Source organism: Pseudomonas sp. GW821-FHT04D07 (assembly GCF_059420225.1).
The window spans coordinates 114,660-172,178 of the sequence record NZ_JBWKTH010000003.1 but is presented as its reverse complement, the minus strand read 5'-3'; the positions used below and the strand labels follow the sequence as shown (position 1 = coordinate 172,178).

General features: G+C 60.5%; 54 protein-coding genes and 3 pseudogenes (2 of these 57 running past the window's edge). 17 read left to right on the top strand and 40 right to left on the bottom strand.

The window, feature by feature from the left end; genetic code table 11:
• Positions 1-398, bottom strand: the 5' portion of a protein-coding gene (locus AC07T0_RS06790) for a GFA family protein (protein WP_495000551.1). Its footprint begins 19 nt before the window's first position; only the first 398 of its 417 coding nucleotides appear in the window; its start codon is at positions 396-398; its stop codon lies beyond the left edge, outside the window.
• Positions 399-658: 260 nt separating this feature from the next.
• Between AC07T0_RS06790 and AC07T0_RS06785 the strand changes: the two genes are divergently transcribed.
• The 4 genes and pseudogenes from AC07T0_RS06785 to AC07T0_RS06770 all read left to right on the top strand — a co-directional run bounded on the left by AC07T0_RS06785 (position 659) and on the right by AC07T0_RS06770 (position 3,992).
• Entirely contained in the window at positions 659-1,588 is a 930-nt protein-coding gene (locus AC07T0_RS06785) for a helix-turn-helix domain-containing protein (RefSeq protein ID WP_495000425.1), read from the top strand.
• Between the two features lie 113 nt (positions 1,589-1,701).
• Positions 1,702-1,887: pseudogene (locus AC07T0_RS06780) on the top strand (hypothetical protein); the annotation flags it as partial.
• Between the two features lie 111 nt (positions 1,888-1,998).
• Positions 1,999-3,045 (top strand): Rieske 2Fe-2S domain-containing protein, encoded by a 1,047-nt coding sequence (locus AC07T0_RS06775; protein ID WP_495000424.1) that lies wholly within the window; start codon positions 1,999-2,001, stop codon positions 3,043-3,045.
• Positions 3,042-3,992, top strand: a complete 951-nt coding sequence (locus tag AC07T0_RS06770) for a PDR/VanB family oxidoreductase (RefSeq protein ID WP_495000423.1) — start codon at positions 3,042-3,044, stop codon at positions 3,990-3,992. Before AC07T0_RS06775 ends, AC07T0_RS06770 begins: the two co-directional genes overlap by 4 nt.
• A 3-nt stretch (positions 3,993-3,995) precedes the next feature.
• Here AC07T0_RS06770 and AC07T0_RS06765 read toward each other — a convergent pair whose 3' ends face one another.
• The 12 genes and pseudogenes from AC07T0_RS06765 to AC07T0_RS06710 form a co-directional block, all read right to left on the bottom strand.
• On the bottom strand, positions 3,996-4,826 hold the full coding sequence (locus tag AC07T0_RS06765) for a phosphodiesterase (protein WP_495000422.1): 831 nt from the start codon (positions 4,824-4,826) through the stop codon (positions 3,996-3,998).
• Positions 4,827-4,852: 26 nt separating this feature from the next.
• Positions 4,853-5,884: an ABC transporter ATP-binding protein gene (locus AC07T0_RS06760; protein ID WP_495000421.1), complete on the bottom strand. Its 1,032-nt coding sequence runs from the start codon at positions 5,882-5,884 to the stop codon at positions 4,853-4,855.
• Positions 5,881-6,675, bottom strand: a complete 795-nt coding sequence (locus tag AC07T0_RS06755) for an ABC transporter permease (RefSeq protein WP_495000420.1) — start codon at positions 6,673-6,675, stop codon at positions 5,881-5,883. The genes AC07T0_RS06760 and AC07T0_RS06755 overlap by 4 nt, the downstream gene beginning before the upstream one ends.
• Positions 6,672-7,481, bottom strand: coding sequence for an ABC transporter permease (locus AC07T0_RS06750; protein ID WP_495000550.1), 810 nt, complete (start codon positions 7,479-7,481; stop codon positions 6,672-6,674). The genes AC07T0_RS06755 and AC07T0_RS06750 overlap by 4 nt, the downstream gene beginning before the upstream one ends.
• Positions 7,482-7,532: 51 nt before the next feature.
• Positions 7,533-8,537: an ABC transporter substrate-binding protein gene (locus tag AC07T0_RS06745; RefSeq protein ID WP_495000419.1), complete on the bottom strand. Its 1,005-nt coding sequence runs from the start codon at positions 8,535-8,537 to the stop codon at positions 7,533-7,535.
• Positions 8,521-9,540: a LacI family DNA-binding transcriptional regulator gene (locus AC07T0_RS06740; RefSeq protein ID WP_495000418.1), complete on the bottom strand. Its 1,020-nt coding sequence runs from the start codon at positions 9,538-9,540 to the stop codon at positions 8,521-8,523. The genes AC07T0_RS06745 and AC07T0_RS06740 overlap by 17 nt, the downstream gene beginning before the upstream one ends.
• A gap of 164 nt (positions 9,541-9,704) precedes the next feature.
• Positions 9,705-10,415, bottom strand: coding sequence for a GntR family transcriptional regulator (locus AC07T0_RS06735; protein WP_495000417.1), 711 nt, complete (start codon positions 10,413-10,415; stop codon positions 9,705-9,707).
• Between the two features lie 94 nt (positions 10,416-10,509).
• A complete protein-coding gene (locus AC07T0_RS06730) occupies positions 10,510-11,076 on the bottom strand; it encodes a thiolase family protein (RefSeq protein ID WP_495000416.1) in 567 nt (188 codons plus the stop codon).
• On the bottom strand, positions 11,073-12,956 hold the full coding sequence (locus tag AC07T0_RS06725; protein WP_495000415.1) for a feruloyl-CoA synthase: 1,884 nt from the start codon (positions 12,954-12,956) through the stop codon (positions 11,073-11,075). The genes AC07T0_RS06730 and AC07T0_RS06725 overlap by 4 nt, the downstream gene beginning before the upstream one ends.
• 123 nt (positions 12,957-13,079) lie before the next feature.
• Positions 13,080-13,292 (bottom strand): annotated as a pseudogene (locus AC07T0_RS06720) (aldehyde dehydrogenase family protein); the annotation flags it as partial.
• Positions 13,285-13,429, bottom strand: a pseudogene (locus AC07T0_RS06715) (salicylaldehyde dehydrogenase); the annotation flags it as partial. The pseudogenes AC07T0_RS06720 and AC07T0_RS06715, both read right to left, overlap by 8 nt.
• A gap of 91 nt (positions 13,430-13,520) precedes the next feature.
• A complete protein-coding gene (locus AC07T0_RS06710) occupies positions 13,521-14,351 on the bottom strand; it encodes a p-hydroxycinnamoyl CoA hydratase/lyase (protein WP_248796427.1) in 831 nt (276 codons plus the stop codon).
• A 212-nt stretch (positions 14,352-14,563) separates the two neighbouring features.
• On the opposite strand from AC07T0_RS06710, the gene AC07T0_RS06705 reads away from it, so the two are divergent.
• Positions 14,564-15,052, top strand: a complete 489-nt coding sequence (locus AC07T0_RS06705; protein WP_495000414.1) for a MarR family winged helix-turn-helix transcriptional regulator — start codon at positions 14,564-14,566, stop codon at positions 15,050-15,052.
• A gap of 89 nt (positions 15,053-15,141) precedes the next feature.
• Here AC07T0_RS06705 and pcaC read toward each other — a convergent pair whose 3' ends face one another.
• The 7 genes from pcaC to AC07T0_RS06670 form a co-directional block, all read right to left on the bottom strand.
• Positions 15,142-15,528, bottom strand: a complete 387-nt coding sequence (gene pcaC, locus AC07T0_RS06700) for a 4-carboxymuconolactone decarboxylase (RefSeq protein WP_495000413.1) — start codon at positions 15,526-15,528, stop codon at positions 15,142-15,144.
• Positions 15,529-15,542: 14 nt separating this feature from the next.
• The gene (locus AC07T0_RS06695; protein ID WP_495000412.1) at positions 15,543-16,904 is read right to left on the bottom strand and encodes a 3-carboxy-cis,cis-muconate cycloisomerase; all 1,362 of its coding nucleotides are present in this window, start codon (positions 16,902-16,904) and stop codon (positions 15,543-15,545) included.
• A 39-nt stretch (positions 16,905-16,943) separates the two neighbouring features.
• Positions 16,944-18,293 (bottom strand): 4-hydroxybenzoate transporter PcaK, encoded by a 1,350-nt coding sequence (gene pcaK, locus AC07T0_RS06690; RefSeq protein ID WP_495000411.1) that lies wholly within the window; start codon positions 18,291-18,293, stop codon positions 16,944-16,946.
• A 75-nt stretch (positions 18,294-18,368) separates the two neighbouring features.
• Entirely contained in the window at positions 18,369-18,971 is a 603-nt protein-coding gene (gene pcaG, locus AC07T0_RS06685; protein WP_495000410.1) for a protocatechuate 3,4-dioxygenase subunit alpha, read from the bottom strand.
• 12 nt (positions 18,972-18,983) lie between these two features.
• Complete coding sequence (gene pcaH / locus AC07T0_RS06680; protein WP_495000409.1) at positions 18,984-19,703, bottom strand: protocatechuate 3,4-dioxygenase subunit beta; 720 nt, start codon at positions 19,701-19,703, stop codon at positions 18,984-18,986.
• A gap of 115 nt (positions 19,704-19,818) precedes the next feature.
• Positions 19,819-20,748, bottom strand: a complete 930-nt coding sequence (gene pcaQ / locus AC07T0_RS06675; RefSeq protein WP_495000408.1) for a pca operon transcription factor PcaQ — start codon at positions 20,746-20,748, stop codon at positions 19,819-19,821.
• Between the two features lie 37 nt (positions 20,749-20,785).
• The gene (locus AC07T0_RS06670) at positions 20,786-21,655 is read right to left on the bottom strand and encodes a helix-turn-helix domain-containing protein (RefSeq protein ID WP_495000407.1); all 870 of its coding nucleotides are present in this window, start codon (positions 21,653-21,655) and stop codon (positions 20,786-20,788) included.
• Between the two features lie 153 nt (positions 21,656-21,808).
• Between AC07T0_RS06670 and pobA the strand changes: the two genes are divergently transcribed.
• On the top strand, positions 21,809-23,023 hold the full coding sequence (pobA, locus tag AC07T0_RS06665; protein WP_495000406.1) for a 4-hydroxybenzoate 3-monooxygenase: 1,215 nt from the start codon (positions 21,809-21,811) through the stop codon (positions 23,021-23,023).
• Here the strand turns inward: pobA and AC07T0_RS06660 are convergent.
• Both AC07T0_RS06660 and AC07T0_RS06655 read right to left on the bottom strand, forming a co-directional pair.
• Positions 22,995-23,543, bottom strand: a complete 549-nt coding sequence (locus AC07T0_RS06660; RefSeq protein ID WP_495000405.1) for a cupin domain-containing protein — start codon at positions 23,541-23,543, stop codon at positions 22,995-22,997. The two genes, pobA and AC07T0_RS06660, sit on opposite strands and share 29 nt — an antisense overlap.
• A gap of 154 nt (positions 23,544-23,697) precedes the next feature.
• The gene (locus tag AC07T0_RS06655) at positions 23,698-24,885 is read right to left on the bottom strand and encodes a XylR family transcriptional regulator (protein ID WP_495000404.1); all 1,188 of its coding nucleotides are present in this window, start codon (positions 24,883-24,885) and stop codon (positions 23,698-23,700) included.
• A gap of 169 nt (positions 24,886-25,054) precedes the next feature.
• Between AC07T0_RS06655 and xylA the strand changes: the two genes are divergently transcribed.
• The 4 genes from xylA (at position 25,055) to AC07T0_RS06635 (ending at position 30,238) form a co-directional block, all read left to right on the top strand.
• Positions 25,055-26,371 (top strand): xylose isomerase, encoded by a 1,317-nt coding sequence (xylA, locus tag AC07T0_RS06650; protein WP_495000403.1) that lies wholly within the window; start codon positions 25,055-25,057, stop codon positions 26,369-26,371.
• Positions 26,372-26,512: 141 nt separating this feature from the next.
• A complete protein-coding gene (gene xylF, locus AC07T0_RS06645) occupies positions 26,513-27,514 on the top strand; it encodes a D-xylose ABC transporter substrate-binding protein (protein WP_495000402.1) in 1,002 nt (333 codons plus the stop codon).
• Positions 27,515-27,544: 30 nt separating this feature from the next.
• Positions 27,545-29,101 carry a D-xylose ABC transporter ATP-binding protein gene (gene xylG, locus AC07T0_RS06640; protein WP_495000401.1) on the top strand — a complete coding sequence of 519 codons (1,557 nt, stop codon included), beginning with the start codon at positions 27,545-27,547 and terminating at the stop codon, positions 29,099-29,101.
• The gene (locus AC07T0_RS06635; protein ID WP_495000400.1) at positions 29,102-30,238 is read left to right on the top strand and encodes a sugar ABC transporter permease; all 1,137 of its coding nucleotides are present in this window, start codon (positions 29,102-29,104) and stop codon (positions 30,236-30,238) included. It abuts the gene before it with no gap.
• Positions 30,239-30,282: 44 nt separating this feature from the next.
• On the opposite strand, the gene AC07T0_RS06630 is transcribed toward AC07T0_RS06635, so the two are convergent.
• From AC07T0_RS06630 to AC07T0_RS06580, 11 genes are all read right to left on the bottom strand, one after another.
• Positions 30,283-30,585: a Dabb family protein gene (locus tag AC07T0_RS06630; RefSeq protein WP_495000399.1), complete on the bottom strand. Its 303-nt coding sequence runs from the start codon at positions 30,583-30,585 to the stop codon at positions 30,283-30,285.
• A gap of 36 nt (positions 30,586-30,621) precedes the next feature.
• Positions 30,622-31,815: a multiple monosaccharide ABC transporter permease gene (gene mmsB / locus AC07T0_RS06625; RefSeq protein WP_177103687.1), complete on the bottom strand. Its 1,194-nt coding sequence runs from the start codon at positions 31,813-31,815 to the stop codon at positions 30,622-30,624.
• Positions 31,812-33,347, bottom strand: a complete 1,536-nt coding sequence (mmsA, locus tag AC07T0_RS06620; protein ID WP_495000398.1) for a multiple monosaccharide ABC transporter ATP-binding protein — start codon at positions 33,345-33,347, stop codon at positions 31,812-31,814. Before mmsA ends, mmsB begins: the two co-directional genes overlap by 4 nt.
• A 60-nt stretch (positions 33,348-33,407) precedes the next feature.
• On the bottom strand, positions 33,408-34,478 hold the full coding sequence (gene chvE, locus AC07T0_RS06615) for a multiple monosaccharide ABC transporter substrate-binding protein (RefSeq protein WP_152739876.1): 1,071 nt from the start codon (positions 34,476-34,478) through the stop codon (positions 33,408-33,410).
• Positions 34,479-34,587: 109 nt separating this feature from the next.
• Positions 34,588-35,679, bottom strand: coding sequence for a Gfo/Idh/MocA family protein (locus tag AC07T0_RS06610; RefSeq protein WP_152739875.1), 1,092 nt, complete (start codon positions 35,677-35,679; stop codon positions 34,588-34,590).
• 50 nt (positions 35,680-35,729) lie between these two features.
• Entirely contained in the window at positions 35,730-36,725 is a 996-nt protein-coding gene (gene iolG, locus AC07T0_RS06605) for an inositol 2-dehydrogenase (protein ID WP_152739874.1), read from the bottom strand.
• Positions 36,726-36,792: 67 nt separating this feature from the next.
• The gene (locus tag AC07T0_RS06600; RefSeq protein ID WP_152739873.1) at positions 36,793-37,665 is read right to left on the bottom strand and encodes a sugar phosphate isomerase/epimerase family protein; all 873 of its coding nucleotides are present in this window, start codon (positions 37,663-37,665) and stop codon (positions 36,793-36,795) included.
• 40 nt (positions 37,666-37,705) lie between these two features.
• Positions 37,706-38,602, bottom strand: coding sequence for an intradiol ring-cleavage dioxygenase (locus AC07T0_RS06595; protein WP_152739872.1), 897 nt, complete (start codon positions 38,600-38,602; stop codon positions 37,706-37,708).
• A gap of 71 nt (positions 38,603-38,673) precedes the next feature.
• Entirely contained in the window at positions 38,674-40,107 is a 1,434-nt protein-coding gene (locus AC07T0_RS06590) for a sugar porter family MFS transporter (protein ID WP_152739871.1), read from the bottom strand.
• A 166-nt stretch (positions 40,108-40,273) separates the two neighbouring features.
• Positions 40,274-41,611, bottom strand: a complete 1,338-nt coding sequence (locus tag AC07T0_RS06585; protein WP_495000397.1) for a carbohydrate porin — start codon at positions 41,609-41,611, stop codon at positions 40,274-40,276.
• A 215-nt stretch (positions 41,612-41,826) separates the two neighbouring features.
• Complete coding sequence (locus tag AC07T0_RS06580; protein ID WP_152739869.1) at positions 41,827-42,741, bottom strand: LysR family transcriptional regulator; 915 nt, start codon at positions 42,739-42,741, stop codon at positions 41,827-41,829.
• A 170-nt stretch (positions 42,742-42,911) separates the two neighbouring features.
• Between AC07T0_RS06580 and AC07T0_RS06575 the strand changes: the two genes are divergently transcribed.
• The 3 genes from AC07T0_RS06575 to AC07T0_RS06565 are packed head-to-tail and all read left to right on the top strand — an operon-like array spanning position 42,912 to position 45,265.
• Positions 42,912-43,748: a dioxygenase gene (locus AC07T0_RS06575; RefSeq protein WP_495000396.1), complete on the top strand. Its 837-nt coding sequence runs from the start codon at positions 42,912-42,914 to the stop codon at positions 43,746-43,748.
• A 31-nt stretch (positions 43,749-43,779) separates the two neighbouring features.
• Positions 43,780-44,223 carry a nuclear transport factor 2 family protein gene (locus AC07T0_RS06570; RefSeq protein ID WP_152739867.1) on the top strand — a complete coding sequence of 148 codons (444 nt, stop codon included), beginning with the start codon at positions 43,780-43,782 and terminating at the stop codon, positions 44,221-44,223.
• Entirely contained in the window at positions 44,198-45,265 is a 1,068-nt protein-coding gene (locus tag AC07T0_RS06565) for a maleylacetate reductase (RefSeq protein WP_177103694.1), read from the top strand. The genes AC07T0_RS06570 and AC07T0_RS06565 overlap by 26 nt, the downstream gene beginning before the upstream one ends.
• 26 nt (positions 45,266-45,291) lie before the next feature.
• Here the strand turns inward: AC07T0_RS06565 and AC07T0_RS06560 are convergent, their stop codons facing one another.
• Positions 45,292-46,317: a LacI family DNA-binding transcriptional regulator gene (locus AC07T0_RS06560; RefSeq protein ID WP_495000395.1), complete on the bottom strand. Its 1,026-nt coding sequence runs from the start codon at positions 46,315-46,317 to the stop codon at positions 45,292-45,294.
• A 122-nt stretch (positions 46,318-46,439) separates the two neighbouring features.
• Between AC07T0_RS06560 and AC07T0_RS06555 the strand changes: the two genes are divergently transcribed.
• The 3 genes from AC07T0_RS06555 to AC07T0_RS06545 are packed head-to-tail and all read left to right on the top strand — an operon-like array spanning position 46,440 to position 49,411.
• The gene (locus AC07T0_RS06555; protein WP_495000394.1) at positions 46,440-47,288 is read left to right on the top strand and encodes an SDR family oxidoreductase; all 849 of its coding nucleotides are present in this window, start codon (positions 46,440-46,442) and stop codon (positions 47,286-47,288) included.
• Positions 47,285-48,439, top strand: a complete 1,155-nt coding sequence (locus AC07T0_RS06550; RefSeq protein WP_495000393.1) for a phytanoyl-CoA dioxygenase family protein — start codon at positions 47,285-47,287, stop codon at positions 48,437-48,439. Before AC07T0_RS06555 ends, AC07T0_RS06550 begins: the two co-directional genes overlap by 4 nt.
• Before the next feature lie 48 nt (positions 48,440-48,487).
• Positions 48,488-49,411, top strand: coding sequence for a sugar ABC transporter substrate-binding protein (locus AC07T0_RS06545; RefSeq protein WP_277378060.1), 924 nt, complete (start codon positions 48,488-48,490; stop codon positions 49,409-49,411).
• 177 nt (positions 49,412-49,588) lie between these two features.
• Here the strand turns inward: AC07T0_RS06545 and AC07T0_RS06540 are convergent, their stop codons facing one another.
• The 3 genes from AC07T0_RS06540 to AC07T0_RS06530 all read right to left on the bottom strand — a co-directional run bounded on the left by AC07T0_RS06540 (position 49,589) and on the right by AC07T0_RS06530 (position 53,497).
• Positions 49,589-50,245: a hypothetical protein gene (locus tag AC07T0_RS06540; protein WP_152739861.1), complete on the bottom strand. Its 657-nt coding sequence runs from the start codon at positions 50,243-50,245 to the stop codon at positions 49,589-49,591.
• 341 nt (positions 50,246-50,586) lie between these two features.
• Entirely contained in the window at positions 50,587-51,909 is a 1,323-nt protein-coding gene (locus AC07T0_RS06535) for an MFS transporter (RefSeq protein ID WP_495000392.1), read from the bottom strand.
• A gap of 88 nt (positions 51,910-51,997) precedes the next feature.
• Entirely contained in the window at positions 51,998-53,497 is a 1,500-nt protein-coding gene (locus AC07T0_RS06530; protein ID WP_495000391.1) for a CoA-acylating methylmalonate-semialdehyde dehydrogenase, read from the bottom strand.
• Between the two features lie 133 nt (positions 53,498-53,630).
• On the opposite strand from AC07T0_RS06530, the gene AC07T0_RS06525 reads away from it, so the two are divergent.
• Complete coding sequence (locus AC07T0_RS06525) at positions 53,631-54,575, top strand: LysR family transcriptional regulator (protein WP_177103698.1); 945 nt, start codon at positions 53,631-53,633, stop codon at positions 54,573-54,575.
• 95 nt (positions 54,576-54,670) lie between these two features.
• Here the strand turns inward: AC07T0_RS06525 and AC07T0_RS06520 are convergent, their stop codons facing one another.
• The 3 genes from AC07T0_RS06520 to iolD all read right to left on the bottom strand — a co-directional run.
• Entirely contained in the window at positions 54,671-56,032 is a 1,362-nt protein-coding gene (locus AC07T0_RS06520; RefSeq protein ID WP_152739983.1) for a carbohydrate porin, read from the bottom strand.
• A gap of 170 nt (positions 56,033-56,202) precedes the next feature.
• The gene (gene iolE / locus AC07T0_RS06515; protein ID WP_495000390.1) at positions 56,203-57,096 is read right to left on the bottom strand and encodes a myo-inosose-2 dehydratase; all 894 of its coding nucleotides are present in this window, start codon (positions 57,094-57,096) and stop codon (positions 56,203-56,205) included.
• Position 57,097: 1 nt separating this feature from the next.
• On the bottom strand, positions 57,098-57,519 hold the 3' end of the coding sequence (gene iolD, locus AC07T0_RS06510) for a 3D-(3,5/4)-trihydroxycyclohexane-1,2-dione acylhydrolase (decyclizing) (protein WP_152739856.1). The gene runs 1,450 nt beyond the window's last position; 422 of the gene's 1,872 nt are visible here — the last part of the coding sequence; the start codon falls outside the window, past its right edge; it ends in the stop codon at positions 57,098-57,100.

Sequence of the window (57,519 nt, the reverse complement as noted above, 5' to 3'; positions counted from 1 at the left end):
ATAGCGGTATAACGGCGTGCCTCCTCAAAAGGTGGCAGCCACCCCGCGCGCGATCGGCAAAACAATTCAACACTGGGCCTGAGGTCGTTGATCTCGTCGAAGAGGCCCAGCTTGATTATCCGAATGCCCTGCTGCTCGGTTATCGACGATGCCGTTTCGACGGGTGAGCCGCAATGGCCGCAGAAACGGCGTGAAATCCGCGCGCCGCTATCAGCAATGTCGTCATAGGCCATCACCTCTCCAGATAAGTCGACTGCCTGTGCGGGCAGTATTGCGACCAGTGAGAACGCGGCCCCACTGGTCTTGCGACAATGGTTGCAATGACATGAGGCAATCGCCAATGGCAGGTTCCGCAGAACCACCTGGACCTGCCCGCACAGGCAGCATCCCCGACGCATGACATTCATTATCTGATTCTCCTCGTGGTTATCGGGACACGCGCCCCTTGGCGGTATGATCCGATACTCGTGCTACACACAAATTCGGTCTTCATCCTAGCCGGCCAACGATCTCAATGCGCGCACACAGGCGCAAGGTTGACCAGCACGAACGCGCAACGCGTAGCAATAGCAATGCGATATGCTTGTGGAATGTCGACCACATGAATACGTGTCGTGGGCTTCGCCAAAAAAATAAAAACAAGAACGAGGAGACAGCCATGGGTCATTTGTCGAGTGTTTCATCCGCTTCGTTTTCTTCGCATGACCGCTTGAAGTGCTGGAATCAGGTAGTCATGGATAAATTTCCGGGCTGCACTGTTGAGCACGAAGGCGATCATTTCGATGCCACCCTATGGCACCGTCCTCTAGGATCGCTAAACCTCATACGCGCACAAGCAAACCAATCCACCGTCTCGTGCAGAACGGGAAGCGGACGCGATGACCTGATAAAGCTGCACCTTCAGCACAGGGGATTTTCCGAGACCTGGCAACAGGGCACATGTACGTCCCTGGCAACCGGCGATCTGGCTTTGTGCGACACTCGGAGCCCTTTCTCGGTGAACGTATCGAACCGCAGTGATCTGCTGATGCTGGAGCTGCCGTCAACGATGCTGGACAAAACGGCACGGATGTCTCTTCATCCTGGTATGAGCGTGCCGAGCCAGCTACCTGCGGTGAAACGGTTGCGTCAATTCACCCTCTCGCTATTGCTTGAGTATCAGCATGGAGACGTCGACGCGGAGGAAGATGAGACGCTCGCACGGATACTGGTCGACCTGGCCAACTTGGCCCTTCGTGGAAATCATGATGCGGAGCGCAGGACTGTCGACAGTGAGTACAGACGGATAATCGAGTGGATCAACGCGAGGCTGACCGATCCGGCACTGAGCCCAGCTCTGATAGCGGCCGCAACAGGTTACCCGATGCGCACACTACAAAGTCTGTTTGCGCGCAACGGGACCACGCCAAGGGAGTATATCGTCCAGCGCCGACTAGACAGGGCAAAGGCTCTGCTGACCGATCCCGCCTGCACCCTGTCGGTCGGTGATGTCGCGTTCGAGGTGGGGTTTAATGATTCCAACTACTTCGCGAGAAGGTTCAGGCAATACTTCGGCAAAACGCCCAGCACCTCACGATACCGCTCTTGAGCGACGCCAGCATAATCGATGCCCTGGTTGCGGCGGACATCCTGCTGAGCCTTGCGTGACAATGGTTTCTCTGCCTTTCCCGACTCGCTCCCCACCCGCCTGCTGAACATGATCCCTGCATCGAAGCGGACACCGTCTGAGTGAACCCGCACCTGCTGCTTGACCCGGCCGTGCCGTTCGGTGACCTCAAGTCTTCGGGCATTGGTCGCGAGTTCGGCAGCGCCTTCATCGACAACTACACGAAGCTGCAATCAGTGATGATCCGCTGCTGGCCCGTGCTGCCAGAAAAGGGTCCATGACACCTCAATGGATCCATTAAATATTTTAAACCTGAAAATATTTGACAAGAAGCGATTAAATAACAACTAATGGATCCCATAAATAACAACAAACCGCCTTGGAGAATCTCCATGTACCCCAAGAACACCTGGTACGTCGCCTGTACGCTCGATGAAGTCTCCGACAAGCCACTAGGCCGTCAGATCTGTGGTGAAAAGATGGTTTTTTACCGCGGGCATGAAGGCCAGGTGTCGGCCGTCGAGGACTTCTGCCCTCATCGCGGCGCACCGCTGTCACTGGGATACGTCGAAAACGGCAACCTGGTGTGCGGCTATCACGGCCTGGTCATGGGCTGCGATGGCAAGACCGTGGAAATGCCGGGGCAGCGAGTCCGGGGATTCCCCTGCAACAAGACCTTCGCCGTGGTCGAGCGCTACGGTTTTATCTGGGTCTGGCCGGGCGAACAGGACAAGGCAGACCCGGCACTGATCCACCACCTGGAGTGGGCCGTGAACAATGAATGGGCTTACGGTGGCGGTCTGTTCCACATCAACTGCGACTATCGCCTGATGATCGACAACCTGATGGACCTGACCCACGAGACCTATGTGCATGCGTCCAGCATCGGCCAAAAGGAAATCGATGAGGTCGCCCCGATCACCACGGTCGAAGGCGACGAAGTGATCACCGCCCGTCACATGGAAAACATCATGGCGCCGCCCTTCTGGCGCATGGCCCTGCGCGGCAACAACCTGGCCGACGATGTGCCGGTGGACCGCTGGCAAATCTGCCGCTTCAGCCCACCCAGCCATGTGCTGATCGAAGTCGGTGTGGCCCATGCCGGCAAAGGCGGCTATCACGCCGATCCGCAGTTCAAGGCGTCGAGCATCGTCGTCGACTTCATCACCCCGGAAACCGAGACCTCGATCTGGTACTTCTGGGGCATGGCGCGCAACTTCAACCCGCAGAACGAAGCCCTTACCGCGAGCATCCGAGAGGGTCAGGGGAAGATTTTCAGCGAGGACCTGGAGATGCTCGAACGCCAGCAACAGAACCTGCTCGACCACCCCCTGCGCAACCTGCTCAAACTTAATATCGACGCTGGCGGCGTGCAGTCGCGTCGTGTCCTGGAGCGCCTGATCGCCCAGGAACAAGCCCCGCAGGAGTCACTGGCATGATCAACGTACGGGTGGTTTCGCGCCACAACGAAGCCCAGGACATCTGCAGCTACGAGTTGGCCAGTGTCGATGAGCGACCACTGCCGGCCTTCAGCGCCGGCGCCCATATCGATGTGCATCTGCCTGGCGGCCTGATCCGCCAATACTCCCTGTGCAACCACCCCGAAGAGCGCCATCGCTACCTGATCGGCGTGCTCAAGGACCCAACTTCCCGGGGTGGCTCGCTGGCCATGCACGAGCAGATCCACGCTGGCATGCACCTGCCGATCAGCGAACCGCGCAATCTGTTTCCATTGGTCCATGAGGCCAGGCGCAGTCTGCTCTTCGCCGGCGGCATCGGCATTACCCCGATCCTCTGCATGGCCGAACGCCTGGCGCACAGCGGCGCGGATTTCGAACTGCACTACTGCGCCCGTTCACGGGATCGCGCGGCCTTTGTCAAACGCCTGCAACACTCGCCGTTTGCCCACCGGGTGTTCCTGCATTTCGATCAGGAACCCGAGACGGCGCTGGACGCCGCCAAGGTCCTGGCCACGCCTGAACACGACGTGCATGTCTATGTGTGTGGCCCCGGTGGCTTTATGCAGCACGTGCTGGACACGGCCAAGACCAAGGGCTGGCAGGAGCCCTGCCTGCATCGCGAGTACTTCGCCGCCGCGCCCATCGATACCGGCACCGACGGCAGTTTCTCGATTCAGCTCGCCAGCAGCGGCCAACGCTTCGAGGTGCCAGCCGACAAGAGCGTGGTACAGGTGCTGCAAGACCAGGGCATCGAGATCGCGATCTCCTGCGAACAGGGCATTTGTGGCACCTGCCTGACGCGGGTTCTGGAGGGCGTGCCGGAGCATCGCGACCTGTTCCTCACCGAGGATGAACAAGCCGCCAACGACCAGTTTACCCCTTGCTGCTCGCGCGCGAAGACGCCGCTGCTGGTGCTCGACCTCTAGTGATCAGTCAATCAAGCCATGAGCGTCATAAAATGGATACGGCCCGGGATACTCACCCAACACCGCGTTATGGCTCACCAACGCCTGCACATGCCAGTGATGCAGCAGATACCCGGGCGGTTCCAGATTGAAATGCGCCGGGGCGTTCTCCTGCAGATCCAGCACGATTTGATGTGAGGTACCGGGGCACACGCAAATCAGGCTACCGCCGAAACGCCGCTGCATCGGCCGATGCAGGTGCCCGCACAACAAGCGCTCGACCTGCCGGTGACGGGCGATGAGCAGCTCCAGTGCCGCCGCGTTGATGAACGGTTCGCGGTCCATATGGCCAATGCCACTGATAAACGGCGGATGATGCAGGATCAATAGCGTCGGCGCATCGGGACGACGGGTCAGTTGTTCATCGAGCCAGCGTAACTGACTGTCCAGCAACTGACCGCCATGGGCACCGGGTATGCTCGTGTCCAGACCAATAAGGCGCAGCAGATGCTCCTCGACCACCCAATCCAGTGGTGCGCCGGCCACCGTCGGCAAGTAGCGGTGATCGGCAAATGCGGCCAACAAATGCTCCCGGTTGTCGTGGTTACCGGGCACCAGGTAGCAAGGCATATGCAGGCGTGCAAGCTCAGGGTGCAGCACGGCATATTCGTCAGGGCGACCGAAGTCCACCAGGTCGCCGCTGATCACCACAATATCCGGGCGCGGCCGGCTGGCGTTGAGGTGATCGACAGCGCGACGCAATGCACCAAGGGTATCGACCACACCATAGGTCAGCTTCTGACCGGCTTTAAGATGCAGATCGCTGATCTGCGCAACAACAAACGGATGGTTCAAAATACGGATCTCGGAAAACAGCGGCATCACGAATGCAGGGTGAACAACACCTGTGGTTCGATGGTCAAGGCAATCATCGCGCCGGCCCCGTAAATCACGCCATCGGTGCTGTCCACCAACAACGGCTGGGGCGCACCAACATCCACCAACAGACGGCTTTGGGCCCCTTGGAAAAACTGGCCGACAAGACGTCCGCGTAGTTGCCCCTGGCAGTCCATCACCCGCAAATGTTCGGGGCGGCAATACACCGTCGTGGGCAGATCGCGGCCATCCCAGGGCAATTCGCCGCCGCTGACTTTCAAGCCATGGGGGGAGCCCTCGATCACCGAAAAGGCATTGAGGTTGCCCACGAAACTGGCGACGAAAGCGTTGGCCGGCTGCTGATAGATTTCCCGCGGACTGGCCAATTGCGCGACGCGGCCCTGCTCCATCACCAGAATGCGATTCCCCAGCGCCATGGCTTCTCCCTGGTCGTGGGTGACGAACACGGCGGTGATTCCCAGGCTGCGCAACAGCTGATCCAACTCGCTGCGCAAGCGCTCACGCAACTGCGCATCCAGCGCCGCCAAGGGTTCGTCGAGTAGCAACAGCCGCGGCCGCGGGGCCAGGGCGCGGGCCAGGGCGACCCGCTGGCGCTGACCGCCGGACAACTCGTGAATGCTACGTTTGCCATGGTCATGCAGGCCGACCAGCTCCAGCAGCTCCGCGCAACGCTTGTTGCGTTCGCAGGGCGACATGCCGCGAATCTTCAGGCCGTAGATGATGTTGCCGGCCACATCCAGATTCGGAAACAAGGCGTAGTTCTGGAAGACCATGCCCACATTGCGGCGCTCGATCGGCAGCTGCGTGACATCGTTGTCGCCAAAAAATATCTGCCCCACATCCGGACGTTCCAGACCGGCAATCAGCCGCAGGGTGGTGGTTTTACCGCAGCCGGACGGGCCGAGAACCGCCAGGGTTTCTCCAGCCTCGATGCTCAGGTCCAGGTCATGCACGGCGACTGTGCCGTCAGCGAATGCCTTGCGGCACCCCTGTAGGCGAATGGTGGTTCCGCTCATCGATTTTCTCCACGGGAGAGACGCGCGCCGATGGCCTGCAACGCAATAAGCAGCGGTACGATCATCAGCAAAAATATGAGGGTGTAGGCACTGGCGACTTCCAGCCTGGCCGAGGCATAGCTGTCGGCCAGACCCACCGGCAATGTCTTGGTCATCGGCGTGTGGAGCATCCAGGTCAGGTTGAACTCACCCAACGACAGGGTGATCACCATCAACACGCCGGCGAGAACCCCCGCCCGGCAGTTGGGCAGCACCACACTGAAGAACCGCCGGATCGGCCCGGCGCCCAGGCTGGCCGCCGCCTCCTCGAGGACCGGCAGATGCTGGCGTTGCATCACCGCCATCACCGGACGCACCAGAAACGGCAGGGTAAACAGCACATGGCCGACCAGAATGAACAGCCAACTGCTGCGAAACCCGCCAAATTGACCATAGGTCAGCAACAATGCCAGCGCGCTGGCCAGACCGGGCATGGCGACCGGCAGCACCATCAGTTCCTCGAACGCGCGGCTGAAGCGATTGTTCATCCGGACCAACGCATAAGCCGCCGGCACGCCAACCACACAGACACATAGCGCACAGGCTAGCGCCAGTTGCAGGGAGAGCCAGACGGTCGGCGAGTAGGCCTGCCAGACTTGCACCAGCCAATCGAATGTCAGACCGCTGGATATTCCCTGGAAATAATTACGGGTCAACCCGGCCAGCAGCGACATCAGCACGGGCACCAGCATGAAGGCGCAAACCAGCATTGTGAAAACCAATTGCCCGACAAACAGCGTTGAGCGCTTCACAGGACCGCCCTCGATTCTTTGACCAACCGCCGGGTCAGCAACAGCGCAGTCCAGGTCACCACGCCCAGCACCACCGACAGCGCCGCGGCCACGGCGAAATTGGCGTAATTGGTGAACAGGTTATAGATCGCCACCGGAGTCACGTTCAGCCGAGTACCCAGGGTGAAGGCCGTGCCGAACGCGCCCATGGAGGTGGCAAAGCAGATCGCGCCACACGAGACCAATGCCGGCGCCAGACCGGGCACGATGACGTCGCAGACCACTCGCCAATGACCCGCCCCCAGTGAATGGGCGGCTTCTTCCAGGCTGCGATCCAGGCTTTCACAAGCCGCCATCACTGTGAGAATTACCCGCGGAATCGAGAAGTACAGGTAGCCGACAAACAATCCCGTCAGCGAGTAGGCAAAAATCCAGCGCTCACCCGCCAGCTCAAGGCCAAGGGTGGCGAACAACCCCTGGCGACCGCCCAGCATGATCACCAGGAAGCCGACCACCACGCCGGGAAACGCCAGCGGAAAGGTCAACAAGGCGACCAGTGCCGAACGGCCGAAGAAGCGCTGGCGAGTGAGAAACACGCCACTGATGCCGCCCACCAACAGCGCCGCAAGAGTCACCAAGAGGGCCAGCATGCAGGTTTGCGCCAGGCTGCCCAGGTATTGCGCGCTACCCAGCACCTGCCAATAGCCGCTGTCGCGACTTTGCCCACCCAGCACAATGAGGTGGGCCAGCGGCAATAACCAGAACGCTGCCAGCAGCGCTGCGGCCGGCGCCAACGCCCAGGCAGCGGTCGGCCGCAAGCGCGGCACAATGGCCGGCCTCGACTGAACGTCCGGCGTGATTCCTATCGAGGCCTTCACTTACTTGACCTCTTTCAGATAACGCGCGGAGAAGGCTTCCTGCACCGCTGCCATCTGTTCATAGTTGACCACGCCGGCCCGGGCGTAATCGCTGTCCGGCAGGAACTGCGCGGCGACATCCGCCTCTATCTGGGTCGCCCGCACCGGCCGCAGGTACGCCTTGGCCCACAGTGCCTGGCCTTGATCGGACAGGACGAAATCCAGGACCTTCTCGGCATTGGCCCGATGCGGGGCATTGCCTGCCATGCTCATCACATAAGGCACGCTGATGCTGCCTTCCTTGGGAATCACGAACGCGACGTTGGCGTGGTCCTTGTAGCGCGCCCGATAGGCATTGAAGTCGTAATCGACCAGAATCGGCAACTCGCCGGACAGTACCCGGGCATAAGCCGTCTGCTTGGGCACGATGGGGGCGTTTTTCGCCAGTTTCTGGAAGTAATCGATCGCCGGAGCAAAGTTTTCCAGGCTACCGCCCATGGCCTGGTTGATGGCCACCGCGGAGACATAACCGACAAAAGCACTGGACGGGTCGAGGTAGCCGACCATGCCTTTGTATTCCGGTTTGAGCAGATCGTTCCAGCCTTGCGGCACCGGCAAGCCACCCAATGCATCGACGTTGACCATGATGCCCAACGTGCCGGAGTGAATCGCAAACCAGTGACCTTCCGGGTCTTTCAAACCAGCGGGAATCTGCTCCCAACCCTTGGGTTTATAGGTGTCGACCACACCGGCCCTTTGCGCCTGCAAACCGAAGGTGACGCCGTAATACACCACGTCAGCCACCGGTGCGGCTTGTTCGGCGACCAGCTGCGCCAATGCCTGGCCTGAGTTCTTGTTGTCCAGAGGGACCTGCACGCCAGTGGTATCGGCAATCGCCTTGAGCTGCGTGGCCCAGTCCGCCCACTCCGGTGGGCAGTTGTAGCAAATGGCCGTTTCAGCGGCCTGGGCCAGGCTGACCGCGCCACAGAGCAGCAATGCCGCCAGGGTTTTATTGAAGCGGATCATCAAGTGTCTCCTCGTAGGGTCGAGTGCTTTCGCCCGGCCGGATATGGCAACTCAGGCAATGGGAAACCGCGGCGGCGCCTGCGATCTGCGCCAGCAACTGATCGATCACGGTATACGCCAGTGTCGCGATGGGTTGAACGACGCTGCACAGTGTCGGGTGCATCTGGGTACCCAGGGCGATGCCGTCAAAGCCAATGACCGACAGCTGCCGGGGCACGTGCCAGCCGTTGCGCCGCAGTTCGGCAATCAGGCTGATTGCCAGCAAATCGTTGGAACAGACCAGCGCACTGAGCGCTTGCGGACCGTGTAGAAACGGCTCGATAGCGGCGAAGTCAGCCTGGGTATGGGCGGGCATTTCGATCACCGGCAGGCGGTCGAGGCCGGCCTCACGCATCGCATCGCAATAACCGGAGTAACGCAGGCGAGCGCGGTCGGACTGCATGGCGGGGCCTGCGACCATGCCGATCCGCCCATGCCCCGCGTCCAGCAGATAACGGGTGGCAAGCGCCATGCCTGCGCGGTTGTCCACCGACACGCTGCTGTAGTCAGGATGATCGGGCTGGTGATAGGCCAGGACAAAAGGTGTGTCTTCGCTGACAAGGCTTTTCAGCACCCGGCTCCGATCAGCATCCGTGACCGTCAGGACCAGACCATCGACGCGCTGACGCAACAGTTCCTCGACCACCGCGCTTTCACGTTCGCTGCTGTAGCCAGTCGTTGCCAGCAACAGGTTGTAACCGCGTAAGCGCGCAGCGCGTTCCATCGCCTGGAATTGCTCGGCGAACACCGGGTTGAGCAGATTGGGAACCACGACCCCAATCAGTCTGGTGGTTTGCAGACGTAGTTGGCGGCCGAGACGATTGGGCCGAAAACCCAATTGCCGCGCGGCGGCGAATACTTGTTCGCGAGTGCTCGGGCGTACCACTTCAGGGGAGGAAAAGGCTCGCGCCGCGGTTGCCCGCGAAACACCAGCCAGCCGTGCTACCTCTTTCAAATCAGTCATGTTCGCTCGTTTGAGATCGATCTCATTGGCGATGACATTACTCAAGGAACATGGCGTTCCCGCGATCAAGAGATGACAATTCGATGTCAGACTTCCCTCGCCTACCTCGACTCAGTCCGAGGCCAAAGCTCAGGTTGCTATCAGTGGAGCCGGCAAAACTGGAATTACGAGCGCAGAATGACCTTCATCCGCTCGTCGGCTGCCGCCGAGCCGAAGATCTCGGCGTAGCGCAACGTGGCGTTGGCGTGCTCGCGCATGATGGCTTCGGCACGCGCGCCCTGGCGGTTGACCAACGCATCGAACACCGCATGGTGCTGCATATGGGCGTAGTTGAAGCGCCGATATTCGCGAAGCATGTCATGCCGATCCACCGCCAAGGCGGTTACCGAGGCGAACGGCAAGTGATCGTTGCGCGCCAGGGCGTCGGCGATGGCCGGGTTGTGGCTGCCTTCGACGATCACCTGGTGAAAACGCATATTGAGGTCGTGATAGAGCTCAAGGTCCTCAATGGTCACATAGCCCTTGTCGAACAACTGATCACCTTGCGCCAGGCACTGCTCAAGGGTCGTCCGGGCTTCGTCCGACAGTCCGCGCTCGGCGGTCTGGCGCGCCGCCAGGCCTTCGAGGACACCGCGCACTTCGACCGCACCGGCAATATCATCGGGGTTGACGCAACGCACCTGAAACCCGCGCCCGCCAAAACGCACCAGCAAGCCTTCCTGCTCCAGCGTACGGAACGCCATACGCACCGGCATCCGCGAGACGCCGAAAAGCTCCGCCGTGGGGTTCTCCATCAGCCGTTCGCCAGCCGCCAATTCGCCAGAGGCGATCATCTTGCGCAGCGCGACCAGCACCGTTTGACCGGGCTTACTCATCCAGGCGACTTCCAGAAAGGTGGGTCGCCATAGTAACGCAAGGTTTGCGCTGACTGCAGGGCGCTCTTTGCCGATCGGCCAACGACGCCCTGCTTCAGCCTGGATACACGGGATTTTCGATCAACAAGGCCATGCCCTGCCCGCCGCCGACACACGCAGCCGCGATGCCATAACGCAGATTGCCCTCACGCAACTGCCTGGCCAGGCTCAGCACCAGGCGCAAACCACTGGCAGCCAAGGGATGACCCAAGGCAATCGAACCACCGCGCCGATTGAGCCGGTCGCCGTCCAGTCCCAGCACCTGGGCCGCCTGCGCTTCGTTGATTTCCAGCAAGCCGATGTCGGCCAGGGCCAGCCCGCTGCGCTGCAGCAGCAACTGGATCGCCAGCGCCGGGATCCCTTGCGGCACGCCACTGTAAAGGCCGATATGGCGGGGCAGCAGATAGGCATCGAAACTGGCCTGGGCCATGGAGCCGGCGAGCACGCTGTCGACTGCTGCCGGATCGATGGCGGCGCGAGCCAGCACCTCGCGCCCGACCTTGATCCCCAGGTCGATCGGCGAGACCTCGGCCAAGGCCCCGCCGAGATCGACCCAAGGCGTGCGCAGAGCGTCGAAAACCGCCACATCGCGAAAGCTCGAATACTGTCCCACGCTGTTCACGGTTGAGGCCCGGCACGCAGGATGGAAGGCTCTTCGCCGCGATACAGCGCTTCGACCTTGTCGGCGCGCCACTGCAACACCGCACGCTGATTGATCGAGCCCTTGTCGGTGATTTCACCACGGTCTATGGAGGCAGGCTGATCGAGCAGCGCGATCCACTCCAGGCGGCTGGCATTACCGCTGGCGTCGCGGTTGAGCCGTTGCAACCAGTCGTTGAACCACAGGCGCACAGGCACGCTGGCCAGGACCTCGATGTCGCTGGCGTCCGGACTCAAACCGGCCAGACGTCGACATTCATACAAGCGGGGAAAGACCAGCGCCCCCAGGCACTCGCGATCCGGCGCGGCCACCACCAGGTCCTGGACATAGGGCGAACCTTCGAGCACCGCGCGATTGCGCAAGGGGCCGACGCTGACAAAGACCCCAGAGGACAACTTGAAGTCCTCGGCAATCCGCCCGTCGAACATCAGCCCCAGTTGTGGGTTCCGCGGATCCGCGAGCTTGAGGGCATCGCCGGAACAGTAGAAACCCTGCGCGTCGAAGACTTCGGCGGTCTGCTGCGGCGCGCGCCAGTAACCCGGCATGATGTGCGGCCCGCGAAAACGCCCCTCCAGCTTGCCATCCACCGGCACCAAACGCACTTCACAACCCGGGGCCGGCAAACCGATGTAACCGGCCATGGACAACGGCCCGGTGGTGAAGGTGCAGGACGGCGCCGCCTCGGTCATGCCGAGCCCGGCCATCATGCGAATACGTTCGCCACAGTGCGCTTCGGCAACCCGGTCCAGACGGTCCCAGACCCGCTGGGACAATCCGGCGGCGGCGAAAAAGAACAGCTTCATGCGGGAGAAGAAACGTTCACGCAACTCAGCGTCCTGCTCCAGGGCGCTGACCAGTTCCTCCCAGCCCTTGGGCACGGTCAGGTAGGCGGTGGGCGACACGTCCTTGAGGTTGCGCAATGTTTCGGCAAACCCCTGGACGGTGGGCTTGCCGTCGTCCAGGTAAAAGGTCCCGCCGTTGTACAACACGATGCCTACGTTGTGGCTACCGCCGAAGGTGTGATTCCACGGCAGCCAGTCCACCAGCACCGGCGGTTCTTCGCCGAACACCGGGAAGGTCTGCAACAGCATCTGCTGATTGGCGCAGAGCATGCGCTGGGTGGTCACCACCGCCTTGGGCAGCTTGGTGGACCCTGAGGTAAACAGAAACTTGGCGATGCTGTCGGGCCCGGTGGCGGCAAACGCGGCGTCGGCTTCGGCCGCGCCAGATTGTTGCAACAGGCTGGCAAAGCGTGTCTGCGGACGTCCCTTGATATCGCCTCGCACGCTGATCAACGGCGTATCGAGCGGCAACACCGCCTCGATCGCCCGCTGGAAAGCCGTGACGTCACTGACGAACACAAGCCCCGGCTGCAACAGATGGCAGACATGCCGCAGCTTGGCGAAATCCTGGGACAACAACGAATAGGCCGCAGAGATCGGGCAGTAGGGAATGCCGGCGTACATGGCGCCCAGGGCAATCTGCAAATGTTCGATATCGTTGCCCGAGAGGATCGCCAGCGGGCGCTCGGCCGAAAGACCATAAGGCAACAAGCCCTGGGCAATGGCACGGACACTGGCCAGCATCTCGGCGTAACTCACCCGCCGCCAGTCACCGCCGTCCTGGCGCGCCGCGACAAAGGTCTGTTGCGGGCGAACCTCGGCCCAATGCACCAGGCGATCGAGCAAGCGAGCAGGCAACTCGGCCAGGGGTTCGAGGGAGCGCATGGACAGGATGCCCTGCTCTTCGCGGACCTCGACCGCGGGATGACCGATGGACACTTGGCGATACAGCGGCGCATTGGCCTCGGCCTGGGGGGGTGATCTGAATTCGGAACTCACGTGCTTGTCCTCCATCAAGGCATGCCAGCGGTGCTCGGGGAAGCACTCCACCGTGGTATGGCAGCCGGTGACTGCAGTCTTGTTATTGTTATGTCCGCCCTGCACGCAGGCGGCGACAGGTGCTCAGATCGGGTAGTACCGCGGCCCACTCTGCAAGGTCACCCAGCGCAATTGGGTGAACTGCTCGATGGCCGCCTTGCCGCCAAAACTGCCATAGCCGCTGGACTTGACCCCGCCGAAGGGCATCTGCGCCTCGTCGTGAACGGTCGGGCCGTTGATATGACAGATGCCCGATTCGACCCGCTGGGCCAAGGCCAGGGCACGGCGGGTGTCACGGCCACGGCGGCATCTTCCAGGGTGGCGGCGGCAACTCGCGACACGACTGCGCCGGTCACCGGATGACATCGTTCGAAGGTTCGTCCGTCTCGAGCGGGGCACGACTGGCCGCCGATCAGCAAGGGCACGTCCAGCATGGTGATTCCTCTTTATTGTCTTTATCGGGAATACGTTCAAGCGGTATGAGCACGGTGTACAGCCGGATGCGCCGGCTGTACGTCACGTGTTTCAGCGTTTATACGCCTGCAGGCCGGGCTTGATGCTCTTGTCGTCGAGAAACTGCTTCATGCCCTGCTCGCGACCGCCTTCGGTGTCCAGCAAGCGCGACTGATCGAGCTTGGCGTACAGGTAATCCTCGTTCTGCTCCCAGGTCAGTTCGCGGCAGCGTTTGAAGCCATGCTTGGCGGCGCGCAGGACCACCGGGTTTTTCTCCAGCAGGTTGCGCGCCAGCGCCACGGTGACTTCACGCAGTTGCGCCAGCGGTACACTTTCGTTGACCAGCCCCATCTCGGCGGCTTTCTGTCCGCCAAAGGTCTTGCCGGTCATGATGTAGTACAGCGACTGGCGATGCCCCACCGTATCGGCCATGGCTTTGCTCACCAGGTTGCCCGGTGGGATACCCCAGTTGATTTCCGAAAGACCGAAGGTCGCTTCGTCGGCGCAGATCGCCAGGTCGCAAGCCACCAACGGGCTGAAGCCACCACCGAAGCACCAACCATTGACCATCGCAATGGTCGGTTTGGTGTACATGCGCAGCAGCTTCCATTGCCATTGCGAGGCTTCGCGGCGGATTTTTTCCTGAAGGATCTCCGGGCCGGCGTCCACTTCGCGAAAGTACTCCTTGAGATCCATGCCGGCGGTCCAGGCCTCACCGGCACCGGTCAGCACCAGCACGCCGGCGGCAGGATCCTGCTCCAGGGTTTCCAGCACGTCGATCATTTCCCGGTTCAGGGTCGGACTCATGGCATTGCGTTTTTCCGGGCGATTGAGAATCACCCAGGCAATGCCTTCCTCGATTTCGACCTTGACGGTTGTCCAGCGACCTTCGTAATTGCTCATGGCGGGGCTCTCTTGTTCTGGGCCTGAAGATGAGTAGAAACTAAACCCGAGAATTAGTTATGTCAATTAATCATTAACAAAATTAACTTAGCTCAAGTAGCCCCTGGATTCCTTGTTACGTATGGGATTTCGCAAGAGAACATGGCTATCCCCGATCAATCACGGCAAACTAGATAGTCTTCTTAACCGCCAGCCTGAGGATCCATCCTGCAATGGCCAAGTCTTCCAAGATTGCCGTCGCCCCCGAGCCCCCTGCCGACAACGCCGAAACCCAGGCGCCACTGGATGCCGCCCTGGACGACCTGATCGGTTACGCCATGCGCCGGGCGCAGTTGAAGTTGTTCCAGAATCTGATTGAACGGCTCTCGACCCACGACTTGCGGCCGGCGCAGTTCTCGGCCCTGGCGATCATCGACCAGAGTCCCGGGCTGATGCAGGCCGACCTGGCCAAGGCATTGGCCATCGAGCCGCCCCAGGTGGTACCACTGCTGAACAAACTGGAAAGCCGAGCGCTGGCGGTGCGGGTGCGCTGCAAGCCGGACAAGCGTTCCTATGGGATTTTTCTCAGCAAGACCGGCGAGACCCTGCTCAAGGAGCTGAAACAGATCGCCGCCGAGAGCGATCTGGATTCCACCTCCGCCCTCGACAGTCAGGAACGCGAAGAACTGCTCAGGCTGCTGAAGAAGGTCTATCAGCAGTAGCCGCGGACGCCGCCGCACCCGCGCGGGGCTTCCAGCAGCGGTCCACTGAAGGTCAGGCCGAGTTTACTGACTCAAGGTGAAAACCCGGTTTATGACTGCGCATCCATCTCCTCCCAAACCGCCTCAGCCAGATGGAAGGTGGCATTGGCCGCGGGAATGCCGCAATAGATCGCGCTCTGCATCAACACTTCCTTGATCTCGTCGCGGCTCACACCATTGTTTTTCGCGGCGCGCAAGTGCAGGCGCAATTCCCCCTCGCGGTTCATGCCGATCAGCATGGCGATGGTGATCAGGCTGCGGGTGTGCCGTGGCAGCCCGGGACGGGTCCAGATATCGCCCCAGGCATGCCGGGTAATCATCTCCTGGAACTCGCCATTGAACGGGGTCAGTTTTTCAAGACTGCGATCCACATGGGCATCGCCGAGCACTTCGCGGCGTACTTTCATGCCGGCGTCATAACGTTGTTGTTCGTCCATTGCAGGGTCCTTGTCTAAGGTTTGAAGGCATGATGTTCGGCCACCGCACGCTGGACCCAGCGCTGTGACTGCCCCAGGTAATGGGCCGGATCCAGCAGACGATCCAGCGTCTCGGCGGACAGTTGCGCGGTCACGTGCGGTTCGGCACCGAGCACCTGTCGCAGGTGTTCGCCCTGCTCTACCGCACGGCGGCAGCATTGTTCAATCAGATGGTGCGCCGCATCACGGCCGATACGCTGGGACAAGGCGATGCTAACGGCCTCCGCCAGCACCAGCCCCTTGGTCAGCTCCAGGTTTTGCAACATGCGTCCGGCGTCGACTTCCAACCCGGGTACCACCTGCAAGGCCTGCTGCAGCGCGCCGGACACCAGGCAACAGAGCTCCGGCAAGGTTTCCCATTCGGCATGCCAGAGGCCGAGGCTGCGCTCATGTTCTTGCGGCATTGCGCTGAACATCGTCGCCACCAGGCCGGGCGCCCGGGTTGCCGCGCCGATCATGACCGCCGCGCCGACCGGGTTGCGCTTGTGCGGCATGGTCGAGGAACCGCCCTTGCCGGGCGCGGCCGGCTCGAAGACCTCGCCCGCTTCCGTCTGCATCAGCAAACTGAGATCGCGCCCGACTTTACCCAAGCTGCCAGCGATCATGCCCAGCAGGCTGGCGAACTCCACCAGCCGATCACGCTGGGTGTGCCAAGGCTGCTCGGGCAAGTGCAGATTCAATTCACCCGCCAGGGCTTCGGCCACCGCGAAAGCCTGCTCGCCCAGGGCAGCCAGGCTGCCGGAGGCGCCACCGAATTGCAGGCACAGCAAACGTGGTTTGATTTCAACGAGGCGCTGGCGATGACGCGTGACAGCGCCCAGCCAACTGGCGACTTTCATGCCCAAGGTCACGGGAGTCGCTTGTTGTAGCCAGGTGCGCCCGGCCAGCGGCGTGTTCGCGTAGCGCGTGGCCTGCTCGGCGAGCGCATCGGCCAAACGCGCCAGATCGCGCTCCAACAGCTCGATGGCTGAACGCAGTTGCAGTATCAGGCCACTGTCCATCACGTCCTGACTGGTGGCGCCCATATGCACGTAGCGTTCAGCGGTTGGGTTAGCCACGGCAAGCTTTTTACCCAGCGCCTTGACCAACGGAATTGCCGAATTACCGGCATTGCCGACGGCGACGGCCAACTCATCAACGTCGAACAATGGCGCGCGACAGGCGGCTTCGATATCGCCAACCACCTCCTGGGGAATCAGCCCTACACTGGCTTCGGCGCGCGCCAGGGCGGCTTCGAAATCGAGCATGCCTTGCAGCCGGCCTTGATCGGAAAAAATGGCCCGCATCGCCGGCTGGGTGAAATAGGCATCGAAAAGTTGATTCGTCGGTCTGTTCAAACCACAGCTCCAGGATTCATGAAAATCAGTGAGGGGCTCTCAGGTAGCATCCGCATGGCTGACCAGTCCTTTGATCAGCACCGCGAGGGTCGCCAACGCCGCCGGTACCACCAGGGCGGTCAACACCTGCTCGAAGTTCCAGCCCAGGCCCAATAATGTCGCCCCGGCCCAGGCCCCAAGAATCGCGCCGAAACGACCAATGCCGAGCATCCACGACACGCCAGTGGCACGGCCCTGGGTGGGGTAGAAGCGCGCGGCCAGCGAGGGCATCGCCGATTGCGCGCCGTTGATGCACATGCCGGCCAACAGCACCAAGGCGGCCAATACACCGACATGGCCCAGGCTCTGTCCCACCAGCCAGGCGAATACGCCAGCCAACAGGTAGGCAATGCCGATGACCTTGTGCGGATTGAATTTGTCCATCGCCCAACCCACGCCCACCGCGCTGAGCACACCGCCAAACTGAAACAGCGCACCGATAAAGGCCGATTGCTCCATGCTTGCGCCGCTGTCACGCATCAGGGTCGGCAACCAGCTGGTCAGCAGGTAGACGATTACCAGCCCCATGAAATAGGTCAGCCACAGCAACAAGGTCCCAGCGCTATAGCTAGCGGAGAAAATCACCTTCAACACGTTGCGGCTCCGCACCACCGCCTGTTCCGGCACGCTGAAGCCGGTGGCCGCCGCGACGTCCAGCGGCGCGATCGGTGCCAGCACCTGGCGAATCCGCTCCACGCCGCGATTGCGCACCACCAGAAAGCGAGCCGACTCCGGCAACCGGAACAACAGCACCACGGCCAGTACCAGGGGCAAAATCCCGCCGAGCATCAGCAGGCTGTGCCAACCCAGTAGCGGGATCAACTTCGCCGACACGAACCCGCCGCAGGCCATGCCCAGATTGAAGCCGCAGAACATGCTGGTCACCAGTAACGACTTCAGGCGTTCCGGGGTGTATTCGGACAGCAGCGTGGTGGCATTGGGCATCGCTGCCCCGAGGCCCAGGCCGGTCAGCAAGCGCAAGGCCAGCAATTGATCGATATTGCTGCTGTAGGCTGAGAGCAGACTGAACACGCCAAACAGAAACACCGCCACCACCAGCACCACCTTGCGCCCGAAACGGTCGGCCAAGGGGCCGGAACCCAGGGCGCCGAAGACCATGCCGATCAGTGCCGCGCTCATGACCGGGCCCAGACTGGCGCGATCGATGCCCCAGTCCTGGCTCAAGGCAGGAGCGATAAAACCCATCGCCGCCGTGTCCAGGCCGTCGAGAAATACGATCAGAAAACACAGCAGCACCACCCGCCATTGATAGCGGGACAGTGGCTTGGTATTGATCAACACCTGAACATCAAGCGTGCCCATCACAGGCACAGGGGCTAATAACGACATACAGACATTTCCTTCTTATTATTATCGGGTCGCTTGCCTCGGCAAACGCCATACCACTGCACGCACACCGCGACCTCAGAAGTCGAAGAACACCGTTTCCGCATCACCCTGGACATGAATGTCAAAACGATAGGCCAGCTTGCCGTCGACCGTGCAGCGCCGGGCAATCAGGGTTTCACGGCGTTGCGGCTGTTCGATCAGATTCAATACCGGATCGAGTGCATTGGCCTGGGCCTCGTCGTCGAAGTACAGGCGGGTCTGCAAGTGGATATTGATGCCCCGGGCAAACAGCGAAACATTGATATGGGCCGCCATGGGCACACCCGCGGCGTTGTTCAGCGTGCCGGGCTTGATGGTTTTCAGCGTCCACTCGCCGACATCCGTGGTCGCGGTCCGGCCAAAGCTGTTGAAGGGCTTTTCCAGATCGTAGTCGCTGTCGTAGACGCCTTCGTGGTTGGCCTGCCAGAACTCCAGGAACGAGTCGCGAATCAAATGGCCATTGCCGTCGTAGACGTGCCCCATCAGCACGATATGCTCGCCCGGCGCCCCGGGTTTGGCCATTTCGTTCCAGATTTCCTGCTCGCGGGGCGGATTGCCCGCCGCCTCCAGCGCCAGGCCGATATGCACGTAAGGACCGGCGGTTTGCGAAGGGGTTTCAGGCAAAAGTTGAACGGGCATGGGCGTGCCTCCTCAGCAGTTTTCGAAGTGGGTCTTGCGCTGGCCGCGCAGAACGATGTCAAAGCGATAAGCCAGGCAATCCATGGGATTGGCCAGGCTCATATCGAGCCGGGCAATCAGGCTCTGCACCGCGTCCGGATTGGCGATCGACTTGACGATCGGGCACATCGGGATAAGCGGGTCGCCTTCGAAATACAGCTGGGTGATCAAGCGCGTGGCAATCGACGGGCCACTGATGGAGAAGTGGATATGCGCCGGACGCCAGTCGTTGGGACCATTGCGCCACGGGTACGGGCCGGGTTTGACCGTGCGGAAACTGTAGTTGCCGTCACGGTCGGTCAAGGCCCGGCCGACGCCGCCGAAATTCGGGTCGATGGGTGCCAGATAGCTGTCTTTCTTGTGCCGGTAGCGACCACCGGCATTGGCTTGCCACATTTCCACCAGGGTATGCGGGATCGGCTTGCCGTACTGGTCACAGACCCGCCCGGCAACGATGATGCGCTCGCCGATGGGCAGGCCGCCCTGGTTGAAGTTCAGCAGCAGATCGTTATCGTGCCGCCCCCTCTTCAGGTGGGAAAAATCCGGGCCGCTGGTTTCCGACAGAGATTGGGGAATGCTCACCAGGGCCTGGCGCGGGGAGCGCAGGATCGAGGTCTTGTAGTCAGGCGTCAGGGCTTTGGGGTGCCAATTGCGGTCACGAATGACGAAGCGGCTGTTGTCCGCATCAGACATACCGGTCTCCTTATTGTTAGAGGTAAAGCTGCATGGCTAGCAGTCTGTACCTCAGTCTCCCCGGATAGAGCGCCCTGCAAAACTGAAAAAACCGACCCTATCCATATCCAAATGGTTATGGATAACGACCCTCGCGGTATGCCTGTCCCACCTCGCGCAGCACCTCCACACACCATTGCGCCGCCAGCGGCATCGGCAGCGCCGGATTGCTGCACAGTCCCACCGAGCCACCCGGTTCGCGAATGCCCAACTCCAGCTCCACCAACTCCCCTCGCCCCAGGTCCTGCCTGACCGCATCGAAAGGCGCGACCCAGATTGCCTGGCTGCATTGCACGTAACGCCGGCTCAGGGTCAATGACAGAGTTTCCAGGCGCTGGCGCGGGGGACTGATGCCGTGCTGCACAAACAGGCTGTCGGCGAACTGGCGAATCGTCGTCCCTGCCAGCGGCAATACCAACGGATAGTCTTCGAGGTTTTTATGCGCCAGTGGATCGGCCAACAGCGGATGGCCGCTGCGCACCACCAGGGTCATGGATTCGCTATACAGATGCTCGAACGCCAGCCCGAGGATCTGCGGGCTGTCCGTCATGCGTCCGACCACCAGATCCAGCTCTCCCACCCGCAGTTGCGACAACAGGTACGCACTCGGCCCGGTGACCACACTGACCACCAATGCGGGATGCCGGGCGTGCAAACGGCAGACAACCTCGGGCACCAGTACGCTTTCCACGGTCGACAGCACACCGAGTCTCGCGCTGATCGGCTCGTGCTCGCCGGAACGCAGGCTATTGACCCCTTCACGCAGCGCCTGGACGCTGGGGCCGGCGTAACGCAGAAAGGCTACCCCGGCCTCGGTCAGCGCCGCGCCGCTTTTGCTGCGCACGAACAAGCTGGCGGCCAGCAAGGTTTCCAGCTCCTTGAGGGTCTTGGAGAGTGCCGGCTGGCTGATCGCCAGTTTGTCTGCGGCACGCGCCAGGCTGCCCTGACGCGCCACCTCGAGAAAGCACACCAGATGACGAAATTTGATTCGGGTATCGATATTCACCGCAGTTCGCTGCCTTCGGGGTCTGGTCTGGCATCCGCTAACGCTGGATCCGGAATTGTTTCGGTGACTGCCCCGTGCCGCGCTTGAAAAAGCGCGAGAAGTAGGCCGGTTCGGAAAAACCCAGGCGGTCCGACACCTGGTTGATGGTCATGGCGGTGTAGACCAGATCGCGCTTGGCTTCCAGCAGCAGTCGCTGGTTGATCATCTGCAAGGCCGATTGCCCACAGAGGCGTCGGCACAGGGCATTGAGGTGCGCCGTGCTGATCCCCAGCGTCGCCGCATAGTGCTCGATGGGCAGATGCTCGCGAAAGCGCAGTTCCAATGTCCGGGTGAACAGCTGTAAATGCTCGCGACCACGCTCAAGCGGCAGCGCGTCCGGCGGCGAGCGTTCCAGACTACGGCGACTGAGCCAGATGGACAGCACCGTGATCAACGATTGCAGCATCGGATCACGGCCGGGCTGATGTTGGCTGTATTCCCGAGTGATGGCTGAAAACAGCGTGTCCAGATACGGATGCGCGGAGCCGATCAGGTAACAGGCCGCCGTGGTCAACACCGGACTGTTGAGCGAAGCGCCGAGCTGTTCGGCCAGGGGCTGCGCCAGACTGAGCACGTGGCCTTGAATATCCAGGGAGAACTTGAAGGTGTGCACGCTCAACGCCGGCACGACTTGCAACGAGGGCGAATCAATGTGCTGGATCTCGTCTTCGACTTGCAGCGTCGCCCGTCCCGCCTGCACATACAGAAGCTGCACCAGGTCGCTGTGTCGATGGGGTTTTATTTCCCAGCCGTGCAGTTGGCTACGCTCGGGGATCGACTCGCAATGAATCAGGTCGGGCGTCGGCCAGGCGCGGGTCTCGCCATAGAGTTTGAACACCGGAACAGGCATAGCCAATGATTTCGACATCTCCCGCCCCTTGCGACGATCCACGGAAAGTCCATGGAATGCGTCGGATATTGCCTTCATATCCACGCTTTAGCCACTAAAAATACAGGAGACAAAAACAACAGTGCCCGGTAAGGCCTCACGGCTTCAACGGCACCCAACAGGACACTCCCCATGAAAACCCAAGTCGCTATCATCGGCTGCGGCCCGTCCGGCCTTTTGCTCGGTCAACTGCTGCATCGCGCGGGCATCGACAACATCATCGTCGAACGCAAGAACCCCGAATATATCCTCTCGCGCATTCGCGCCGGTGTACTGGAACAAGGCCTGGTCGAGTTGTTGCGCGAAGCCGGTGTCAGCGAGCGCATGGACGCCGAAGGCCTGGTGCACGAAGGCTTCGAACTGGCCTTCGACGGACGCTGTGAACGCATCGACCTCAAGGCACTGACCGACGGTAGAACGGTCATGGTCTACGGCCAGACCGAAGTCACCCGTGACTTGATGGAGGCCCGCGCCACCGTGGGTGCCATGACCTTTTATGACGCCGAAAATGTGCAGCCCCACGGCATGCAAAGCGACAGTCCTTACGTGACCTTCGAGCATCACGGCGAGACCGTCCGCCTGGACTGCGACTACATTGCCGGCTGTGACGGCTTTCACGGTGTCTCCCGACAATCGATACCGCCAGAGACGCTGAAGACTTTTGAACGGGTTTATCCCTTTGGCTGGTTGGGGATTCTGGCCGACACCCCGCCGGTCAACCATGAGCTGATCTACTCCAACCATGAGCGTGGCTTCGCCCTGTGCAGCATGCGCTCGCCGACACGGACCCGTTATTACCTGCAAGTGGGTGCAGAGGAAAAGGTCGAGGACTGGTCGGACGAACGTTTCTGGGAAGAGCTCAAGTGCCGCTTGCCGGCCACTATCGCCGCGCAACTGGTCACCGGGCCCTCGATTGAAAAGAGCATCGCCCCCTTGCGCAGTTTTGTCGTCGAGCCCATGCAATATGGTCGCCTGTTCCTGCTCGGCGATGCGGCCCATATCGTGCCACCCACCGGCGCCAAAGGCCTGAACCTGGCGGCGAGCGATGTCAGCACGCTGTACCGCATCCTGCTCAAGGTTTATCGCGAAGGGCGTACCGACCTGCTGGAACGGTACTCGTCAATCTGCCTGCGCCGGGTCTGGAAAGCCGAGCGTTTCTCCTGGTGGATGACCTCGATCCTCCACCGTTTTCCCGGGACCGACACTTTCAGCCAGCGTCTCCAGAAGAGCGAACTCGATTACTTCACAGGCTCGGCCGCCGGACGCAAGACGATTGCGGAAAACTATGTCGGGCTGCCGTATGAAGCCATCGAGGCGATCAAAAGTTCGCCGGCGTGTTCGCGCTGACGATCTCGGCTTCATCCTGGCCGATGTTGCGAAAGCTATGGGGCAGCGTCGTCGGGAAGTAATACCCGTCCCCCGCCGTCAGCACGCTGATCTGGCCGTCCACAGTCAACTCGATAGTGCCGCGGGTGACCAACCCGCACTCCTCGCCTTCGGCATGCACGATCGGTTCTGCACCTGAACCAGCCCCGGGAGCGTACTGCTCGCGCAACATTCGCATTTGCCGGCCAGATACCGGGGCGCCGACCAGCAGCAGCCTCAGTCCATCACGGCCCAAATCAGGTTGTTCATTGGCGCGAAAGATATAGCGTTGCTCCTTCACCGGCTGATCGAAAGAGAAGAAGTCCGCCAGGGTCATGGGAAACCCTTCGAGGAGTTTTTTCAACGAACTGACAGAGGGGCTGACGCGGTTCAATTCGATCAACGAAATCGTTCCATTGGCCAGACCGCTGCGCCTGGCCAGCTCCCGCTGGGATATTTTGTAACTTTCTCGCACAAGCTTGAGTCGTGAACCCGTATCCATGACAGCCCTATTTAGAACCTGAGGATTGCGAGGGATGGCCAGCAGGTGCCGTACGAAAAAGTTTCCGCGCCCTCAAATGTGTCAGCTGATTAGATCATGTTTGAGCAAGGGTGCCCATGCCGAATACGGGGTCCTGCCTGTCTTGAGTATTCGCTCAATAAATTGCGGCGTTGGCGCCCTGCTGATACTCGCGAGGCGTACAACCGAACTCACGACGAAACACGGTGTGCAGGTATTGAGCCGATTTGAAACCGCAATTCTGGGCGATGTCGGCAATCGCCGAATCGGTGTTTTCCAGTCCGTTGGCCGCCGCTGCCAGTTTGAAGCGCAGGATCTCGTCGTGCACGCTGCAGCCGCGCACCTTGCGAAAGTGTGATTCCAGCGATGAGCGCGACACCCCCACATACCCCGCCACCTGCGCGGTCTTGATGCCCTGGCAGGCGTATTGGCGGATGAACAGCAATGCTTGCATGACGTAGGGATCGCCCAACGGTTGATGCAGACTCGAGGCCTGCACATTGATCGCATCAGGGGCTATCAGTATCTGCGTGCCCGTGGACGGCATACCGTGGAGCATCTGGTGGAGCAGGCGCGCGGCGGTCCAGCCCATGGTTTCAGTGCCTTGAACCACTGAACTCAGCGGCACCCTGGTCAGGCTGCGAGTCAGCGGGTCGTTGTCGATGCCGATCAACGCCACCTGCTCCGGCACGGCGATCCCGGCGGTCAGGCAGGCTTGCAGCAACTGCCGGGCGCGGGCGTCACTGACAGCGATGATGCCGATGGGTTTGGGCAGGCTTTGCAACCAGGCAATCTGCTGTTCGACGGCGCTGTCCCAGAGCGGCGCGCTGGTGCCCATGCCGCGATAGACCTCGGCGTGCAAGCCATCGCGCCGCAGCAGCCGGCGAAAGGCTTTTTCCCGCTCCTGCGCCCAGCGATTGGCCTGAGCTTCAGGCAGGCTGAAGCAGGCAAACCGCGTCAACCCGGCCTCGATCAGGTGCTCGTACGCCAACTTCATCAACGCATGATTGTCAGTAGCAACATAGGGAATGCCTTTCGGATAGGCGCGCTCGTCCTGATAGGACCCGCCCACCGCCACTACCGGCAACTTGATCGCGGCCAGCGCCTCGCCGATCAGCGGGTCGTCGAAGTCGGCAATGATCCCATCACCCTGCCAGCGCTCGATCCCCTTCAACCGACAGAGAAAATCCTCTTCAAGAAACAAGTCCCAGGACGCGCGCGTGCTGCTCAGGTAGTTACCGATGCCACTGATGATGCCGCGATCGTAGATCTTGCCGCCGTTGAACAACAGCGCAATGCGGTGAACGGGCGGGACGCTCTTCATTATTTTTACACTGAGCCGGTAAACACAGAGGCGATCAACACAGACTAGGCGCCGGAACGACGAATCTCAATACGCAAAATCGAACTGCGTGTTGGTCATTTTCATAATCAGCAGCCACAAGGCCGTTGCTAGTATCGGGACACAGCCAAGAACAACAAGGAAATTGCCCATGCCTTTCTTCCCCGCTGTCGACAAGATTCGCTACGAAGGTCCCACCAGCGACTCGCCCCTTGCTTTCCGACATTACGACGCCAACAAGCTCATCCTCGGCAAACCCATGCGTGAGCACCTGCGCATGGCGGCCTGCTACTGGCACACCTTTGTCTGGCCGGGGGCCGATATGTTCGGTGTCGGCACCTTCAAGCGCCCCTGGCAGCACGCCGGGGATCCGATGGAGCTGGCCATCGGCAAGGCCGAAGCGGCCTTCGAGTTCTTCTCCAAACTGGGCATCGACTACTACAGCTTCCACGACACGGATGTCGCCCCGGAAGGCAACTCGTTGAAAGAGTACCGCAACCACTTCGCGCAGATGATCGACCACCTGGAGCGCCATCAGGAGCAAACCGGGATCAAGCTGCTGTGGGGGACCGCCAACTGTTTCAGCCACCCACGCTTTGCCGCGGGCGCCGCCAGCAACCCGGACCCGGAAGTGTTCGCCTGCGCCGCCGCCCAGGTCTTCAGCGCCATGAACGCGACCCAACGCCTCAAAGGGGCCAACTACGTCCTCTGGGGCGGCCGTGAAGGTTACGAAACTCTGCTCAATACCGATCTGAAACGCGAGCGCGAACAATTGGGCCGCTTCATGCGCATGGTGGTCGAGCACAAGCACAAGATCGGTTTCAAAGGTGACCTGCTGATCGAACCCAAGCCCCAGGAACCGACCAAGCACCAATATGATTACGACAGCGCCACGGTCTTCGGTTTCCTGCATCAGTTCGGCCTGGAAAACGAGATCAAGGTCAATATCGAGGCCAACCACGCGACCCTGGCCGGGCACAGCTTCCATCACGAGATCGCCACGGCGGTCTCGTTGGGGATCTTCGGCAGCATCGACGCCAATCGCGGCGATCCGCAGAACGGCTGGGACACCGACCAGTTCCCCAACAGCGTCGAGGAGATGACCCTGGCCACCTACGAAATCCTCAAGGCCGGTGGGTTCACCCATGGCGGGTTCAACTTCGACTCCAAAGTCCGTCGCCAGAGTCTGGACGAGGTTGATCTGTTCCACGGCCATGTCGCCGCCATGGATGTTCTCGCCCTGGCTCTGGAGCGCGCGGCGGCCATGCTGCAGAACGACCCACTCCAGCCATTCAAGGATCAACGCTACGCCGGCTGGCGGCAGCCGTTCGGGCAGGCGCTGCTGGCGGGTGACTTCAGCCTCGGATCGCTGGCCGAACATGCCTTCGCCAACGAACTGAATCCGCGGGCGGTCAGCGGTCGGCAGGAGATGCTCGAAGGCCTGGTGAATCGGTTTATCTACCCCTGACAGCAGGTAAACCTTGGCGGCGTTGTGACATTCTCGCGACAAATCCATGCTCGCGGCGTCCGGCGACGCTCTACAGTTCCACCGGCAGCTTATTCATCGTCAGGCAGTGTCTTTCAAACAACAATAAAAGGACGCACCATCATGAACACACTAAAACGCACGCTGCTCGCCAGCGCTCTTGCCCTGCTCTCGCTACCGGTCATGGCCGATGCCGCCCACCCGAAGATCGGCTTCTCCATCGATGATCTGCGTCTGGAACGCTGGTCACGAGACCGTGATTACTTCGTCGCGGCGGCGGAAAAAATGGACGCCAAAGTCTTCGTACAATCGGCCGATGCCAACGAGCAGAAGCAGATTTCGCAGATTGAAAACCTCATTTCCCGTGGCGTCGATGTGATCGTCATCGTGCCATTCAACGCCACCGTGCTGACCAACGCCGTCGCCGAAGCCAAGAAGGCCGGGATCAAGGTGGTGTCCTATGACCGACTGATCCTCAACGCCGATATAGACGCCTACATTTCCTTCGATAACGAAAAGGTCGGCGAGATGCAGGCCAGCGGCGTGTTGAAAGCGGCCCCCAAGGGCAACTATTTCCTGCTCGGTGGCGCCCCCACGGACAACAACGCCAAGGTCCTGCGCGAAGGTCAAATGAAAGTGCTGCAACCGGCCATCGACAAGGGTGACGTCAAGATTGTCGGCCAGCAGTGGGTGAAGGAATGGAACGCCACCGAAGCCCTGAGCATTGTTGAAAATGCCCTGACCCGGAACAACAACAAAATCGATGGCATCGTCGCCTCCAACGACGCCACCGCCGGGGGCGCGATCCAGGCACTGGCCGCGCAGCAAATGGCCGGAAAGGTACCGATCTCGGGTCAGGACGCAGACCTGGCAGCGGTCAAGCGGGTGATCGAGGGCACCCAGACCATGACCGTCTACAAGCCGCTGAAACTGATCGCTTCGCAAGCCGCCAAGCTCTCGGTGCAACTGGCGCGTAACGAGAAACCCACCTACAGCTCGCAATACGACAACGGCAGCAAAAAAGTCGACACCATCCTCCTCACCCCGACCCCGTTGACCAAGGACAACATCGACCTGCTGGAAAAGGACGGGTTTTATACCAAGGCGCAGATTGCCGGACAGTGACCCATCGAGCTGTACAGTGAGTACCGCGCCATGTCCGACTATCTGCTGCAAATGAACGGCATCGTCAAAACCTTTGGCGGTGTCAAAGCACTCAATGGCATCGACCTCAAGGTCAAGCCTGGTGAATGCGTCGGCCTGTGCGGCGAGAACGGTGCCGGCAAGTCGACGCTGATGAAAGTCCTGTCGGCGGTCTACCCCCATGGCACCTGGGACGGGGAGATTCTCTGGGACGGTCAGCCGCTCAAGGCGCAATCCATCCGCGAAACCGAAGCCGCCGGGATCGTCATCATTCACCAGGAACTGACCCTGGTCCCCGATCTGTCAGTGGCTGAAAACATCTTCATGGGGCACGAACTGACGCTGCCCGGCGGGCGCATGAACTACCCGGCGATGATCCGTCGTGCCGAAGGCCTGATGCGTGAGCTCAAAGTCCCGGACATGAACGTATCGCTAGCGGTTTCACAGTACGGCGGTGGCTACCAGCAACTGGTGGAGATCGCCAAGGCGCTGAACAAGCAAGCGCGCCTGCTGATCCTCGATGAGCCCTCATCGGCGCTGACCCGTTCGGAAATCGAGGTGCTGCTGGACATCATTCGCGACCTCAAGGCCAAGGGCGTTGCGTGCGTCTATATCTCTCACAAGCTGGATGAAGTGGCCGCCGTGTGCGACACCATTTCGGTGATCCGCGATGGCAAACACATCGCCACTTCCGCCATGGCGGACATGGACATCCCGAAAATCATCACCCAGATGGTCGGACGGGAAATGAGCAACCTCTACCCCACCGAACCCCATGACATCGGCGAGGTGATTTTCGAGGCGCGCCATATCACCTGCTACGACGTCGACAACCCCAAGCGCAAACGGGTCGACGATATTTCGTTCGTCCTCAAACGCGGGGAAATCCTCGGTATCGCCGGGTTGGTCGGCGCCGGGCGCACGGAGCTGGTGTCGGCGCTGTTTGGCGCCTATCCCGGCCGCCATGAGGGGGAAGTATGGCTGGACGGTCGACCGATCGATACACGCACGCCCCTCAAGTCGATCCGCGCCGGTCTGTGCATGGTCCCTGAAGACCGCAAGCGCCAAGGCATCATTCCGGATCTGGGAGTCGGCCACAACATCACCCTGGCCGTCCTGGACAACTATTCAAAAATGACCCGCATCGACGCCGAAGCCGAATTGGCCAGCATCGGCAAGGAAATCTCGCGCATGCACCTCAAGACCGCGAGCCCGTTCCTGCCGATCACCAGTCTCTCCGGCGGCAATCAGCAAAAAGCCGTGCTGGCGAAGATGCTCCTGACCAAACCCCGCGTGCTGATTCTCGATGAGCCCACCCGCGGGGTCGATGTAGGCGCCAAATATGAGATCTACAAGCTGATGGGCGCGCTGGCGGCTGAAGGCGTGTCGATCATCATGGTGTCCTCGGAGCTGGCCGAAGTGCTGGGCGTTTCCAACCGCGTATTGGTGATAGGCGAAGGCCAGCTGCGCGGCGACTTCATCAACCACGAACTCACCCAGGAACAGGTGCTCACCGCCGCGCTCAGGCATCCCGACGACCATCACAATAATGCTCGGAAGACCGCGTAGATGATTCAGCTCAAAGCATTCTTCACCCGCTACAAAATGCTCGCCCTGGTGATCGCGGTGGCGATTATCTGGCTGTTCTTCAGTTGGCAAACCGATGGCGGGTTTCTGACCCCGCGCAACCTCTCCAACCTGCTGCGGCAGATGTCCATCACCGGGATTCTCGCCTGCGGCATGGTACTGGTGATCATCAGCGGCGAGATCGATTTGTCAGTAGGTTCATTGCTTGGCCTGCTGGGTGGCCTGGCGGCGATTCTCGATGTGATCTATCACCTACCGCTGTTGGCAAATCTGGGCATGGTGGCCCTGTGCGGATTACTGATTGGCTTGGCAAACGGTTTTATGACCGCCTACCTGCGCATCCCGTCTTTCATTGTCGGCCTGGGCGGGATGTTGGCGTTCCGCGGCATTCTGCTGGGGATTACCGGCGGCACCACCATTGCCCCTGTGTCTCCGCCACTGGTCTACATCGGCCAGGGCTATTTGCCGCACACGATAGGAGCAGGGCTCGGCGTACTGCTGTTCGCCTTGACACTTTTCCTGACCTGGAAACAGCGCCGCAATCGTGCCCTCCATGGCCTGGCTGCCCACTCACGGGTGCGTGACGTGTTGCGCGTGGTGTTGATCGGCGCGGTGCTGGCCGGCTTCGTCCAGACCCTGAACAGCTACGACGGCATTCCGGTTCCGGTGCTGCTTCTGCTGATTCTGCTTGGCGTGTTCAGCTACGTGACCAGTCAGACCGTGTTCGGACGACGCATCTATTCGGTGGGCAGCAACATGGAAGCCACGCGCCTCTCTGGTATCAACGTACAGGCTGTGAAACTGTGGATCTTCGGCGTCATGGGCGTGATGTGCGCCCTCGCCGGCGTGGTCAACACCGCGCGCCTGGCCGCGGGCTCACCCTCGGCCGGAAACATGGGCGAACTCGACGCTATCGCTGCCTGTTTCATTGGCGGCACCTCCATGCGCGGTGGTTCTGGCACCGTTTACGGTGCCCTCCTCGGCGCGCTGGTCATCACCAGCCTGGACAACGGCATGTCCATGCTCGACGTCGACAGCTACTGGCAGATGATTGTCAAAGGCAGCATCCTGGTACTGGCCGTGTGGGTGGATGTGAGCACCCGGACCGGACGCCGCTGATCTGCGGGGAACGCGTCCGAATCAACTGAATCGGACGCTTGCCGCTATTGGACGAGGTAATCCACCTGATGTCTGGCGATCCGTGAGTTGCCCAGCTCATTGCGCACCCTCAAGTGCTCAGGGTGCGTGGCATAGGCCGCCAGCGCTTCAGCGGACGCGAACTCGGTATAGAGCACGACGTCGCAGGCATAATCGATCCGGCTGATATCGACGCCGACCTCGATCTTCAGCAGCCCCGGAATCAATCCGGCCAACCCTTCGAAGCGTTCCTTGAGAAACTGGCACGCCTGGCGGTTGCTCTCCGGCGTCTCCCCCGCAAGGTTCCACATCACAATATGTTTGATCATCGCGGTCTCCGTGCGGTGTCATCCCGGCCTGACATATCAACCCTTGCTTTTCTGATAGACATCTACGAATACCGCTGCGAGCAGCACAGCGCCCTTGATCATTTGTTGGTAGTCAATGCCGATGCCCATGATCGACATGCCGTTGTTCAATACACCCATGATGAACGCGCCAATGACCACGCCGACCACCTTGCCGACGCCGCCGGAGGCCGACGCGCCGCCGATGAACACGGCCGCAATGACGTCCAGTTCAAAGCCGGTGCCGCCACGCGGTGTCGCGCTGTTGAGGCGGGCGACGAAGATCAGTCCGGCCACGGCGGCCAGTACGCCCATGTTGACGAAGGCGAAGAAGGTCACCCGCGCCGTATTGATACCCGACAGCCTGGCCGCCTTGAGATTGCCGCCTACCGCGTAGATCCAGCGACCGATCACGGTGCGGTTCATGACGAAGGTGTACACCCCGATCAGCACGCTCATGATCACCAGCACTGTGGGGATGCCGCGGTAGGTCGAGAGCAGGTAGCAGAAGTACACAATAAGGGCCGCCACCACGCCGTTCTTCAATGCAAACAGGGCCAGGGGAGCAGCGCTGCCGCCGCTTTTCAGGGTGCGCGCGCGACTGCGATATTCAACCACCCAGAAGGCCACGGCCACCGCGATACCCAGCAGCAAGGAGGTAATGCGCAGGTTTTCATTGGCGAAGACGTCGGGGATGAAGCCCGAACTGATCGCCGAGAACGCCGGCGGAAACGGCCCTATCGACTGCCCTTGAGAGATGGCAATAGTAGCGCCGCGAAAGATCAACATACCGGCCAGGGTGACGATGAACGAGGGCATGCCCCAGACAGCGACCCAGTAGCCTTGCGCCGCGCCGATCAGCCCACCACAGAGCAGGCAGATCAGGGTCACACTGAAGAAATCCAGGCGATATTGGACCATCAACACCGCCGCGATCGAACCGATCACGCCGACCACCGAACCGACCGACAGGTCGATATGCCCGCAGACGATCACCATCAACATACCCAGCGCCATCACCACGATGTAGCTGTTCTGCAGCAGCAGGTTGGTCAGGTTCAGCGGCTGCATCAATGCCCCGCCGGTGGCCATCTGGAAGAACACCATGATGACGATCAGCGAGGCCAACAGACCGTATTCACGGGCGCCACGCTTGAAGGATGTCAGGGCATTGGGTTTGTTGGATGCGAGAGGCATGCTGACTTCGCTCACTGGATCACCTCGTTTTTCATGATTGCGTGCATGATTTTTTCCTGCGATGCCTCGGCGATCGGAAACTCGCCGACAAAGCGTCCTTCGTTCATCACATAGATACGGTCACAGGTGCCGAGCAACTCCGGCATTTCCGAGGAAATCATGACCACGCCACGACCTTCGCTGACCACTTGATTGACCACCCCATAGATCTCGTACTTGGCCCCCACATCGATACCGCGGGTGGGCTCGTCGAGGATCAGTACCTTGGGATCGGAGAACAGCCACTTGCCCAACACGACTTTCTGCTGGTTGCCACCGGAAAGTTTCTCCACCGATTGGCTCACGTCCGGGCAGCGAATCCGCAGGCGCGCGCGGTAATCGACGGCCACCGCCGTCTCGCCCAGTTCGTTCATGATCCAGCGCTTGGAAACGGCGGCCAGGTTGGCCATGGAGGTATTGCGGGTGATGCTCTCCCCCAGCACCAGGCCGGCGCCCTTGCGGTCTTCGGTAGCGTAGGCCAGGCCTTGATCGATGGCCTTGCGCACCGTACCAAGGTCGACTTCGCGCCCTTCGATACGCGCCTTGCCGCGGATGTTCACGCCATAGGAACGCCCGAATACACTCATGGCAAACTCGGTGCGGCCAGCGCCCATCAACCCGGCGATCCCCACCACTTCGCCCCGGCGTACATGAAAATTGATATTGCGGATACGATCGCGGCCTGGACGCTCCGGGTCGCCGACCGACCAGTCCTCGACCTCGAACAAGGTCTCACCGATCTCGGCCACCCGCGACGGGTAGCGGTCCGACAACTCGCGGCCGACCATGGAACGAACCACGCGACCCTCGTCGATCTTCTCGACACGGCAATCGATGACGTCGACGGTGCTGCCGTCACGGATCACGGTGATCTCATCGGCGACCCGGCCGATCTCGTTGAGTTTGTGGGAAATGATGATCGAGGTGATGCCACGGCCCTTGAGTTCGAGCATCAGATTGAGCAAGGTGTCGCTGTCCCTTTCGTTGAGACTCGCGGTCGGCTCGTCGAGGATCAGCAAGCGCACATCCTTGGCCAGCGCCTTGGCGATTTCCACCATCTGTTGCTGGCCGATGCCGAGGTTGCCCACCAGCGTCTGCGGCCGGGCGTCGAGGCCAACCCGAGCCAGCAGCTCGCGGGCCCGCAGGTGCGCCTCGTCCCAGTCGATCACCCCGTGCCGGGAGATCTCGTTGCCCAGAAACAGGTTTTCGGTAATCGACAACATCGGCACCAGCGCCAGTTCCTGGTGAATGATGCAGATCCCCAACGCCTCGCTGTCGCGCAGGCCGTGGAAGGTCCGCGGCACGCCGTCGAAGACGATGTCGCCGTCGTAGCTGCCGTGGGGATACACGCCACTGAGGATTTTCATCAAGGTCGATTTGCCGGCACCGTTTTCACCGCAAATCGCATGGATTTCCCCATCGCCAACCTGGAGGTTGACCCCGCTGAGCGCCTTGACCGGGCCAAAGCACTTGCGGATGTCACGCATGTCGAGAATCGTTTTGCTCATTTTCTCTCTCCTGCCAGGCGGGCTGCCGAACCGCGCAGCCGCCGGCACAATCACAAGCGACTAGCGCAACTGCTCAGGGGTGTAGAACTTGGTGTCGTCGACCAGGACTTTCTGCCAGTTCTTGCCATCGACCAGTTGTGGGGTCAGCAACTGAGTGGGCACGATCATCGAGCCGTTGTCGTAGGACGTGGTGTCATTGACGCTCACCGCCTTGCCGCTCAACGTCGCGTCCATCATCTGTGCCGCCGCGCCGGCCAGAGCCCGGGTGTCCTTGAAGATGGTCGAGGACTGGTCGCCGCGAATGATCGACTTGATGCTGGAGATTTCCGCATCCTGGCCGGTGACGATCGGCATGGCCAGCTTGCCACTGCCATAACCCACACCGCGCAGGGATGACACGACACCGGTGGCGATCTGATCGTTCATCGCCAGTACCGCGTCGAGGTGGGCCGTACCATAGAAGGCGCTGAGCAGGTTATCCATGCGCGCCTGGGCCTGGGCACCGTCCCAGTTCGGGGTGGCGACCTTGTCGATGGCTTGCTGGCCACTGCGGATCACCAGCTTGCCGCTGTCGATGTAGGGCTTGAGCTGGGACATCACGCCGGCATAGACCACATGGGCGTTGTTGTCATCGGTGGAGCCGGCGAAGATCTCCAGGTTGAACGGGCCCTTGCCCTGCTTGAGCGCCAGCGAGTCGACAATCGACTGGCCCTGCAGCACGCCGGTGCGGTAGTTGTCGAAGGTGACGTAGTAATCGAAGTCCTTGGAGTTGCGGATCAGCCGGTCATAGGAGATGACCTTGATGCCTTTTTCCTTGGCCTGCTTGAGCACGGCGGTCATGGTCGTCCCGTCGATGGGCGCGACGATCAGGCCCTTGATGCCCTTGACCATCATGTTCTCGATCTGCGACAGCTGGGTCGGCGCCTCGTACTGGGCGTATTGCAGGTCGGTGTCGTAGCCAAGCTTCTTCAACGAGTCGACGATATTGCTGCCATCGGACACCCAGCGGGCTTCGGTTTTCGACGGCATGGCAATGCCGATAGTGCCTTTGCTGCTGGTCTCCTGCTTGGAGCAGGCGCTGATCGCCAACCCCAACAATACCGCTGCGGCAACCTTGATAATCGTGTGCATAACGCCCTCTTCTTTATTGTTGTTGTCATTTCTCAGGGACGCAGAGTCCCTTTCGGCTCAAAACGACTGAGCCGAACGGGTCTCCTCGCCTATCGGGACTGCGGGTTATCTACAACGCCAGCTGGACTTCCTGGCCGTTCGCATCGGCGGACTCGAACAGCGCTTCGAGGATGACGTTGATGTCATGGGCCTGGGTGGCCGGCACCGTCGAGGCGCTACCGGTGCGCAACGAGGTGACGAACGCGGCGGCCTCGCGATCGAAATACACCGGGTTGCCGATCTCGGCGATTTCCGGGGAGTAGACGGTCTTGCGCACCGCCCAGATCTCCGGGAAGCTGTTCTCGTTCCAGTGCGTCCAACCTTGCTGGTGGCCGTTCTTGCCGTCGTGGTAGAGCTTGTACGAAGCTGGCATCGGCGTGGAATGCATCACCCCATGGGTGCCATAGGCGGTGATGTCCCAGCTCTCGGTCCAGGGCATCGGGTCCCAGGACATGAAGTCGATGGTGACCAGCTTGTCGTCGTAGTTGAGCACCGCGCCCACCGCGTCCTCGCGGGCCGAGTCACTCATCTGCCCGGCAAATTTGGTGATCCGTGCGTTGACCGATTTGGGTTTGCCGAAGTGCAGCAGGATCCGGTCGATGGTATGGCAACCGATCACATAAAACGCCCCGCCACGGTCACCGGGCTGCTTCATATGGTTGGTATCGGCCTCATCGTGGGAGCAACCGGCGTGCGCGCGAACCTGCAAGACCTTGCCGATTTCGCCGCTCTTGAGCACCTGCTGCATCTTTTCCACCGACGGCGCGTAACGCCAGCAGTAGCCGACCTGGAACAAGCCGCCGGTGCGTTCGACGGCCTCGACGATGCGCCGGGTGTCCTGGGTGCCACGGCCCGCCGGCTTCTCGCAGAGCACGGCCTTGCCGGCCTGCAGCGCTTCGATCGCCCAGTCGGCCATCAGGTAGCTCTTGGGATGCACCAGTACCACGTGCACATTCGGGTCGGCCAGAATCTCTGCCTTGCTGCGGGCCTGCAGGCCCAGTGCATCACAGAACGGATCGAGCAACGGGCTGTCGTCATAGGCGCCGAGAAACTCCACGTCGGCCATGCGCTGGAAGGCCTTGACCCGGCCCGAGGTGTGCGGGTGAGTAATCCCCAGGCAGGCCACGCCGATGCGGATACCCTGCTCAAGCTTGTAGGACATAACGATTCTCCTGGTGTACTTGTCCAAAAATCCAAACCACTCAGCCTGCGTCAGAGTCTGACGGCGCGTCCGGTCTTGACCGACTCCACGGCGGCATCGGCCAGCTGCAGCGCCTTGAGCCCGTCCTGCACGGTGGTCGGCATAGGTTTGTTATGCGCCAGTGCGTCGATATAGGCATCCAGTTCGGACTTGTAGGCTTGCTGATAGCGCTCGAGGAAGAAGTTCAGCAGCGGTTCGCGGGCGTCGGTGACGTCCTGGCTCCAGCGGCGAATGGTGGTCGGACGCAGGTTGTCCATCTGCAGCATGCCCTTGGAGCCAAATACTTCGATGCGCTGGTCGTAACCGTAGACCGCGTTACGGCAGTTGTTGATGTGGCACTGTTTGCCGGAGGCAGTTTGCATTTGCACCATCGCGGTGTCGTAGTCGTCGTACTTTTCCATCATGGCCGGGTCGATCAGGCGGCTGCCGATGGCGCTCAGTTCGACCGGTTCCTCACCCAGCAGCCAGCGGCCGATGTCCAGGTCGTGGATGGTCATGTCGCGGAAAATACCGCCGGAATGCTGGATGTAATCCTCCGGCGCCAGGCCCGGGTCGCGGCTGGTGATGATCACCTGGCGAACCTCACCGATATCGCCGGCGTCGATGGCCGCACGCATTTCGGCAAAGGTGGTTTCGAAGCGGCGATTGAAGGCCAGCATCACCCGTCCGTTCAGCCGCTCGACCTCCTCCACGGCCGCCAGGCTCTTGGCCATGTCCAGGTCGATGGGCTTCTCGCACAGCACCGCCTTGCCCTGGCGCACCGCGCGCAGCATCAGGTTGATATGGGTGTGCGTCGGGGTGCCAATCACGATCGCGTGAACATCGGCCCGATCAATCGCCGCCTCACAGTCGGTCATGGCCTCGGCACCGAGTTCATCGGCCAATTTGCCCGCGGCGTCGGCGAACGGGTCGGCGACGACGACCAGTTTGGCGAACTTGCTGGCCGCCACGTTGGCGGCGTGGATCTTGCCGATACGACCTGCGCCCAGCACTGCGATACCCACCATATTCATATCTCCTGAACTCAATTATTCGTTGTTTTAGCGGTAAAAAACGTCACTGTGCAGCCAGCTATCAAGCCTGGAACCTGATGTGCTCGAACTGTGCAATCGTTGTGTCAAAGGCTTTCTTGGCGGCCACCTCAAGGGGCAGCTTGCGCAACTCGGCGCTGATCAGCTCGACACCCCACGGTCCCCGGTAACCGACATTGACCACCTGTTGGATAAACGCCGGAACATCCAGTTCACCCTCGCCGCAGCACTTGCGGTGGTGGGTCGAGTCGTTGAACAGCGACTCGACGATGGCGTGGTTGGCATCATCCAGCTCGATGGACTTGATCAGCTCCAGCGGCAGCTTGGCGATTTCATCGAAGCTCATGCCGCCGCGCGCCACGTGCCAGGTGTCCACCAGCAAGCCACCGTTGGGGCGTACGTCCTGGGCCACGGCAATCGCCCGGTCGATGGTGTTCACGCTGGAAAATGGCAGGAATTCGATGACCACATTGACGCCAAAGGGTTGGGCACGATCGCAGAGGATGGCAAAGGTTTCGCGCATGCGCGGCACATCCGGCGGCCCTTCCTCGAACAAACCGCCGGCCACCTTCAGGCTGCGGGCGCCCAGTTCCCCACCAATTTCCAGCAATTCATCGCGGATCTTGTCGGAGGCCGCACGCGGGGCACCGTCCAGGTGCCAGTCGACGAGAAATTCGACTTCCACATGCTTGATGCCGTTGTCCTGGAGAATATTGCGGACCGTGGCAATACCCAGCTTGGCGACATTGTGCACAAGGTCGGCATGCACGAAGCCCATACCGCGCCAGCCGGCCTTGGCCGCCGCTTCGGCCCGGGCCTGCAGCGAGAACGGGCTGATCTCGCTGGGCGCACCAGGGTAAGTGTCACCCGCGAGGGTCCAGTAAGCGGCAAGCAGTTCAATAGATTTATCGGGCATGACAGTCACTCATCCAATAAGGGAACGAAGGGTCGATCAATCAGGCCGGGGCCAGGACAAAGTCCCAATTGACGGCCAAAAACGGTACCGGCAAGTCGTAGCGTTCGGCCGTGGCCGCATCGGTTTGCGTGGTGAACTCGGCAATCAGTTCTTTCTTCACGCCGAACACCGTGTCCTCGTGCAGGTACGGGCAGTCGGGGGTGAAGATGTGCGTGATGACCTGGTCATAACCGCGGGCCGTGACGATAAAGTGCAGGTGCGCGGCGCGGTTCGGATGCCGCCCCAGCTGCCCCAGCAACTTGCCCACCGGACCGTCGGCGGGAATCGGGTAATGCCGCGGCTTGACCGTGCGAAAGGCATAGCAGCCGTCGGCATCCGTGGTGAACAACCCGCGCAGGTTGTAGTCCGGTTGCAGGCCTTTTTGCTGCACGTCGTAGAAGCCATCGTCGTTGGTCTGCCAGATGTCCAGCGTCGCCCCGGCAATCGGCTTTCCGGCGGTGTCCAGCACCCGACCGCTGACCAGGGTCGGCTGGCCTTTGCCGTCCAGGCAGATGTTGGCGCCGTTCGCGTAACGAGGCGCATCGGCGACATAGAACGGGCCAAGGATGGTATTGGGCGTGGCGCCCTGGGGCCGACGGTGGTTGATCGCATCCACCAACATGGTGGCCCCGAGCACGTCCGACAGCAGGATGTATTCCTGGCGCCAGTCGGTGCACATCTGCCCGGTCCGGGTGAGAAATTCGATGGCCTTGAACCATTCGTCGTGGGTCGGCTCGATTTCCTTGATCGCCGCATGCAGATGCCGGGTCAGCACCGCCATGACCTCGTGCAGGCGCGGATCGGCATCGGCGCTGATCCGGGCGTTGACGATTTCGGCGGAGCGTTGTTCCTCGAAGAGTCCACCAATAGGCGTGGCGGTATCCAGGTGCGCAGTCATGAGCTGATGTCCTTGATCGTTATTCTTGAAAGCCGGCGTGCAGGTTTCAAAGCCGAACGCCGGGTCGGCGGTCAGTACGCGGTGGCTTCGCCGGCCCGCCATGGGCGGCCGCTCAAACGCTGTTTCATGTGCTGTTCGATCTCTTCCAGGGTCAGTCCCTTGGTCTCTGGCAGCCAGAGGGTGCAGAAGATGATCGAACCGATATTGATCACCGCGAAGAGGAAGAAGGTCATGCCCCCCAACGTGCTCAGCAGGACCGGGAAAAGGAAGGCGACAATGGCGTTGAACACCCAGAACACACTGACGGAAATACCATTCATCAAACCCCGGACATGGGTCGGAAACAGCTCCGACATCAATAGCCAGTACACCGGGCCGATGCACATTTGCATGAAGAACAGGAACGCCAGGACACCGGACAAGGCCAGGTAGCTTTGCAGCAGCGAGTGCGGCATGAAGTTGATCACCAGGCCAAGGAAGATCTGCGCCATGACCACCACGGTCAGCCCCATCAGCAGCATGGAACGGCGGCCCATGCGATTGATCAGCCACATCCCGATCAACGTGGCGATGACCGACACCAGGCCATTGCCAATGGTCGCGATCAGGGCCGCGTTGGTGCCCATGCCGGTTTCCTTGAGAATCATCGGCGTGTAATACATGAAGGCATTGACGCCGGTGAACTGGATGACAAAGCCCAGGCCGATGCCAATGGCCAGCAACTTCAGCAACCAAGGCTCCTTGAGTGTGCTGAGGACACTGGCGTGGCGCTGCTCCACCGCACATTGGGCGATGATGGCCTGCAACTCACGGTCCACTTCCAGGGAGGTATCGCGAATGCCGGTCAGCGTGGTTTTCGCCTCGGCGATGCGCCCTTTGCTGACCAGCCAGCGTGGCGAGGTGGGCACGAAGTGCATGCCGATATACAGCAGCACGGCGGGTATCAGCGCGATCGCCAGCATGTAGCGCCAGATCGACGGGCTGTCGAACAGATGCGCCAGGCCGGCGCTGGCGATATAGGCCAGGCACTGCCCGGAGACGATCATCAATTCGCTCTGGCAGACCAACCGTCCACGGTGCCGTGGTGCCGCCAGCTCGGCGATCAGTACCGGCACGGTAGAGGATGCGCCGCCAACCGCAATGCCCAACACGAAGCGGGTGGCAACCATGGCCCACAGCGTCGGCGCGACCGCGGTGCCCAAGGCGCCCACGGCAAAGAGCATGGCCAGGGCCTTGAGCACCACCAGGCGACCATAGCGGTCGGACAGTTGCCCGGCGAACAGCGCGCCAAAGGCACCGCCGAAAATCAGCGCCGAGGCCACCAGGCCCTCGGAAACCGGGCTCAAGCCCAGGCCACCGTGACCGGCATCGAGCGCCATGAACGGCAGCGCGCCAGAGATGACCCCGGTGTCGTAACCGAACCCCAGCGAGCCCATGGTGGTGATGGCAGCGATACGCCAGAGAATTTTCGACGATGCACTACCGGCAGTGTGGTGATTCGACATGAGGTCAACCTTTATTGAAATTATGTGTACGCTCAGTGGAAGTGAGACTACTGCGATTGAATCGGAAAACAAATGCCTGGATGGCAAATGTGTTTTCCGCTAGGTGGAAAACTGCGCCACCGGCTGGCGGCGCTCGCTTTGTCCGCGGTGATAGCCGTCCGAGGCTCTAGAACTTGGCCTGCACCTTCAGGCCGGCAATCAGCGCCGCATCGATCTCACGTACGCCGCCAGGGTTTTTCACGTATTGCAGGTTCGGGCGTACGGTCAGCCAATTGCTGACATGCACGCCGTAGTAAATCTCGCTGCTGATTTCGTTGTACTGCACCGGCAGATAGCCCGGATTGTCGTAGTCGCTGATACCGTTTTGCTGGTTCTGCAACTGGGCTCGCTCACGATAGGCGGGGTTGGTATGGACCTCGGCGATTCCGACACCCAGGTCGTCCAGGGGACGACTGTCGAAAACGCCCTTGTAGACGATCCCCGCCTGGATGAAATGGTCGACGCGACTGGTGGCCTTGTCGTGGGCGGTGAGGTTGGCAAATACCGACAGGCCGCGGCGGCTGTCGCCATCCCGGGCGGTCAGTTGTTGCTGGGCGACCAGCCAGTAGCCATGCCGGCTGGAATGCTGCTGGAAGGCATCGCCACTGAGGGGCTGCGGGTTACCGTTGACGTCATCCAGTACATCGTCGGCCTTCGCCGTGCTCTTGTAATAGCCGAGCCGATATTCACCCGCCAGCCCGTTGACCTTCGGACTCCAGACCACCTCGATGGGGATCACCGCGCCCTTGGTGCCGCTGCCGCTGAGCTTGAAGCCGTTATCACTCTCCAGATAGGAAGGGTTTTGCTCAAAGACGCCGATCTGTGCGTACACCTCAGGGGTGAACTGATACCGGGTGCGCAGGGCCCATTGGCTGACGGGCCAGTTGTACCAGATGTCGCCGATCCAGTTGGCCGCCTGAGCACCGCAAAATGGCGTGCTCTGAAAGTCGCAGGGGAAGCTGTTGAAATCCGAGCCTTCGTCGAAGCGACCGGCCTTGATGTCCAGGGCGCCATCAAGCCAGGCCTTGCTCATCCACATCTGGGTCAACCGCCAGGTCTGCCCCCGGCCATACACTTCCTGCGACGACGAATAACCGCCGACTCGCGGATCGGCCACCCGATCGTTGGTCAGGTTGCGCCCATCGCGCTCTGTGACCGTGAATTGAAACTGAGTGTTTTCCCAATCGAGGATTTTTTGCAGGTCGGCCTTGAAGCCGACGGCGTATTGCTCGGTCCAGCGGGCGGTGACGTTTTTGTCATAGCCACCGTGAACATTGGCGGCCATTTCTCCGGTGTAGCCCAACTCGATATCGACACCCTGGTCCAGCCACTTGCTGCGCTGCCCACCCCAGTCACCGGTCATCCAGCGGGAGTCCTGGGCAAAGGCTTCATCGGCGGCACAGGCAAAACCGGGAATCAGCAGGCAAAAGCTGACCGCAACCGTGCACTTGGCAAAGTTTTTCATGGCGTGACGTTTCCTTATTGTTAGTCTTGTTGTTAACGCGCAGGCGAATTGAAGCCGGGCTCAATAATGCCAACTTAATAATCGTTCAAAGGAAGCCGGGGCCGTGTCGAACATAAAAGTCCTCCAGCACCAGCGCCACGGATCATAGGACCTGAAAGTTGCAGTGAATACCCAGCAAAACTATAAATGTGAATTCCGCCCAGCGGAAAACCGCCTTAGCGTGTCCAGTAGCGTTCGTACTCATGTTGGTTAAAGTCGGCCAGTAGAAAGTCGATGAAGACGCGCAACTTGGCGGGCATATAGCGACGGCTTTGAAAGGCCATATTGATGGTCAACCTCGGTAGATCCCAATCATCCAACACTGGAATCAAGCGCCCGGCCACCAGATCGGCGTTGATGATGTATTTGGGCTGCACCAGGATACCGCCGCCAGCCAGGGCGGCGGCGCGGACAATCTGCCCATCGTTGGTTTCCAGTATCGGCTCGACCTTCAGGGCCACCTCCTCCGCACCTTTGGTAAAACGCATCACCCGTGGCTGGTTGGCATGGCTGTAGATCAACAGGTCATGCTGAGAAAGATCCGCGATGGTTTTCGGCGTGCCCTTGCGTTGCAGATAACCGGGCGACGCCGCCAACACCCGGCGCGTTTCGGCCAGGCGGCGAATGGTGATATTGGAGTCGGGCTCGTACTCGCGGGTTCTGATCGCCAGGTCGATTTCGCTGTCGATGATGTCGAAATAGCGGTTCTCACCCAGCACCTTCACGGTGATGTGTGGGTACATTTTCCGAAAGGCCGGGATCAGCGGGGCAATGTGCAACATGCAGAACGAGATCGAACCGGTAATGGTCAGCGTGCCGACCGGCTGGACCAACGACTCGCTGAGTGACGCTTCGGCCTCCTTCAATTCCCCCAGCAGGCTTTTGCAGCTGGTGTAGAACTGATGGCCCGAGTGGGTCAAGGCCAGGCGCCGGGTATTGCGGTCGATCAGACGGACATTGAGACGCTGCTCCAGCGCCACCAGGTGCCGGCTCGCGGCGGCATTGGACAAGCCCAGTATTTCCGCGGCTTTGCTCAAGGTGCCGACTTCCGCGGTCAAGACAAAAAGCTCCAGTTCGGTCAGTCGATCCAAGGTGTGCTCCCTTCTTATTTTTTCACATATGAAATAAAGAATTCCAGAAACGGACTTTTCTTACATCCAGCGGAACTATAACGTGCGGCGCAGTGGCCTGAGAAGTGAAGTTACCGACATCGCAAAAAATGCCGCGGTACCGATGGGCCGGAAAAGTTCAGGGAGTCGAGATGCGCAATTTGGACGAAATGACCATCACCCAGGCGGTGTTGGCCAATAACAGTGGTACGGCCGATGCGCGCCTGTGCGCCGTCATGACCAGCCTGGTGCAACACCTGCACGCCTTTGCCCGGGATATCAAACTGACGGAAAAAGAGTGGCAGAGCGGCATCGACTTTCTCAGCCAGGTCGGCAAAGCCCGCTCGGCCGACCACCAGGAGTTTGTGCTGTTATCCCACGTCCTCGGGCTGTCGACCCTGGTGCTCGCACAGAACGACAAGAAACCCGCCGGCTGCACCGAGGCCGCGGCGTTCCACGTGTTGCCCGAGCACGAGCCCAGCGTCCACGACCTGGGCGCCGACCTCAGCGGGGAACTGGATGGCCCGAAAGGCTACGTGCAGGGTGCCATCCGTGATGCCAAGGGCAACCCCATCCCCTACGCGGCCCTGGAAATCAGTCTGGCCGCTGGCGCCAGCCTGGCCGAACGCGCCCTGCTACAGGCCGATGAACGTGGCCAATACCACTTCTGCACGGCGATACCGAACAGCCAACGTATCCCCCATGACGGCCCTGTCGGCCAGCTGCTCAGCGCTCTCAACCGCCATGCCTGGCGGCCGGCCCACCTGGAATTCACCGTCAGCGCCGCCGGCTATCAACGCTTGACCACCCAGGTATTTCGCGAGGGTGACCCCTATCTGGATTCAGATGCGGTGTTTGGTGTGCGCTCTTCACTCATTACCGAATGGCAACGACAGGACGCCGGCATGACCCCGGCCGGCACACTGAGTCGCGATCCGTTTTATAGCTTGGCCTTCGATTTCGTCCTGGCGAAGGATGCGGTCAGCTAAGCGCATGGTTATTTCCCGTTTCGAGGTCAGCATGAACGACAACGTGTCCCTTATCGCTTTAATCAGCTCATTAGAACAACAACGCTACCAGGCGATGCAACAAGGCGACCTCGAAGCTTTCCAGCGTTTGGCCCATAACGAGTTGGTTTATGTGCACTCCAATGGTGTCCGGGACACGCTGGCCAGTTACTTGAATAAATGTCGCAACGGTCTTTATCTCTATCACCGAATAGAACATGTCGTGCAGGAAGTGCGCACTGTCGGCGATACCGCCCTGGTCTTTGGCGAAATGTCCGCCGATATCGTTTCCCACGGCGTGGCCAAAACCCTCAATAACCGAACCCTCAGCGTCTGGCTCAAGACGGCAGCGCATTGGCAGCTACTTGCCTATCAACCCACGCCTATCGTCCAGCGTCCAGCACCTGCATCCACCCCAGGAGACCTGCCCAATGTCAACGCCCCCCTTCATCTATAACGGTCAGCCGTCGCGCGTCATTTTTGGCAAAGGCTCGCTGCAGCAACTGGAGGCGGAAATCGATCGATTAGGCGCCAAGCGGGCGCTGGTCCTCTGCACGCCGGAACAACGCGCCCAGGCGGAAAACATCGTTCGATTGCTCGGCAGCCGGGCCGCCGATATTTTCGACAAGGCGGTCATGCACGTTCCTATCGAGACGGCACGGGAAGCCCGTGAAGTCGCACGCAAACTGGGAGCCGACTGCGCCGTGGCCATCGGTGGCGGTTCAACCACCGGGCTGGGCAAAGCCATCGCCATGGACTCCGGGCTGCCGATCCTGGCCATCCCGACCACTTACGCCGGCTCCGAGATGACCCCGGTCTTCGGCCTGACCGAGAACGGCCTCAAGCGTACCGGCAAGGATCCGCGGGTGCTGCCCAAGACGGTGATCTACGACCCGGAGCTCAGCGTCAGCCTGCCCCTCGAGATGTCGATCACCAGCGGCATGAACGCTATCGCCCACGCGGCCGAAGGCTTGTACGCCCAGGATGGCAATCCGGTCATGTCGTTGATGGCCGAAGAAGGCATCAGGGCCCTGGCCGAAGGCATGAAACGCATCCATCGCAACCCGACCGACCTCGATGCCCGCGGCGATTGCCTCTATGGCGCGTGGCTATGCGGCACCGTGCTCGGCAACGTCGGCATGGCCCTGCATCACAAGCTTTGTCACACCCTGGGCGGCAGCTTCAACCTGCCGCATGCGCAGACCCATACGATCGTGCTTCCCCACGCCATCGCCTACAACCAGTCCGCGGCGCCAGGCTTGTCGCGTATCTGCCGGGCGCTGAACGTCGACGATTGCAGCCCCGCGGCCGCCCTGTTCGACCTCTCCAGCTCCCTGGGGGCGCCGACACGCCTCAAGGATCTGGGCCTGACCGAGGCCGACCTGGATCGCGCCACGGACATTGCCCTCGCCAATCCTTACTGGAACCCACGGCCCATCGAGGCCGCAGCGATTCGCCAACTGCTGCAGGATGCGTTCGATGGCGTTCGTCCACAGTAAGACAACATGGACTGCACGGATGCCGCTCAGTAAGGCAGGTTGAACGGCGTGACGATCTGCACCTGGGAGGGTGCGATCGGCCCGTCCTTCCACAGCCGATGAAATTGCAGGATGTGCAGGAACACATGGCGAGCATCGATCTGCAGATTGTGGTCGATGATCGCGGCGATTTTTTCCTCGGCCAGCAACTGGCGATTTTCCTCATCCAGGTCGTGGCCGATAAACACCTCCAGCGGCCGCGCCAATGCCGCGAACGCATCGACGATCGCCCGGTTACCGCCCCCCACGCTGTAGACCGCCTTGAGGTCGGGATGCTGCTTCAGCGCCTCGGTCACTCGTTCAAGGGTGCGTTCGTACACCCCGTAGCCACCGCTGATGTCCAGCACGCGCAAATGCGCGGCGCGGCCACGCAGCCACATGCGAAAGCCCATTTCGCGCTCTTCCTCCCCGCGAAACAGCTCGCTGCCGATCACCACCGCCACCTCCTGCGACTGCGGCCCCAGCCAGCGTGACAACAGGTACGCGGCGGTCTGTCCGGCGGTGCGGTTGTCCATGCCGACATAGCCGATGCGCTCGCTGTGGGGCAGGTCGGTCACCAGGGTCACCACCGGAATCCCGGCCGCGGCCAACTGCTTGACCGCCAGGTTCACCGCCGGCTCGTCGGCGGCCTTGAGCACCACGCCCTGACTGCCCATATCGAGGCAGCGCAACAACTGGTCGTGCATCGCCTGGGGTTCGATTTCTTCGAACAGGTGAAAACGTGGGGCAATGCGAAACGGCGCCAGGCTCGCCAGTTGGGTGATGATCGCCGCCCGCACCGCCGCACTGAAGCGGCGCGGCGTGTGCATGATCACATCGATATGAAAGGTGCGCCCCACCGCCAGGCCGTTCTTTTCCTGGGCTTCGAGCTCACTCAAGGCCTGCTCGATACGGCGCTGGGTCTGGTAATGCACGCTGCCACGCTGGTGCAGTACGCGATCGACCGTAGCCTTGCTGACCCCCGCCTGGGTGGCCAGTTGCTTGATGGAGAAGTGTTTGGCGCGTTCGATCATGGTTTCGGCCTGAGGTTTTTTTGAGGTCTTTTTGGGCGTTATCGAGGTCAGCACGATGCTAGTCTCAATTTCGCCGAGCGTCGAGCCGGTACCTTGATAACAACAAAAACCAGGAGAAGCGCATGTCTGAAAGCAACCTCGCCACCTCGTTCAATGGCCAGTACTTTGTCGTCACCGGCAGCACCCAGGGCCTCGGTGCCGCGGTGGCCCACACCCTGGCCCGCCGCGGTGCGGCCGGCCTGATCATTTGCGGTCGACGCCCCGAACAGGGTCAGGCACAGGTGCGCCAATTGGCGGAACTGGATTGCCAGGCGTTCTTTGTCCAGGCCGACCTGGAGCAGATCGACGACTGCCGCGCGGTCATCGATGCCGCCCGCACCCACTTCGGTACCCTGCACGGGCTGGTCAACTGCGCAGGCATGTCGGATCGCGGGAGCATCCTGGACACGGCTCCGGAACTGTTCGATCGCCTCTTCGCGGTCAACGTACGAGCGCCGTTCTTCCTCATGCAGGAAGCGCTGAAGCTGATGATCAGCCAGGGCGTGGAAGGCGCCATCGTCAATATCCAGAGCATCGTCGGCCACGGCGGCCAGTCCTACCTGACAGCCTACTCGGCCTCCAAGGGCGCGCTGGCGATCCTGACCAAAAACGTCGCCTTCAGCGCCCTGCGCAACCGCATCCGGGTCAATGGCCTGAATATCGGCTGGATGGACACCCCCCACGAGGATGAGATCCAGCGCCGCTACCATGGTGCCCAAGACGGCTGGTTGGCGAAGGCCGAGCACGCCCAGCCCTTCGGCCGCCTGCTCAAGCCCGAGGAGGTCGCCCAAAGCGTCGCGTTCCTGCTGTCCCGCGAGTCGGGGATGATGACCGGCACGGTGATCGATCTGGAGCAAGGCGTGATCGGCTGCGGCGACGACAGCGCGCCGCGCCCGGGGCAGCCCTTGAGCTTGCCGGAGAACGCCCGATGAATCAGCCCCTGTCAGCCTTTGTCCGGGCCGACTCCGTGCAACTGCACGACTTCGCCCGGCTGTGCGAACAACAGGCCCGCCCCGAGGACTACCCCCACTGCAGCGAGGTGCAGGGCAATGTGCCGATCTATCAAGCGCAGGCCTTGCGCGACGCTGACCGCCACGCGCTGCTGAACGAGTTGCACCGGCTGTTTCGCGACGGCCCGGGGGTCATGGTGGTGCGCCAGGGCTATAGCGACCTGGGGGTGGTTGATCGCCACAGCCAGGTGTTTGAGGCGATCTTCGCCCAGGAAGCCGCCGAGGGCGTGGCCGCCGACCACTTCGCCAAGGCCGGCAGCAACGGGAGGATCTGGAATTCATTGCAGAAAGCCGCCCTGCACTCGCCATCGTCGTTTATCGAGTACTACGCCAACCCGCTGCTGGGGCTGATTGCCGAAGCCTGGCTGGGCCCGCACTTCCAAGTCACGGCCCAGGTCAACGTGGTGCACCCCGGTGGCCAGGCCCAGCAGCCCCACCGTGATTACCACCTGGGGTTCCAGACGGTCGCTGAAGTCGAGCGTTTTCCTCTGCCCTTGCAGGTGCTGTCCCAGTACCTGACATTGCAGGGCGCCGTGGCCCACTCCGACATGCCGCTGGACACCGGCCCGACCCTGCTGTTGCCGTTTTCCCAACAGTACGCGCTGGGTTACCTGGCCTGGCGCCGCGCCGAGTTCATCGACTACTTCCAAAAGCAGGCGGTGCAACTGCCGCTGAGCAAGGGTGACCTGCTGTTCTTCAATCCCGCGCTGTTCCACGCCGCTGGTAGCAACCTCACGCCAGATCGCCAACGCATGGCCAACCTGCTGCAGATTTCCTCGGCCTTCGGCAAGCCCATGGAAACCGTGAACCGCGAACGCATGATGCTCGCGCTCTACCCCTGCTTGCTGCAGCAGTGGGCGGATCAGGTACTGGACGCACCCGGACTGGCCGCGGTGATCGCCAGCTGCGCCGACGGTTATTCCTTTCCCAGCAACCTCGACACCGACCCACCCCTGCACGGCCTGGCCCCGCAGACCGGGCAACAACTGATGTGGCAAGCGCTGAACGAACGCTGGCCCTACGCGACCTTTGACGAGCGCGTGGCGCAAATGCATGCCAAACGCCAGGCCTGACCCTGTTTCCAAACGATCCAAAAACAACAACAAAACCGGAGTGCGACCATGAAAAAACGACTTCTGACCCTCCTGCTTGCCACTGTCTTCACACCGCTGGCACTGGCCGATATCCGTATCGGCGTCAGCATTGCCCAGGTCGATGATGTATTCCTGGCGCAGATGCGCGACTACATGGCCGCCCACGCCAAGGAACTGCCCGGCGTCACCCTGCAATTCGAAGACGCCCAGGGCGATGTGGTACGCCAGCTCAATCAGGTACAGAACTTCACCGCCCAGAGCATGGACGCGATCATTGTCAATCCGGTGGATACCGCCGCCACACAAAAAATAACCGACGAGGCGCGCAAGACCAGTGTCCCCCTGGTCTATGTCAACCGCCGCCCCGACCTGGCTGAACTGCCGCCCGGCGTCGGCTATGTGGGCTCGGATGAAATCAAGGCCGGCGAAATACAAATGCGCTACCTGGCGGAAAAAATGGGCGGCAAAGGCAATCTGGCGATCATGCTCGGCCTGCTCTCCAATGACGCCACCCATAGCCGCACCCAAGGCGTAAAGGAGGTGCTTAAAAGCTATCCGGACATCCACGTGGTCGAGGAACAAAGCGCCGAATGGCAGCGTGGCAAGGCCATGGACCTGATGAATAACTGGATTCTGTCGGGGAAAAAAATAGATGCCGTGGCCGCCAATGCCGACGAAATGGCCATTGGCGCGGCGATGGCCATCAAACAAGCCGGCATGCGCCCGGGCAAGGACATCCTGGTGGGTGGTAGCGATGGCGGCCCCGCCGGCCTCGATGCAATCAAGAGGGATCAACTGGTGGTAACCGTCTACCAGGACAACAAACGCCAGGCCGTCGGATCCATTGATTTAGCACTGAAGATGGTCCGCAAAGAACCCTATACAGCACAGTTGACCATTCCTTATCAGCTCATTACCAAGGCCAATTATCAGGACTTCCTCAGCCCTTGAACGACTGAAACTCAACGACCGACAGGCAAAGTTGCCCCCGCATGAGCGCCATCGGCACACCACAACTACGTGCCGATCTGGCCGCGCGCCACAAAGCAGCAAGCCGCCGGGGTCCGATTGGCTCTCGCAAGGTTTGGTTGCCATTTGGGCGGGGGGCTGCCATGGCGCTGATCGTGTTTAATCAAGAACCTGGACATAACCATCTGCTCTGTTGTGGGCATTACCCTCGTCGCCAGACGCCACACTACAACACAGGCAAATCGCCAACACGTCCGAGTACTTGTCCATTTTCAGCGCTACGCCGAGAAGCCTTAATACGTCATCTAATTTTTCATCTTTTTTAAGGCAGACAATACCGACGTCCTCCGTCCCACCATCCAGATAATACTTCAACAACATTTTTTCGCAAAAAACCGGTGTGAGATCCTTTGGCGTCAAATTAATATTAGGTACTTCACAGATCGTTCTTGTCAGCAAGGGTTCTTCCCATGAGGCACGAACAGATGTCTTTGTCGGCAAGATGCCTGACAATAAGATGTCGAGTGGACTTTGAGTCGGTGCCAGCTCCGACTTTAAACTCAGGTTCGGTGTTAGCCCCTGCGGCCGACCTTGACGCAGATTTCTATAGATCTCTTGCAAGGGGAACCCATTGTCCGTGTCATACCAGCCAAAATTATCAACCCCCCATGGAAAATAAATACTGAAATTACTGATAAACTTTCCTTCAACTTTTATGCCGTGGGCAATAATAAAAAATATTGAGACGTCCTCAAAAACAACGTCATCCTTTACCAATGCCACCGCGTGACTGCCGATTGCTTTTACTTGAGGCATCTGAAATCTCCTTGATCGTTAACCGGCATCATTGCAATAACCCATCCACGTTAAACCGCTCGGAGTAAAAACAAATGCAGCCCGTCAAGCAGCCGATTCTATTAGACAGATTTGCCCACCTTCGGTAGGAACCGCAACGCTAAGAAGACCGAGCGTGGTAGAGCTGTCCTCATACGGTGGCATCAAGAGGTTAGATCAAATAGCTGCTCAGCGCGGTGATCCAGTAAATATTTCAGAGTCCTGTTGCCCATATCTGCGGGGCTGGCCGGCGCTGACCTGACCGCCAAATGAGGCCTACACCGCGCTTATTGGGTATTTCTCCACCCGCATCGCCGCCACACTCACGGCTTGGGCAAGACCAACTCGGCAGAGGCCTTCTGTCGCGCGACTTCATCAGGGTCCGAGACAAAAACAACGGTCAGAAACAAGGCGCACAGCGCCAGCCCCGCCAGCAGGTAGAGCCCGCTCTCGAAATTACCCGTCATGTCCTTGGCCATGCCGACCAGCCCGGGGCCGAAGAAACCACCGAGGTTGCCCACGGAGTTGATCAATGCGATACCGGCTGCCGCGCTGCTGCCACTCAGGTACAGCGACGGCAACGGCCAGAACGGTCCTTTGAAGCCCATCATGCCAATGGTTGCGGCACACATGCCGAGGATTGCCAGATAGTTGCCGGGCATCCACCCCGCCATTGCCAGGCCACCGGCGAGGAACAGCAGCGCGATGATCAGAAACCGTTTGCGTTTGTTGAGACGGTCGGAAAGCAGGCCGATGGTGACCATGCCGATGCAGCCCACGACATAAGGAATGGCCGCGACGAAACCAATCGCCATGCCGTTGTAGCCTTGCTGTTTGATGATCTGCGGCAAAAACATCGAAAGCCCGAGGTTGGTTGCGGCGACGCAAAAATACAGGGCGCACAACACCAGGATGGCGGGACTGCGAAACACCTCCCACAGTGAACTCTTACTATCGAGCCTGGGGGGATTGGCCTTGATATCGTTTGCCAGTTCACCGGCCAGCCATTCACGCTGCGTATCATTCAACCAATGCACCTGCCGTGGCGAATCCGGTAGGTACTTGAGCACTACACCCACCAACAGAATGCCCGGGGTCCCCTCGACGATATACAACCACTGCCAGCCCTTGAGGCCCAGGAGGCCATCGAGCTCCAGCAGCAAGGTTGAAATCGGCGCGCCGACTGCCAGGGAAATCGGGATCGACAACATGAAGGTCGAGATAATGCGGGCTCGATAACGTGCCGGGAACCACAAGGTCAGGTAAAGAATGACCGCAGGGAAGAATCCGGCTTCCGCCACCCCCAGCAAAAACCTCAGTGTCAGGAAGCTTCTGGGCCCCTCGACAAACACCATGCAGGTGGCAATCAGCCCCCAGGTAAAAAGGATACGGGCAATCCAGCGCCGCGCACCGACCCTGATCATCATCAGGTTGCTGGGCACTTCGAACAGGCAATAGCCAATGAAAAACAACCCGGCCCCCCATCCAAAGACCGCGCTGCTCAGACCGATATCGGTGTTCATGGTCAGCGCCGCGAAACCGACGTTGACACGGTCGAGATACGAAACGATGTAGAGCAAAATCAGCAACGGCAACAGCCGCCAGAAGATTTTGTTCGTCACTTGTTTTTCAATGTCAGCGCTCATGGCACGTCCTTTTTTTATTCTTGTTTTACCCTGCGCCGAGAAGGGCAAAGCCCACTCCCGGCGCAGGCGGTAACGCTTGAAACTCAGGTTATTTGGAGACAGGCATCGCGAACTCGGCCCCCTGTTCAATGCTCTCCGACCAGCGCTGCATGATCGATTTCTGCTTGGTGTAGAAGCGCACGCCCTCCTCCCCATAGGCATGCATGTCACCGAACAGGCTTTTCTTCCAGCCGCCGAAACCATGCCAGGCCATCGGCACTGGAATTGGCACGTTGATGCCGACCATGCCCACTTCGATACGACGGGCAAATTCGCGGGCGACATTACCATCGCGGGTGAAACAACTGACGCCATTGCCAAACTCATGCTCGTTGACCAGTTTCAACGCTGCGGCGAAGTCAGGTACGCGCACGCAGGCCAGGACCGGGCCAAAGATCTCTTCGCGGTAGATGCTCATCTCGGCGGTGACATGGTCGAACAGTGTCGCCCCCAACCAGAACCCGTTCTCCAGGCCTGGCTCGGCCGGTACAAAGTCACGACCATCGAGCAGCAACTGCGCACCCGCCTCCACGCCTTGAGCGATGTAACCGCTGATTCGCTCACGGGCGGCCCGCGAAACGATCGGTCCCATCTCCGCCTTCAGGTCGCGGCCGTCGGTGATGTTCAACTCACGACCGCGCCGGGTCAGTGCCGCGACCACCTGGTCCGCCACGTCACCGACCAGGACCGCCACCGAGATGGCCATGCAACGTTCGCCGGCGCTGCCAAACGCGGCACCGATCAGCGCATCGACGGTACGCTCGATATCCGCATCGGGCATGACGACCATATGGTTTTTCGCGCCGCCCAGGCCTTGCACACGTTTACCGTGGCGCGCACCGGTTTCGTAGATGTATTGGGCGATGGGCGTGGAGCCCACGAAGCTGATCGCCTTGACGTCGGGGTGCTCGATCAGTGCATCAACCGATTCCTTGTCGCCCTGAACAACGTTGAATACACCTTTGGGCAGCCCGGCTTCGCGAAGCAGCTCAGCCATGAACAGGGCCGCGCTCGGATCAGTCGGGCTCGGTTTGAGAATGAAGGTATTACCGGCAGCGATGGCGACCGGGTACATCCACATGGGCACCATCACCGGGAAGTTGAAGGGCGTGATGCCGGCGACAACGCCCAGAGGCTGGCGCATGGTCCAGTTATCCATGCCTCGGGATACCTGGTCGGAATGATCACCTTTGAGCAGGTTCGGAATACCACAGGCGAATTCCAGAATATCGATGCCACGGTCCACTTCACCCTGGGCGTCAGTGAAGACCTTGCCGTGCTCAGCGACGATAATGCGTGCCAGATCGTCCTTGCGCATGCGCAGCAGGTGCAGATACTGAAAAAGCACCCGCGCACGGCGGATGGGTGGAGTATCGCTCCAGGCGGGGAACGCGGTCTTGGCCGCCTCGACAGCTTCGGAAACGGTCTGGCGGCTCGCCAGCGCAACGCGCCCGGTCACCTCACCCGTGGCAGGGTTGTAGACGTCCTGATAGCGATCATCGCGGGAAACGCGTTGATCATTGATGAAATGCTCGATCGAGGTAGTCATGGCAGTTGATCCAGGTTGAGAGTTGGGCTGGCAGCGTTGCAAGCCAGCGGTGAAACTCACGATAGGCTTTCAGTTTGTTCTAAACCAGAGCAGAATCCAGAACTGATTGTGCATTTATGAGAACAATAAACTCGTGGAAAAATCTGAAATCGAAGGACTCTGGAGCCATATCCACTGGCTATCGGTGCTAGAGGAACAAGGCACCTATACTGCGGCCGCGGCACGCCTGGGTGTCAGTAAATCCGCAGTCAGCCAACGCATCAGCGATCTTGAAAAGGCCACCGGCACGCGTCTGGTGACCCGCACCACACGCAGCGTGCGGCTTACCGATGCCGGGCTGTCATTGACCCGCGAAGTGCGCAGCGCCTATGAGCACATTGCCCGCAGTTTTTCCTCGGTGCGGGACTCGGCCGGGGAAATCCGCGGCCTGGTGCGCCTGACCGCGCCCGTTGCCTTCGCCCGGCAGCAACTGGTGCCTCACCTCGCTGAATTCCTCCAGCAGTATCCGCAGGTGCGCATTCAACTGGATGTTTCCGATGCCCTGAGTTCACTGGCCGCCGAGGGATATGACCTGGCAGTCAGGCATGGTTTCCAGGTGCCGGAAACACACGTGGCCTGGAAACTCTGCGACACCGCTTCCGTACTCGTCGCCACCCGGCAATACCTGCAGCGCGAGGGTGAACCCCGAGAGCCTGGAGAGCTCCCCACCCACAATTGTCTTTATTACCCGCGCGGCACTGATCAACCCGCCTGGACCTTCGAACGAACCAAACGAGGTGCAAAAAATGTAGAACGCATCACGGTGCCCATCGCCGGCAGCTTTGCCACCAACAACAGCGAAGCGTTGCGCGACTCGGCGCTCAGCCATCTGGGCATTGCCCTGCTACCTGACTTCAGCGCCCATGCCGCGCTTGCCAGCGGCAAGCTGGTGCAGGTGCTCAAGGACTGGACGTTGACGGGGGCCTTCGCCGACGAGATTTATCTCATTCGCCCCTACTCGCCCCATGTCCCTAAATCGGTGACGGCATTGGTCAGTTATTTGAAGCAGAAGCTGTCAGGCGGATTTCAAACCGCGTGATCGCGTCGGCGATTGGGCACCTGTGGAACCGGACCAAGCCCGGCTCCACAGGGCCAAACGCGCACATATTGTCACTTCGACGCAAATGGCAGATGTCAGAACTTGGTGATGAACTTCACCCCCGCAATCAGGGCGTTGTCCACTTCATCTACGCCGCCTGGGTGAACGACATACTGAAGGTTGGGACGGATGGTAAACCACGGCGCCAAGGCAAACCCATAGTGAATCTCGGCGTCCCATTCGCTGTGGCGCACGGGCATGTAGGCGGGGTTGTCATAATCATTGATGCCTGCCAATTCATTGGTCAGCTGTGCCTCTTTGGTCACATTTTCGTTGACGTGGATCCTGGCTACGCCAACACCAAAGTCATCGTTTGGCCGAGTGTCGAAAAACCCCTTATAGACGAAGCCCGCTTGGAGGAAATTGTCCACCAGGTTGGTCGCCTTATCGTGCACCGTGGCGTTGAAGAACACACTCAGCCCCCGCGCCGGGTCCCCACCACGGCTGGTGAGTTGTTGCTGGGCCACCACCCAGGCCCCGTGTTTGTTGCTACGGCGGCGGAAAGCGCCACCTGACACCGGCTGCGGCTGCCCATCCGCGCCCTCGTAGACATCATCGGCCTTGGCCGAGCTGTAGTAACCACCCAACCGGTATTCGCCCGGCAGCCCATTGACCTTAGGCGACCAGACCACTTCCGCCGGTATGAGCGCGCCTTTGCTGCCACTGCCGCTGAGCTTGAAGCCGTTGCCGACCTCAAGGTTCGATGGATTGACTTCGAAGGCGCCAATCTGCGCGTAGACTTCAGACGACAGCGCGTACTTCACGCGCAACCCCCATTGCGAGACCGGCCAGTTGTACCAGACCGATCCCGCCCAGTTAGCGGCCTGTGGACCACAGAAAGCGTTGTTCTGGAAGTCACAAGGGAAGGTATTGAAGTCCTCCCCTTCACCAAACCGACCCGCCTTGACGTTCAGCGCACCATCCAGCAGCCCTTTGCTCAACCACATCTGCGTCAACCGCCAGGTCTGGCCACGGCCATAGACTTCCTGAGGCGTACTGAGCATCCCGGCGCGGGGATCGCTGATGCGATCATTGGCCAGGTTGCGGCCACTGCGTTCGGTGACAGTCAGCTGGAATAAAGCGTCGTCCCAACCGGCAATTTTCTGCAGGTCGAGCTTGGTCCCCAGCGCCAGTTGATCGGCATAACGTGCCGTATGGTCTTTATCGTATCCACCACGCAGGTTGGCGGCGGCTTCGCCCACATATTCGACGGAAAAGTCATAGCCTTTCTGGTATAGCCCGGAACGCACTCCGCCCCAATCGCCCAATGCGTATTGCGACGGGTCGAAGGTATCGGCAGCCGATGCTACTTGCACACCGAAGCCGCTGACCAGACAAAGCGCAAGGCTGATTTTTGGACGAACGAAGGGGTCCCGCTTGACTAGGGATTTCAACATCAACTGCACTCCAGATTATTGTTATTTTCATGCCTGATTTATTGAATGACTGTCGGATCGGTCTTTTTAGAGATGCACGCTCCTGGAGACATTGAAATGTCCCTGTTGAAAAATGAGGTGTTTGTTCGCAAGCGATCCGCCACCCGCTGCGAGTGGCGGATTGGCAACGCTTACTTCACGACTTGATAACCCGCCGCCGCCATGACCCTGAGCAATTCGGCGTGGCCTTTGCGGGCCATTTCCAGTGGCGGGTTGAGGCGAGGATCCTGTTCGGCCTCCACCACGAACCAGCCTTCGTAACCCTTGCTGGCCAGGGCCTTGACGAGGGCTTCGAAGTCCAGACTGCCGTCACCTGGCACAGTGAACGCGCCCTGGATCACCGCATCGAGGAAGCTCTCCCGAGTGCGATTGAGGCCGTTCACCACCGGACTACGAACATCCTTGGTGTGCACGTGGATAATCCGCGCATGGTGGTTTTCGATCACACGCAGCAAGTCACCGCCGGCGAAAGACATATGTCCCGCGTCGAACAGCAACGCAACCGTGGAATGCTTCATCAGCAGGTCCAATTCCGCCTCTGTTTCGACCACGGCGCCCATATGGTGGTGGTACGCCAGCGGCATGCCCTGCCTGGCGCACCAGTCGGCAAAGTCGGAAACCTTGCGGCCATAGGCGGCCATCTCGACCTCGGAAATTTTCGGTTTTGTCACCAGCGGCGCGCTGCGCACGCCCTGGATCGAACTGGCGGTCTCGCCATACACCAGGCACGGCGCCTGCGCCGCAACAAAGAAGTCCAACTGCTGCGAGATACGATCTTTTTCCGCCTCGAGGTCGCCGTCCAGCAGCAGTCCCGAGAACCAGCCGCCACACACCGACATGCCATAGCGCGACAGGATCGGACCCAGCTCCGTCATGCTCATCGGAAAACGACGCCCGGTTTCCATGCCGGTGAAACCGGCCACGGAGGCCTGGCGCAGGCACTCTTCGAGGCTGACGTCATCGGAAAGTTCTTCGAGGTCGTCGTTCCACCAGGCAATTGGCGCAATACCAAGTTTTGCTTTCATCTCACACACCCAACCGTTGAGCTTCACGAATTTTTTCCTGCGCGGCACGAGCAGCGCGGACACTTTCAAAGGTCGAGACCTCGGGGACACCCACATCCCAATCAGCATCACCAGGCACCCACTTCCAGGCGTCGGAGACGATGGAAATCAAGGTCACGCCCTCGTTGCCCCGGGCCCAGATCATGGCTTGCTCGAGCTCTGCAAGATCAGCCACGTGACGCGCCTTGGCGCCCATGGATTCGGCATGTTTGACGAAGTCAACGTGCAACGGATCATGGCGATTCTGGATTCGACAATCGGTAAGCAGGTTATTGAAGCCCGGTACGCCCTTGGCCTGTTGCAGGCGATTGATAACGGCATAACCGCCGTTGTCGCAGACCACCACGATCATCTTGTGGCCGGTAAGAGCCGCGGAGTAGATAT

Coding starts and splice junctions, on each gene's coding strand:
- AC07T0_RS06770 (WP_495000423.1), top strand. CDS start 3,042: ATGATCAACGTACGGGTGGTTTCGCGCCACAACGAAGCCCAGGACATC.
- AC07T0_RS06535 (WP_495000392.1), bottom strand. CDS start 51,909: ATGAGCGCTGACATTGAAAAACAAGTGACGAACAAAATCTTCTGGCGG.
- pcaH (WP_495000409.1), bottom strand. CDS start 19,703: ATGTCTGATGCGGACAACAGCCGCTTCGTCATTCGTGACCGCAATTGG.
- AC07T0_RS06530 (WP_495000391.1), bottom strand. CDS start 53,497: ATGACTACCTCGATCGAGCATTTCATCAATGATCAACGCGTTTCCCGC.
- AC07T0_RS06635 (WP_495000400.1), top strand. CDS start 29,102: ATGATTCAGCTCAAAGCATTCTTCACCCGCTACAAAATGCTCGCCCTG.
- AC07T0_RS06555 (WP_495000394.1), top strand. CDS start 46,440: ATGTCTGAAAGCAACCTCGCCACCTCGTTCAATGGCCAGTACTTTGTC.
- AC07T0_RS06775 (WP_495000424.1), top strand. CDS start 1,999: ATGTACCCCAAGAACACCTGGTACGTCGCCTGTACGCTCGATGAAGTC.
- pcaC (WP_495000413.1), bottom strand. CDS start 15,528: ATGGACGAACAACAACGTTATGACGCCGGCATGAAAGTACGCCGCGAA.
- AC07T0_RS06520 (WP_152739983.1), bottom strand. CDS start 56,032: ATGTTGAAATCCCTAGTCAAGCGGGACCCCTTCGTTCGTCCAAAAATC.
- chvE (WP_152739876.1), bottom strand. CDS start 34,478: ATGCACACGATTATCAAGGTTGCCGCAGCGGTATTGTTGGGGTTGGCG.
- pobA (WP_495000406.1), top strand. CDS start 21,809: ATGAAAACCCAAGTCGCTATCATCGGCTGCGGCCCGTCCGGCCTTTTG.
- AC07T0_RS06575 (WP_495000396.1), top strand. CDS start 42,912: ATGCGCAATTTGGACGAAATGACCATCACCCAGGCGGTGTTGGCCAAT.
- AC07T0_RS06655 (WP_495000404.1), bottom strand. CDS start 24,885: ATGAAGAGCGTCCCGCCCGTTCACCGCATTGCGCTGTTGTTCAACGGC.
- AC07T0_RS06670 (WP_495000407.1), bottom strand. CDS start 21,655: ATGTCGAAATCATTGGCTATGCCTGTTCCGGTGTTCAAACTCTATGGC.
- AC07T0_RS06610 (WP_152739875.1), bottom strand. CDS start 35,679: ATGTCCTACAAGCTTGAGCAGGGTATCCGCATCGGCGTGGCCTGCCTG.
- xylF (WP_495000402.1), top strand. CDS start 26,513: ATGAACACACTAAAACGCACGCTGCTCGCCAGCGCTCTTGCCCTGCTC.
- iolG (WP_152739874.1), bottom strand. CDS start 36,725: ATGGTGGGTATCGCAGTGCTGGGCGCAGGTCGTATCGGCAAGATCCAC.
- iolE (WP_495000390.1), bottom strand. CDS start 57,096: ATGAAAGCAAAACTTGGTATTGCGCCAATTGCCTGGTGGAACGACGAC.
- AC07T0_RS06565 (WP_177103694.1), top strand. CDS start 44,198: ATGTCAACGCCCCCCTTCATCTATAACGGTCAGCCGTCGCGCGTCATT.
- AC07T0_RS06540 (WP_152739861.1), bottom strand. CDS start 50,245: ATGCCTCAAGTAAAAGCAATCGGCAGTCACGCGGTGGCATTGGTAAAG.
- AC07T0_RS06735 (WP_495000417.1), bottom strand. CDS start 10,415: ATGAGTAAGCCCGGTCAAACGGTGCTGGTCGCGCTGCGCAAGATGATC.
- AC07T0_RS06560 (WP_495000395.1), bottom strand. CDS start 46,317: ATGATCGAACGCGCCAAACACTTCTCCATCAAGCAACTGGCCACCCAG.
- AC07T0_RS06740 (WP_495000418.1), bottom strand. CDS start 9,540: ATGACTGATTTGAAAGAGGTAGCACGGCTGGCTGGTGTTTCGCGGGCA.
- AC07T0_RS06570 (WP_152739867.1), top strand. CDS start 43,780: ATGAACGACAACGTGTCCCTTATCGCTTTAATCAGCTCATTAGAACAA.
- AC07T0_RS06660 (WP_495000405.1), bottom strand. CDS start 23,543: ATGGATACGGGTTCACGACTCAAGCTTGTGCGAGAAAGTTACAAAATA.
- AC07T0_RS06545 (WP_277378060.1), top strand. CDS start 48,488: ATGAAAAAACGACTTCTGACCCTCCTGCTTGCCACTGTCTTCACACCG.
- AC07T0_RS06760 (WP_495000421.1), bottom strand. CDS start 5,884: ATGAGCGGAACCACCATTCGCCTACAGGGGTGCCGCAAGGCATTCGCT.
- AC07T0_RS06585 (WP_495000397.1), bottom strand. CDS start 41,611: ATGAAAAACTTTGCCAAGTGCACGGTTGCGGTCAGCTTTTGCCTGCTG.
- pcaK (WP_495000411.1), bottom strand. CDS start 18,293: ATGTCGTTATTAGCCCCTGTGCCTGTGATGGGCACGCTTGATGTTCAG.
- AC07T0_RS06550 (WP_495000393.1), top strand. CDS start 47,285: ATGAATCAGCCCCTGTCAGCCTTTGTCCGGGCCGACTCCGTGCAACTG.
- AC07T0_RS06745 (WP_495000419.1), bottom strand. CDS start 8,537: ATGATCCGCTTCAATAAAACCCTGGCGGCATTGCTGCTCTGTGGCGCG.
- AC07T0_RS06600 (WP_152739873.1), bottom strand. CDS start 37,665: ATGCCCGATAAATCTATTGAACTGCTTGCCGCTTACTGGACCCTCGCG.
- AC07T0_RS06595 (WP_152739872.1), bottom strand. CDS start 38,602: ATGACTGCGCACCTGGATACCGCCACGCCTATTGGTGGACTCTTCGAG.
- xylA (WP_495000403.1), top strand. CDS start 25,055: ATGCCTTTCTTCCCCGCTGTCGACAAGATTCGCTACGAAGGTCCCACC.
- xylG (WP_495000401.1), top strand. CDS start 27,545: ATGTCCGACTATCTGCTGCAAATGAACGGCATCGTCAAAACCTTTGGC.
- AC07T0_RS06590 (WP_152739871.1), bottom strand. CDS start 40,107: ATGTCGAATCACCACACTGCCGGTAGTGCATCGTCGAAAATTCTCTGG.
- AC07T0_RS06710 (WP_248796427.1), bottom strand. CDS start 14,351: ATGAGCAATTACGAAGGTCGCTGGACAACCGTCAAGGTCGAAATCGAG.
- AC07T0_RS06785 (WP_495000425.1), top strand. CDS start 659: ATGGGTCATTTGTCGAGTGTTTCATCCGCTTCGTTTTCTTCGCATGAC.
- pcaG (WP_495000410.1), bottom strand. CDS start 18,971: ATGCCCGTTCAACTTTTGCCTGAAACCCCTTCGCAAACCGCCGGTCCT.
- AC07T0_RS06705 (WP_495000414.1), top strand. CDS start 14,564: ATGGCCAAGTCTTCCAAGATTGCCGTCGCCCCCGAGCCCCCTGCCGAC.
- mmsA (WP_495000398.1), bottom strand. CDS start 33,347: ATGAGCAAAACGATTCTCGACATGCGTGACATCCGCAAGTGCTTTGGC.
- AC07T0_RS06630 (WP_495000399.1), bottom strand. CDS start 30,585: ATGATCAAACATATTGTGATGTGGAACCTTGCGGGGGAGACGCCGGAG.